This is a genomic window from Breoghania corrubedonensis, assembly GCF_003053845.1.
GTDB lineage: Bacteria > Pseudomonadota > Alphaproteobacteria > Rhizobiales > Stappiaceae > Breoghania > Breoghania corrubedonensis.
On record NZ_QAYG01000006.1, the window covers coordinates 227,587 to 285,257 of the forward strand.

The 57,671-nt window shown below is 64.1% G+C and carries 46 protein-coding genes (2 of these 46 only partly in view); 24 read left to right on the forward strand and 22 right to left on the reverse strand.

Translation table 11 applies throughout. From position 1 onward, the window contains the following. Window positions 1–180 carry the 5' end (the start) of a phenylacetate--CoA ligase family protein gene (locus C8N35_RS16280; RefSeq protein ID WP_170122129.1) on the reverse strand. It extends 1,188 nt beyond the left edge of the window, so the window shows 180 of its 1,368 coding nt (coding positions 1–180); it begins with the start codon at window positions 178–180; the stop codon falls past the left edge of the window. Window positions 181–1,072: 892 nt separating this feature from the next. Here C8N35_RS16280 and egtB point away from each other — a divergent pair. Genes egtB through C8N35_RS16295 form a run of 3 tightly spaced genes read left to right on the forward strand, consistent with a single transcriptional unit; the run spans window position 1,073 to window position 4,059 of the window. Then, on the forward strand, window positions 1,073–2,380 hold the full coding sequence (gene egtB, locus C8N35_RS23890; protein ID WP_170122130.1) for an ergothioneine biosynthesis protein EgtB: 1,308 nt from the start codon (window positions 1,073–1,075) through the stop codon (window positions 2,378–2,380). Window positions 2,381–2,388: 8 nt separating this feature from the next. After that, window positions 2,389–3,357, forward strand: coding sequence for an L-histidine N(alpha)-methyltransferase (egtD, locus tag C8N35_RS23895; protein WP_170122131.1), 969 nt, complete (start codon window positions 2,389–2,391; stop codon window positions 3,355–3,357). Between the two features lie 24 nt (window positions 3,358–3,381). Next, on the forward strand, window positions 3,382–4,059 hold the full coding sequence (locus C8N35_RS16295) for a 4'-phosphopantetheinyl transferase family protein (RefSeq protein ID WP_107990768.1): 678 nt from the start codon (window positions 3,382–3,384) through the stop codon (window positions 4,057–4,059). A 106-nt stretch (window positions 4,060–4,165) separates the two neighbouring features. On the opposite strand, the gene C8N35_RS16300 is transcribed toward C8N35_RS16295, so the two are convergent. Further along, window positions 4,166–6,700 (reverse strand): putative bifunctional diguanylate cyclase/phosphodiesterase, encoded by a 2,535-nt coding sequence (locus C8N35_RS16300; RefSeq protein WP_146177421.1) that lies wholly within the window; start codon window positions 6,698–6,700, stop codon window positions 4,166–4,168. Between the two features lie 469 nt (window positions 6,701–7,169). Between C8N35_RS16300 and C8N35_RS16305 the strand changes: the two genes are divergently transcribed. Beyond that, entirely contained in the window at window positions 7,170–7,859 is a 690-nt protein-coding gene (locus C8N35_RS16305; RefSeq protein WP_107990770.1) for an HAD family hydrolase, read from the forward strand. Between the two features lie 84 nt (window positions 7,860–7,943). On the opposite strand, the gene C8N35_RS16310 is transcribed toward C8N35_RS16305, so the two are convergent. After that, on the reverse strand, window positions 7,944–9,380 hold the full coding sequence (locus C8N35_RS16310) for an NAD-dependent succinate-semialdehyde dehydrogenase (RefSeq protein ID WP_107990771.1): 1,437 nt from the start codon (window positions 9,378–9,380) through the stop codon (window positions 7,944–7,946). A 584-nt stretch (window positions 9,381–9,964) separates the two neighbouring features. Between C8N35_RS16310 and C8N35_RS16315 the strand changes: the two genes are divergently transcribed. From C8N35_RS16315 to C8N35_RS16370, 12 genes are all read left to right on the forward strand, one after another. After that, window positions 9,965–11,080, forward strand: a complete 1,116-nt coding sequence (locus tag C8N35_RS16315; RefSeq protein WP_107990772.1) for a GlxA family transcriptional regulator — start codon at window positions 9,965–9,967, stop codon at window positions 11,078–11,080. Continuing rightward, window positions 11,074–12,150 (forward strand): GlxA family transcriptional regulator, encoded by a 1,077-nt coding sequence (locus C8N35_RS16320; protein WP_107990773.1) that lies wholly within the window; start codon window positions 11,074–11,076, stop codon window positions 12,148–12,150. The genes C8N35_RS16315 and C8N35_RS16320 overlap by 7 nt, the downstream gene beginning before the upstream one ends. A 173-nt stretch (window positions 12,151–12,323) precedes the next feature. Then, window positions 12,324–13,574 carry a sarcosine oxidase subunit beta family protein gene (locus tag C8N35_RS16325; protein WP_107990774.1) on the forward strand — a complete coding sequence of 417 codons (1,251 nt, stop codon included), beginning with the start codon at window positions 12,324–12,326 and terminating at the stop codon, window positions 13,572–13,574. A 295-nt stretch (window positions 13,575–13,869) separates the two neighbouring features. Next, on the forward strand, window positions 13,870–14,151 hold the full coding sequence (locus C8N35_RS16330; RefSeq protein ID WP_107990775.1) for a sarcosine oxidase subunit delta: 282 nt from the start codon (window positions 13,870–13,872) through the stop codon (window positions 14,149–14,151). Next, on the forward strand, window positions 14,151–17,159 hold the full coding sequence (locus tag C8N35_RS16335; RefSeq protein WP_107990776.1) for a sarcosine oxidase subunit alpha: 3,009 nt from the start codon (window positions 14,151–14,153) through the stop codon (window positions 17,157–17,159). The genes C8N35_RS16330 and C8N35_RS16335 overlap by 1 nt, the downstream gene beginning before the upstream one ends. Continuing rightward, window positions 17,152–17,757 carry a sarcosine oxidase subunit gamma gene (locus C8N35_RS16340; RefSeq protein ID WP_107990777.1) on the forward strand — a complete coding sequence of 202 codons (606 nt, stop codon included), beginning with the start codon at window positions 17,152–17,154 and terminating at the stop codon, window positions 17,755–17,757. Before C8N35_RS16335 ends, C8N35_RS16340 begins: the two co-directional genes overlap by 8 nt. Before the next feature lie 100 nt (window positions 17,758–17,857). After that, on the forward strand, window positions 17,858–19,909 hold the full coding sequence (locus C8N35_RS16345) for an NADH:flavin oxidoreductase (protein WP_107990778.1): 2,052 nt from the start codon (window positions 17,858–17,860) through the stop codon (window positions 19,907–19,909). A gap of 4 nt (window positions 19,910–19,913) precedes the next feature. Then, on the forward strand, window positions 19,914–21,806 hold the full coding sequence (locus C8N35_RS16350) for a DUF3483 domain-containing protein (RefSeq protein WP_107990779.1): 1,893 nt from the start codon (window positions 19,914–19,916) through the stop codon (window positions 21,804–21,806). Beyond that, complete coding sequence (locus C8N35_RS16355; RefSeq protein ID WP_107990780.1) at window positions 21,803–23,023, forward strand: electron transfer flavoprotein subunit alpha/FixB family protein; 1,221 nt, start codon at window positions 21,803–21,805, stop codon at window positions 23,021–23,023. The genes C8N35_RS16350 and C8N35_RS16355 overlap by 4 nt, the downstream gene beginning before the upstream one ends. After that, window positions 23,016–23,804 carry an adenine nucleotide alpha hydrolase family protein gene (locus tag C8N35_RS16360; protein ID WP_107990781.1) on the forward strand — a complete coding sequence of 263 codons (789 nt, stop codon included), beginning with the start codon at window positions 23,016–23,018 and terminating at the stop codon, window positions 23,802–23,804. The genes C8N35_RS16355 and C8N35_RS16360 overlap by 8 nt, the downstream gene beginning before the upstream one ends. A 206-nt stretch (window positions 23,805–24,010) precedes the next feature. Further along, on the forward strand, window positions 24,011–25,303 hold the full coding sequence (locus tag C8N35_RS16365; RefSeq protein ID WP_107990782.1) for an aromatic ring-hydroxylating oxygenase subunit alpha: 1,293 nt from the start codon (window positions 24,011–24,013) through the stop codon (window positions 25,301–25,303). Window positions 25,304–25,376: 73 nt separating this feature from the next. Continuing rightward, window positions 25,377–26,483: an FAD-binding oxidoreductase gene (locus tag C8N35_RS16370; protein WP_107990783.1), complete on the forward strand. Its 1,107-nt coding sequence runs from the start codon at window positions 25,377–25,379 to the stop codon at window positions 26,481–26,483. Window positions 26,484–26,931: 448 nt separating this feature from the next. On the opposite strand, the gene proX is transcribed toward C8N35_RS16370, so the two are convergent. From proX to C8N35_RS16415, 9 genes are all read right to left on the reverse strand, one after another. Further along, window positions 26,932–27,933 carry a glycine betaine/L-proline ABC transporter substrate-binding protein ProX gene (proX, locus tag C8N35_RS16375; protein ID WP_107990784.1) on the reverse strand — a complete coding sequence of 334 codons (1,002 nt, stop codon included), beginning with the start codon at window positions 27,931–27,933 and terminating at the stop codon, window positions 26,932–26,934. A gap of 99 nt (window positions 27,934–28,032) precedes the next feature. Beyond that, the gene (locus C8N35_RS16380) at window positions 28,033–28,968 is read right to left on the reverse strand and encodes an ABC transporter permease (RefSeq protein ID WP_107990785.1); all 936 of its coding nucleotides are present in this window, start codon (window positions 28,966–28,968) and stop codon (window positions 28,033–28,035) included. Continuing rightward, window positions 28,965–30,230, reverse strand: coding sequence for a quaternary amine ABC transporter ATP-binding protein (locus C8N35_RS16385; protein WP_107990786.1), 1,266 nt, complete (start codon window positions 30,228–30,230; stop codon window positions 28,965–28,967). The genes C8N35_RS16380 and C8N35_RS16385 overlap by 4 nt, the downstream gene beginning before the upstream one ends. 548 nt (window positions 30,231–30,778) lie before the next feature. Next, entirely contained in the window at window positions 30,779–31,003 is a 225-nt protein-coding gene (locus tag C8N35_RS16390) for a formate dehydrogenase subunit delta (protein ID WP_107990787.1), read from the reverse strand. 101 nt (window positions 31,004–31,104) lie between these two features. Beyond that, window positions 31,105–33,987, reverse strand: coding sequence for a formate dehydrogenase subunit alpha (gene fdhF / locus C8N35_RS16395; RefSeq protein ID WP_107990788.1), 2,883 nt, complete (start codon window positions 33,985–33,987; stop codon window positions 31,105–31,107). A gap of 7 nt (window positions 33,988–33,994) precedes the next feature. Next, the gene (locus tag C8N35_RS16400; protein WP_107990789.1) at window positions 33,995–35,563 is read right to left on the reverse strand and encodes a formate dehydrogenase beta subunit; all 1,569 of its coding nucleotides are present in this window, start codon (window positions 35,561–35,563) and stop codon (window positions 33,995–33,997) included. Further along, on the reverse strand, window positions 35,560–36,039 hold the full coding sequence (locus C8N35_RS16405) for a formate dehydrogenase subunit gamma (protein WP_107990790.1): 480 nt from the start codon (window positions 36,037–36,039) through the stop codon (window positions 35,560–35,562). Before C8N35_RS16405 ends, C8N35_RS16400 begins: the two co-directional genes overlap by 4 nt. A 104-nt stretch (window positions 36,040–36,143) precedes the next feature. Beyond that, window positions 36,144–37,043: a LysR family transcriptional regulator gene (locus tag C8N35_RS16410; protein ID WP_107990791.1), complete on the reverse strand. Its 900-nt coding sequence runs from the start codon at window positions 37,041–37,043 to the stop codon at window positions 36,144–36,146. 164 nt (window positions 37,044–37,207) lie between these two features. Then, a complete protein-coding gene (locus C8N35_RS16415; protein WP_245926823.1) occupies window positions 37,208–38,005 on the reverse strand; it encodes an IclR family transcriptional regulator in 798 nt (265 codons plus the stop codon). Between the two features lie 266 nt (window positions 38,006–38,271). On the opposite strand from C8N35_RS16415, the gene C8N35_RS16420 reads away from it, so the two are divergent. The 8 genes from C8N35_RS16420 to C8N35_RS16455 all read left to right on the forward strand — a co-directional run bounded on the left by C8N35_RS16420 (window position 38,272) and on the right by C8N35_RS16455 (window position 48,514). Then, a complete protein-coding gene (locus C8N35_RS16420; protein WP_107990793.1) occupies window positions 38,272–39,798 on the forward strand; it encodes a M81 family metallopeptidase in 1,527 nt (508 codons plus the stop codon). Between the two features lie 220 nt (window positions 39,799–40,018). Next, window positions 40,019–41,575 (forward strand): ABC transporter substrate-binding protein, encoded by a 1,557-nt coding sequence (locus tag C8N35_RS16425; protein ID WP_107990840.1) that lies wholly within the window; start codon window positions 40,019–40,021, stop codon window positions 41,573–41,575. A 136-nt stretch (window positions 41,576–41,711) separates the two neighbouring features. After that, window positions 41,712–42,653: an ABC transporter permease gene (locus C8N35_RS16430; protein WP_107990794.1), complete on the forward strand. Its 942-nt coding sequence runs from the start codon at window positions 41,712–41,714 to the stop codon at window positions 42,651–42,653. Continuing rightward, entirely contained in the window at window positions 42,653–43,537 is an 885-nt protein-coding gene (locus C8N35_RS16435; RefSeq protein WP_107990795.1) for an ABC transporter permease, read from the forward strand. The genes C8N35_RS16430 and C8N35_RS16435 overlap by 1 nt, the downstream gene beginning before the upstream one ends. A 3-nt stretch (window positions 43,538–43,540) precedes the next feature. Further along, a complete protein-coding gene (locus tag C8N35_RS16440) occupies window positions 43,541–45,238 on the forward strand; it encodes an ABC transporter ATP-binding protein (RefSeq protein WP_107990796.1) in 1,698 nt (565 codons plus the stop codon). A gap of 5 nt (window positions 45,239–45,243) precedes the next feature. Then, complete coding sequence (locus C8N35_RS16445; protein ID WP_107990797.1) at window positions 45,244–46,404, forward strand: M20 aminoacylase family protein; 1,161 nt, start codon at window positions 45,244–45,246, stop codon at window positions 46,402–46,404. A 32-nt stretch (window positions 46,405–46,436) separates the two neighbouring features. Continuing rightward, window positions 46,437–47,567: a M20/M25/M40 family metallo-hydrolase gene (locus C8N35_RS16450; RefSeq protein ID WP_107990798.1), complete on the forward strand. Its 1,131-nt coding sequence runs from the start codon at window positions 46,437–46,439 to the stop codon at window positions 47,565–47,567. A gap of 113 nt (window positions 47,568–47,680) precedes the next feature. Continuing rightward, window positions 47,681–48,514, forward strand: a complete 834-nt coding sequence (locus C8N35_RS16455) for a DUF2066 domain-containing protein (protein WP_107990799.1) — start codon at window positions 47,681–47,683, stop codon at window positions 48,512–48,514. 69 nt (window positions 48,515–48,583) lie between these two features. Here C8N35_RS16455 and C8N35_RS16460 read toward each other — a convergent pair whose 3' ends face one another. From C8N35_RS16460 to cyoA, 10 genes are all read right to left on the reverse strand, one after another. Beyond that, the gene (locus C8N35_RS16460) at window positions 48,584–49,423 is read right to left on the reverse strand and encodes a carbohydrate ABC transporter permease (RefSeq protein ID WP_107990800.1); all 840 of its coding nucleotides are present in this window, start codon (window positions 49,421–49,423) and stop codon (window positions 48,584–48,586) included. Continuing rightward, the gene (locus C8N35_RS16465) at window positions 49,420–50,313 is read right to left on the reverse strand and encodes a carbohydrate ABC transporter permease (RefSeq protein ID WP_107990801.1); all 894 of its coding nucleotides are present in this window, start codon (window positions 50,311–50,313) and stop codon (window positions 49,420–49,422) included. The genes C8N35_RS16460 and C8N35_RS16465 overlap by 4 nt, the downstream gene beginning before the upstream one ends. An 83-nt stretch (window positions 50,314–50,396) precedes the next feature. After that, on the reverse strand, window positions 50,397–51,662 hold the full coding sequence (locus C8N35_RS16470) for an ABC transporter substrate-binding protein (protein ID WP_107990802.1): 1,266 nt from the start codon (window positions 51,660–51,662) through the stop codon (window positions 50,397–50,399). 8 nt (window positions 51,663–51,670) lie between these two features. Beyond that, on the reverse strand, window positions 51,671–52,798 hold the full coding sequence (locus C8N35_RS16475; RefSeq protein ID WP_107990803.1) for an ABC transporter ATP-binding protein: 1,128 nt from the start codon (window positions 52,796–52,798) through the stop codon (window positions 51,671–51,673). Beyond that, the gene (locus tag C8N35_RS16480) at window positions 52,795–53,580 is read right to left on the reverse strand and encodes a DeoR/GlpR family DNA-binding transcription regulator (protein WP_210203558.1); all 786 of its coding nucleotides are present in this window, start codon (window positions 53,578–53,580) and stop codon (window positions 52,795–52,797) included. Before C8N35_RS16480 ends, C8N35_RS16475 begins: the two co-directional genes overlap by 4 nt. Before the next feature lie 187 nt (window positions 53,581–53,767). Next, on the reverse strand, window positions 53,768–54,580 hold the full coding sequence (locus tag C8N35_RS16485) for an SURF1 family protein (protein ID WP_210203559.1): 813 nt from the start codon (window positions 54,578–54,580) through the stop codon (window positions 53,768–53,770). Continuing rightward, window positions 54,577–54,978: a cytochrome o ubiquinol oxidase subunit IV gene (gene cyoD, locus C8N35_RS16490; protein WP_107990805.1), complete on the reverse strand. Its 402-nt coding sequence runs from the start codon at window positions 54,976–54,978 to the stop codon at window positions 54,577–54,579. The genes C8N35_RS16485 and cyoD overlap by 4 nt, the downstream gene beginning before the upstream one ends. Then, entirely contained in the window at window positions 54,975–55,607 is a 633-nt protein-coding gene (gene cyoC / locus C8N35_RS16495; RefSeq protein WP_107990806.1) for a cytochrome o ubiquinol oxidase subunit III, read from the reverse strand. The genes cyoD and cyoC overlap by 4 nt, the downstream gene beginning before the upstream one ends. A 4-nt stretch (window positions 55,608–55,611) precedes the next feature. Next, entirely contained in the window at window positions 55,612–57,609 is a 1,998-nt protein-coding gene (gene cyoB, locus C8N35_RS16500; RefSeq protein ID WP_107990842.1) for a cytochrome o ubiquinol oxidase subunit I, read from the reverse strand. 17 nt (window positions 57,610–57,626) lie between these two features. Further along, window positions 57,627–57,671, reverse strand: partial view of a ubiquinol oxidase subunit II gene (gene cyoA / locus C8N35_RS16505; protein WP_107990807.1) — the final stretch only. The gene runs 1,125 nt beyond the window's last position; the window shows 45 of its 1,170 coding nt (coding positions 1,126–1,170); its start codon lies off the right edge, out of view; it ends in the stop codon at window positions 57,627–57,629.

The window sequence follows — 57,671 nt, forward strand, 5'->3', positions numbered from 1 at the left end:
CACCGGCAGCTTGACGAGATCGGCAACGCCGGATATGTCGCGCCGTCTGAGCCGGGCACGGGTGAGAAGGTCCTTGTAGAACGGGTGATAGGCGAAGACGCGGTCGAGGGTTGCCGAGAAACGCGTGTCGCGTTCGCGGGTCAATGCGTCCCAGTCGTCGAGAAACAGCGTATCGGCCATCGGATTCGCCTTCGATGTCACGGTTGCGCCGGCCCCATGCCGGACTTCGCCGTCAGGCTTCGCATTGTGGTGGCGACGCCCTGTACACGCCGCCCTGCCATGATACTCGCAAATGTTGGCGCGGTAGAGCGTCCGTAGATGTCCGCGCGGCCGCACCCCTTTTGTGACCGGAGCACGCGTGACGATTGGATCGCATGTCCATGGCATTCAAGGTGCGAGCACGACCGATACCCAGGAATGAAGCGACGGTTCGGGTTCCGCCGTCACCGATATCCCCGTTGCTGCCGTTACTGGGTTTCCCGGATCGGTCAACTCTCGCCCGCTATTTCAGGGCGACTGTCAGAATGTACAGATTGGAGGATCGCTTCGTGAAAGACAATCGTCCCCTGTAAATAGTCGTAATGTTATAATCCGTTGGGGATCTTCCTTCAATCTTGGGAATCGCACGGATGATGATGCCGATTCGACTTGTTCGCGCGATTGCGAACACTCAGGATGATCCGGTCTGGTCCGTTTCCCAAATTCGCGCGGGAGCGCCGGCCGCCGTTTTGCAGGATCGCGCCTACAGGATGCGCTGGCAGAATTTCGGGTTGCTGACACGTTTCGGCCCGGCGCCGTGCGAAGTCCGGTATCGGACCGTGCGCCCTTGAGGGATCCAAATTGCGTCGTCGGCGTTTGGGAAGGGGGCGAACGCGATTTGGCGCCTCGCCATCATAGTCTTGTCAAACCGGCCTGACGTACTGTCTGACGTACTGGACGTCGATGTGGACCGGATCGCGAAACGACAGGTGCGGTCCGTGGTGTCGAAACCGGCTGGGTGAGGACGCCTTCGGCATCCTGGCATAATGTGGCTCCGGTCCGGCGGAAGGCCGGCGAGGAAGGGGAGGGTTCCATGCTCGAACTGAAGGAAAAACCCGCAGGCGGAAACGTTGCGCGAGACGCCGGAACGGGCGCGGAGGCGGAATGGCGCGGACGGCTCGATACGCTTTACGCCCGCGTGCGGGGCGATACCGAGGCCCTGGCGGCGCCCCTTTCGGCTGAGGACCAGACGGTCCAGTCGATGCCGGATGCCAGTCCCACCAAATGGCACCGTGCGCACACGACCTGGTTCTTCGAGACCTTCATTCTGAAGCCGAATCTCCCCGGCTACCAGGTTTTCGACGAGGATTTCGGCTACGTCTTCAATTCCTACTACGAGGCTGTCGGGCCGCGCCATCCGCGCCCCTCGCGCGGTCTTCTGAGCCGGCCGGGTGTCGCGGCCGTCACCGATTATCGCGCCCACGTGGATCTCGCGATGCACGCGCTCATCAAGGTGCGCGAGCGCGATGTCGCCGATCTCGTCATCATGGGGCTGCATCATGAGCAGCAGCATCAGGAGCTTCTGCTCACCGACATCAAGCACGCCTTTTCGCTCTCGCCGATTGATCCGGTCTATTGCGAGCATGAGCGGGCCCCGGAGACGACCACTCCCGTGGCGCCGGTCAACTGGCAGCCACTGGAGGCCGGGATACACGAAATCGGGTGGCGCGAGGGCGATGAAGCTTTTCCTTTCTGTTTCGACAACGAGCTCCCCCGTCACGAGGCGCTGATCCGCAAGGTCGCCATCGCCGACCGTCCGGTGAGCAACGGCGAGTTCATGGCCTTCATCGAGGATGGCGGCTATCGCCGCCATGAGTTGTGGCTTTCGGAGGGCTGGGCGACCGTCAACCGGCTGGGCTGGGAGGCGCCAGCCTACTGGCGCCGGGACGAGGACGGCTGGTCGGTGTTCACGCTGCATGGCCGCAAGAGGGTCGATCCGAATGAGCCCGTCTGCCACGTGAGCTGGTTCGAGGCGGCCGCCTATGCGCAATGGGCGGGACATCGGTTGCCCAGCGAATTCGAATGGGAGTTCGCCGCCGCGTGCCTTCCCGCCGGGGATGCGCTGCCCGACGGCCCCCGCCCGCATCCCGAGCGCCTGCGGCCCGGCATGCGTCAGGACGTGTGGGAATGGACCATGAGCCCCTATTCCCCCTATCCCGGCTACCGGGCGCAGGACGGCGCGATCGGCGAATACAACGGCAAGTTCATGATCAACCAGATGGTGCTGCGCGGGCGCTCCTGCGCGACGCCCGCCGGCCATGATCGCATCAGCTACCGCAACTTCTTCCCCACCGACGCGCGCTGGCAGTTCTCCGGCATCCGTCTGGCAACGGACCTGTGAGCACCACCATGACGGAAACCTCCGAGCTTGTGATTGAGGAGGGCGTCCTTCCCTCTTCCGACGACTTTCTGCGCGATGCGCTCGCCGGCCTGACGGCACCGCGCAAGACCCTGCCCACCAAGTACCTTTACGATGCGGAAGGGTCGCGGCTGTTCGAGGAAATCTGCGGATTGCCGGAATACTATCCGACCCGTACCGAAACAGCGTTGCTCCAGACCATCGCGCACGATCTTGCCGCGTCGATCTCGCGCCACGCCGTGCTGGTGGAATTCGGGTCCGGCGCAAGCGTGAAGACACGCGCCTTGCTCGACGCCGCCCCGCATCTTGAGGTTTATGTTCCCATCGACATCTCGCAGAGCGCGCTCGACGAGGCTGCGGAGTCGTTGCGCGCGGATTTTCCCGACCTGCAGGTGGTCCCGCTCGTCGCCGACTTCACGGCATCCCACGCCCTGCCGGCGGCGGCCGACGGACGGCCGCATGTGGGCTTCTTTCCCGGTTCCACCATCGGTAACTTCTCGCCGGAGGCCGCGGGGCATTTTCTGAAATCCGCGCTTGCCACGCTCGGTGCGGATTCCCGTTTCATCCTCGGTGTGGATCTCGCCAAGGAACCGGAGGTGATGGTGCCGGCCTACGACGATGCGCAAGGGGTGACGGCCGCCTTCAACCTGAACCTTCTTGCCCGTCTCAACCGGGAACTCGGCGCCGATTTCGTGCTCGACGCCTTCGCTCACCGCGCGGTCTGGAACGAGGCGGAGAGCCGCATGGAAATGCACCTCGTCTCGCGGAAGGAGCAGACGGTTCACCTTGGCGGCCGCGAGATCGTGTTCACCGAGGGTGAGACGATCCACACCGAAAACTCGCACAAGTACACCTACGAGGCGATCGCGGTACTGGCGGCGAAAGCCGGCTGGCGGATCGAGGAGAGTTGGGTGAGCGATCCCTTCCCCTTCGCCATCCTCCTGATGAGCGCCGCGTGATGAACGTCCAATTGCGATGATGCCATGAAAGATCAACCTCTGGCGGACGCCGATTTGGCGGGAGCGATCCGAGCCTGCCTGCCGGCGGGGGCGACCTTCGATTGTGGCGCGTTGGAAGAACGTCAGGGGCCGCTTTTCGCACAGGAGGAAGCGGAAATCACGCGTGCCGTCACCTCTCGCCGCATGGGCTTTCGTGCCGGTCGCACCTGCGCGCGCAATGCGCTCGGCCAGCTCGGTGTCGACGCCGGTCCGGTCCTCGCCGCCCGCGACCGCCGCCCCCTCTGGCCAGAAGGGATGGTCGGTTCGATCACTCACTCCGATGATCTGGCGGCGGCGGTCGCCGGACGCAGTGCGGATTTCATCGGCCTGGGGATCGATCTGGAGCCGGCCGCCGCGCTTGCACCAGATCTTGCTGATGCGATCTGCCGCCCGGAGGAACGGGGATTCCGCGTGCCCGGCGTGGATGCGGCGAAACTGGTCTTCGTGATCAAGGAAGCCTTCTACAAGGCCTACTATCCCGCGACCCTGCAATTTCTCGATTTTCCCGACGCCCTCGTTCGTCTCGGTCCGTTGCCGGGAACCTTCAGCGCTCACCTCATCAATCCGGATCATCCCGGGATCGAAGGCCGGCGCGAGATCGAGGGACTTTGGACACTCGCCGAAGGGCATCTGCTGGCGGTCGCCGCGTTGCCTCGGGAATAATCGCGGGTCGTCCACAAGCAGCGAGCGACAGTGATCCCGATATCCTTGGGCTCGGGACGTGGCAAGCGTAACGCCGTCTGCAGGGACGCGGCGAAAAGGCGGGGCGTCAGGCTGCGGAGATGCGGCCCCGGGCCTCGTTCTCGTCCGGGGGCGCCTCGGCGCGATGGAAGACGCGCTTCAGGATCTCCGCGACATCACCGGCGGGCAGAGGGCGGCTGAAGAGATAGCCCTGCACCTGGGTGCAACCCTCGCTGCGCAGGTGCTCGAGCTGTTCCTCCGTTTCCACGCCTTCGGCGGTCGTCGCTATGGAGAGACTGCGGCCGAGACCGGTGAGCGCACGCACGATGGCGCTCGCTTCGGGCCGTTCCGCCAGCGTGCGTACGAAGGACTGGTCGATCTTGATCTTGTCGAAAGGGAATTTCTGCAGATAGCTCAGGCTGGAATAGCCGGTGCCGAAGTCGTCCATGGCGATCTGGATGCCGAGATCCTTGAGGTCGCGCAAGGCCTCGACGTTGGTTTCGCTGTCCTGAAGGAGGACGGATTCGGTGATTTCCAGTTCCACACGCTCAGGGGCGATGCCAGAACTCGCCAGCGCATGCGCGACGGCGCCCACCACCCTGTTGTTCCGGAACTGGACGGGCGAGAGGTTGATCGCCACCTTGACTTCCTCGGGCCAGTGAACGGCCTCGCGGCAGGCCTCTTCCAGAACCCAGGCGCCGATATCGATGATGAGGCCGATTTCCTCGCACAGCGGGATGAATTCCGCCGGCGAGACGAGGCCGCGAGTGGGGTGGTGCCAGCGCAGAAGCGCTTCGAAGGCGCAAACCTTGCCGCTTTCCAGGTCCACCAGCGGCTGGTAGTGGAGTTCGAATTCCTCCGCCTTCAGCGCGTGGCGCAGGTCCAGCTCCATGGTCCGGCGGGCCTGCAGGCGGGCATCCATATCCGGCTCGAAGAAGCGGAAGACGCTGCGCCCGTCATTCTTGGAACGGTAGAGCGCCATGTCGGCATTCTTCAGGAGGTGGTCGGGTTCGACACCGTCGGCGGGGGCGAGCGCGATGCCGATGCTCGTACCGATGACAACCTGATGGCCGTCGATCTGATAGGGCTGGCCGATATAGTCGATCAGCCGGGCGGCAAGGGCACTCGCCTCTACCGGGCTTTCCATGTCGGTCTGGATGACGGCGAATTCGTCGCCGCCCAGACGCGCGACGAAGTCGGTTTCCCGCAGGGACGTCTTGAAGCGATCCGCGACCGCCTGCAGTAGCTTGTCGCCAACCGGGTGCCCCAGCGTGTCGTTGACTTCCTTGAAATGATCGAGGTCTAGGCATTGCACGGCGACGAGATGGTCGTTGCGTTGCGCACGAGCGAGCGCTTCCTGCAACCGTTCTCGAAACAGGACGCGGTTCGGCAGATCGGTCAGCGCGTCGTGATGGGCCATGTGGGCGACGCGGGCTTCGGCCTTGCGCCGCTCCGTCACATCGACAACGGAGATGACGAAGTTCTGGCGGCCGTCCAGATCCATCCGGCGCACATAGGGATAGACGTCCATCTCACTGCCGTCCGCGCGCACATGGTGCCAGACGTCATGTCCCTGATAGGGACGGTCGAGATCGTGCAGGAAATTGGCGAATTCGGTCCGGCTGTTCGGAGAGAGTGTTTCCAGAACGGTCATCTGGTGAAAGGCTTCGCGGCTGTGTCCGTAATGGCGAACGGCCGCTTCGTTGACGTGCAGGATCCGCAGGGTATCGCTCGCCACCAGCCACGTGGGGATCGGGTTGCCCTCGAACAGCAGTCGAAAGGAGCGTTCGCGTTCCTTGATTTCTGCGATGTCGGTGAGCGTTACCGAAATAAGTTCGCCAATGGGTGCGGCGGAGACCTTGAAATGCCGCATCGCGTGTTCGCCGGGATAGGTCACCTCGAAATTGATACGCCGTTCCTCTTGCACCGCGCGCGCAAGGTTCTCGACGACTTCTGCTTCCTCCAGGTGCAGGCCGAGTTCCGACAGGCGTGACCATTGCAGACGCTCGGCAGGCATGTTGAACAGCCGTGCAGCGCCATCGTTGAAGGCGACGAACTGGAAGTCCACCACCTCGTCGCAGGTGTTCTTGATGGCGGTCAGCGCGATCATGCCCTCGTCGGTGGCGCCGAACATGGTGTCGAGAACATCATACTTGGCGTCGCGCCGGTCGAGCACGATGATGAAGACCGGCGGTCCCCAAAGGCTGGAAAGCGGCAGCGCCCACAAGTCGTAGGTCTCGAACTTGCCGTCTTCAACCTGGTGGGTGGTCACACGGGCCGGTTCATTGGTCTGCAGGCTGAAATCGATCGCATCGCGCAGGCTGTGGGCGCGGTCGGCCCTCAGGCACGAAAACGCGGCACCGTCGCGCGGAATTCCGCCCCATGCGCAGAATGTCGCGCCGACGCGGGCGAGGTTCATCTCGCCGGCCTTGTCCTGCACGACGAGGGCCATGCTGTCGGCAAAATGTCCGAGATTGCCCAGTGCGACATTTTCGTAAGGGGGAAGGTTCGGCGGCGCAGTGCGTTCCGAACGCCAGCGCAGGAGCACGAAATCAATGGCGCGGCGCGGACCGGAGGAACCGGGCGCGCACGGGGATTGGGGCAGGAGCGGTTGAGAACTCAAGGCTTTAGCCCTTGATCGACTATAGGGGAAGAGCGGCCGATCGCGGGCCGTCTTGCCGTACTAATACGCATGAAAGCTCTTACGATAAGATAAATTACAAAGGTAAATCGCCGCTGATGTTCGAGGTGATAACCGATTGTTTCCGGGCTGCTACAACTCATTTGGTTAGCCGGATAACTTCTCGGTAAAGTTGAACTTTTGTTCTTATGCGCGGTGTGATGTACGCCATTTCGGTTTCATTCACACCCTTGCATCCGGGTGTGGACCCCCATGCGGTGCAAGCCGATGAATCCGGTGTTGTGGAGTTTTACTCCATCACTCTGGGTTTTTTCGAAAACAAGCTTCACCCGGGCGCGTTTCGCTGCTATTTCGCAGCGATCCCGTTTCCGGCCGTATCACTCCGCAGGAGGCCGTGCGGTCAACGGCGGCGGCGCCACGTTTTCCGTTTTTCGAATAAGGCAGACACTTCATGCTCAATGCTCCCCTCAAGCCTGTGGATCTCGTCATCTTCGACTGTGACGGCGTGCTCATCGACAGCGAGCCGGTTTCCGCGCGCACGCTTGCGGAAACGCTGAAGGAAGCCGGGCTGGCAATGGAGCCGCTCGATGTGCAGCGCGAATTTACCGGCATGACGGAAAAGCAGATGCTGGCCGATCTGACACGGCGCGGAATAACGGATAGCGCGGCGTTCGTCGGTCGCTGGCGCGAGGCGCTCTATGCGGGCTTCAAGCGTGAGCTTCGCGAGATCGAGGGCATCGGAGCGCTTGTGCGTGGGCTCGACGCGCACAAGTGCGTCGCCTCCAATTCAACCATCGATAGACTTGATAACAGTCTCGGAATTCTCGATCTGTGGGATGCTTTCGCACCGCACGTGTTCAGTGCCGAGATGGTCGCGAACCCCAAGCCGGCGCCGGATTTGGCGGAACATTGTCTGAGGACATTCGACGTTGCGCCGGAGCGAGCCGTCTTCATCGATGACAGTACGCAGGGCGTTCGTTCGGCGAAGGCCGCGGGTGTCTTCGCGATAGGCTTCATCGGGGAGAGCGAGGCACGGGTGGACCAGAAGGCGACGCTGATCGCCGCCGGCGCCGACGCGGTCGTCACCGGGGTCAAGGAGCTGGAGCGGCTTCTGGCCGCGAGCATGGCCGTGGTGGGGTAACGCGCTGCTGCATCCAGATGGTTGCATGGATGGGCCGCAAGCAGAATGCCCGGCGGAATGTATCCACCCCGCCGGGCGTATTTTCTATCGCATCTGGGTGACGAAGCGCGTATCGAGATAGGCGTCGAGCGCCTCTGAGCCGCCCTCGGTGCCGTAGCCCGAATCCTTGATGCCGCCGAACGGCACTTCGGGAAGCGCCAGGCCGAGGTGGTTGATGGTCAGCATGCCGGCCTCCACCTTCGCGCCCAGCATCTGCGCCGTCTCCGAAGAGCTGGTATAGGCGTAGGCCGCAAGGCCGAACGGCAGGCGGTTGGCCTCCGCGATCGCCTCGTCGGCGTCGGAGAAGCGGTTGATGACCGCCACCGGGCCGAACGGCTCCTCGTTCATGATGCGCGCCGAAGTCGGCACGTTGGTGAGCACCGTCGGCTCGAAGAAGTAGCCCTGGTTGCCGATGCGCTTGCCGCCGGTCGCCAGCGTGCCGCCGGCGTCAACCGCATCGTTGATCAGGCCTTCCAGCGCCGGGATGCGACGTTCGTTGGCGAGCGGGCCCATGTCCACGCCGTCTTCCAGGCCATTGCCGACCTTCGTGGCCTTGGAGGCCGCGATGAAGCCCTCCATGAACTGGTCGGCGATCTTGTCCTGGACAAGGAAGCGGGTCGGGGAGACGCAGACCTGGCCGGCGTTGCGGTACTTGTGCACCGAGATCTGCTTGACCGCGGTCTCCACGTCGGCGTCGTCGAAGACGAGGACCGGTGCATGGCCGCCGAGTTCCATCGTGGCGCGTTTCATGTGCTGGCCGGCGAGCGCTGCGAGCTGCTTGCCAACGGGCGTGGAGCCGGTGAAGGAGATCTTGCGGATCACGGGGTGCGGGATCAGGTATTCGGAGATCTCGGCCGGCACGCCGTAGACGAGGTTGACGACGCCCTGCGGAATGCCGGCGTCGATGAAGCAACGGATGAGTTCGGCCGGCGAGGCCGGTGTTTCTTCCGGCGCCTTGACGATGATCGAGCAGCCGGTGGCGATGGCCGCAGACAGCTTGCGCACGATCTGGTTGATCGGGAAGTTCCAGGGTGTGAAGGCGGCGACCGGGCCCACGGGCACCTTGATCGTCATCTGCACGACGCCGGGCGCACGCGCCGGGATGACCTGGCCGTAGGTGCGGCGGCCTTCCTCGGCGAACCAGTCGATCGTGTCGGCGCCGGCCAGAACCTCGCCCTTGGACTGGCCAAGCGGCTTGCCCTGTTCCTTGGTCATCAACCAGGCGATGTCGCTGGCGCGCTGGCGCAGCAGGTCGGCGGCCTTGCGCATCAGTTTGTAGCGGGTGAAGGCAGGCGTCTCGCTCCACACCTTGAACCCGCGCTCCACGGCGGCGAGCGCGCGATCCAGATCGGCCTTGCCGGCATGGGCGAGGCGGCCGATTTCCTGGCCGGTCGCCGGGTCGACGATTTCGAGCGTGCGGCCGTCAGCGGCGTCGCACCAGTCTCCATCGATGAAGAGCTGGATGTCGGAATAGGTCGTCATTGTGATCTCCGATTGGTGATGTCTCCGCCGGCCCGGTTGATGGTCCGCGCGGCGGCTTGTTGTCGGTGCTGGAAATAGGGGGGCTGTCGAAAGGCTCAAGAAGCCCGGGGTCTTTCTCCAGCAGGTCCTCCGGAATTTGGGCGGCAGTGGAAAGGGGGCCGAATGGCCCTTTGCCGCGCACGGGATGGCGACCCGGCGACGCCGGCACCGGTGCAATCAACACGGTGCGGCGCGCTCGGGATGCGGTCTTCGTATCATGCCTTGTGAAAAGTTCGAAGACGATCCTTTCGCGTTCTGTCTCGCCGTTTCGTGATCGGGTCTCGATGAAACGACGGATTGCCCCAAGGTTTCCATGCGCAGATTGTTGATGCGAAGCAGGATTGATAGCGCTAGCGTCGGACAACGGGCAACGCCCTGCGGCCAGAAGCAGGTATTCGCGGATGCCGGGATGGAGGACGTCCAGAACGGGTGACTTTGAACTTCCCGAGGCTCGGGAAGCGGGGAAGGTGTGTGCGGCTCTCGATCCCGGGTCAGACCCCAAGGACGATGGCGGCCGTGCCTTGAGCGTAACCGCGGAAGCACCAATGGCTGGACGTAAACCGGCCGATCGGGATCCGCTTCAGGGGACGGCCTTGGAACCAGGCGCGGAAAATGCGGAAACGATCGGTTTCCTACTCATCCCCCGATTTTCGCTGATCGCCTTCGCGGCGGCGATAGAACCGTTGCGGCTGGCGAATCATCTGACCGGCAAGCGGCTCTACGATTGGGAGCTGCTGTCGCGTGATGGCGGCAGCGAACGGGCGAGCAACGGCATCGCAGTGGGGGTGGGCCATTCCATGGCGGATGCGCCGGCCTTTTCCGCTCTTATCGTGTGCGCTGGCATCGATGGCCATTGGTACGACGACCGTCAGGTTATCGCGTGGCTGAGACGTATGGCGACAAAGAGCGTGCCGCTTGGTGCGATCTGTACGGCAAGCCACATTCTCGCGCGCGCCGGACTGCTTGGCGGCTATCGCTGCACCGTCCATTGGGACAGTCTGGCGAGCTTCAGCGAGAACTATCCCGAGATCGTCGTGACCGGCGACATCTTCACTGTCGACCGCAACCGCTTCACCTGTGCCGGCGGGACGGCGGCGGCCGACATGATGCTGCACCGCATCGCCGCCCGTCATGGCGAGGATCTGGCCGCCAGAGTTTCCGAACAGATGCTGCACGACAAGATCCGTCCCGCCGCCATGCAGCAGAACGCGGTGATCCAGCAGCCGCTGGGGATCGAGCGACAGGACCTGCAGGCGGCGATCAAGCTGATGCTGGCGACGATCGAGCAGCCGCTCGACCTCTTGACGCTCGCCAAGCGGCTTGGCCAGTCGCGGCGCAATGTCGAGCGGCTTTTCCGTACCTACATGAACTGCTCGCCGGGCAAGTACTACCTGGGCTTGCGGCTCATCCGGGCGCGCCAGCTCCTGCACCAGACGTCCAAGACCGTGCAGCAGGTCGCGGTGTGCTGCGGATTTTCCTCTGCCGCCCATTTCAGCCGCTGCTACCGGGACCATTACGGTGTGCCGCCGCGGTCCGACCAGATCTCCAGCCGCTACCGCATGAGCGCGTTCGCCGACAGTGTGGCGGAGCCGCCCATGCCGGAAGCTGTGGTGGCGGCGCAAACGGGAGAGGACGAGGGCGAGGAGCACGAAGGGTGGTAACGCGGGCAAGCGAGGGTCGGGAGCGTCCGGCGGAACGGCCGGCGCTGACGGTCGGCTTCCTTCTGACCAACAATTTCACGCTGACCGCTCTTTCAAGCTTCATCGACGCGCTGCGGCTTGCCGCCGACGAGGGCGACGGCAGCCGGCCGATCCGGTGCCGCTGGCACATCCTCGGTCGCAAGGACGAGCCGCGCATGTCCAGTTGCGGCATCGCGGTCGCACCCGACAGAGACTACGACCTCGCCGGCCTCGACTATCTCGTCGTGGTCGGCGGGCTTCTCCATCGCGGGCCGCAGCTTGGCGCGGATGCGGCCGCCTGCATCCACAGCGCGGCACGACAGCAAATCCCGCTCATCGGCGTGTGCACGGGCAGTTTCGTGCTGGCGCGTGCTGGTCTGATGCAGGATCGCGCGTGCTGCGTGAGTTGGTATCATTTCCGCGATTTCGTTGAAGAGTTTCCCGATCTCGTGCCGGTCGCCGAGCAGCTTTTCATCGAGGACCGCGACCGCATCACCTGTTCCGGAGGAGCCGGGGTGGTTGATCTTGCCGCCTTCCTCATCGAGAGACATCTGGGCCGGGCCGCCGCGCAGAAGGCGATGCACATCCTGCAGGTCGATCCGGGCCGGGCATCCGGCCAGTCGCAGCCGCCGCCGCCCGTCGGCGGGCCGGTGCTGGACGCGCGGGTGCGCCGGGCGATGCTGATGATGGAGCAGCATCTGAGCGATCCGCTCGCCATGGAGGAAATCGCGGCAAAGCTCGCGATCAGCACGCGCCAGTTCGAGCGCGTGTTCCAGGCAACGACCGGCATGAGCCCCAACCGGTTCTACCGGCTCCTGCGGTTGCGCTACGGGCTGTGGATGTTGAAGACCTCGCGCCGCTCGGTCACCGATGTGGCGCTGGAGGCAGGCTTTGCCGATTGCGCGCATTTCTCGCGCCATTTCCGCGATCTCTTCGGCATCAATCCGTCGCAAGTGCGCAAGGAGAGCGAGGCGACGGAGCCGCGCCTGACGCAGGCGAGACACCGGCCGGACATGGGCGAGGGGCCGCAAGAGCGCCGGTTTTACGAATAGGTCCGGCCTGCCGCTTGGCGCTTGTTTGCCGTTGCGGCATAGCGTGTCGACTTTTTCCTCTCCATGTCGGTTTTATTCAAGCGCGGTGGCCCTGCCGTTCTAGCGGTGCCTTGGCGTTCGGGATCATGCTTTCTCCTAACGTCACATGAGGCCTTTCGGGGAGAATGTCGGGCATGGGCTCCTATTCGGTTTTCGCGCTCGTGAAGAATGCGTTTTCCCACCATGCCGGCTGGGAGCGGGCCTGGCGCGATGCCGCGCCCAAGGCGGAATACGACGTCGTCATCATCGGTGCCGGCGGGCACGGACTGGCCACCGCCTATTATCTCGCCAAGGAACACGGGATCACCAATGTCGCGGTGATCGAGAAAGGCTGGCTCGGCGGCGGCAATACGGGCCGCAACACCACCATCATCCGGTCCAACTATCTGTGGGACGAGAGCGCCGCGCTTTATGAAAAGTCGCTGCAGCTCTACGAGGGACTGAGCCAGGACCTCAACTACAACATCATGTTCTCGCAGCGCGGGGTGCTCAATCTCGCGCACAATCTCTCCGACGTGCGGGAAGCCCAGCGGCGCACCAACGCGCTGAGGCTGAACGGCATCGACAGCGAATGGCTCGATGCCGAGGGCGTCAGGGAATTCTGTCCGATCCTCGATATTTCCAGAACCGCACGATATCCGGTCCTTGGCGGCACGTTGCAGCGCCGGGGCGGCACGGCGCGTCATGACGCGGTCGCCTGGGGACTGGCGCGGGCGGCGAGTGCCCGCGGCGTCGACATAATCCAGAATTGCGAGGTGACGGGCATCCGCCGCGCGGGCGGCAAGGTCGTGGGCGTGGAGACGGCCAAGGGCTTCATCGGGGCGAAGAAAGTCGGCATCGTCACGGCCGGGCATTCCTCGGTGCTGGCGCAGATGGCGGGCTTCCGGTTGCCGATCGAAAGTCATCCGCTGCAGGCGCTGGTATCGGAACCGGTCAAGCCGGTGATCGACTGCGTCGTCATGTCGAACGCGGTGCATGTCTATGTCAGCCAGTCGGACAAGGGCGAACTGGTGATCGGCGCCGGCATCGATACGTTTACAGGCTACGGCCAGCGCGGCAGCTTCCACATGATCGAGCATCAGATGGGCGCGCTGCTGGAGCTTTTCCCGGTCTTCTCCCGGCTTCGCATGCTCCGGCAATGGGGCGGCATCGTCGATGTGTGTCCCGACGCGAGCCCGATCATCTCCAAGACACCCGTCGACAACCTCTTCATCAATTGCGGCTGGGGCACGGGTGGCTTCAAGGCGACGCCGGGCTCGGGCTTTGTCTTCGCCCACACCATCGCGACCGGCGAGCCGCATCCGCTCAATGCGCCATTCGCGCTCGACCGGTTCACGACCGGCCACCTGATCGATGAACACGGCGCGGCAGCTGTGGCGCATTGAGGGGGAGGAATGGACGGGCTCGGCTTGGACTTTTTCCCACATCTCTCCAGGGTCATCCCGGACGCGATGCGGTGCGAAGTACCGCTTCGCAGATCCGGGATCGACCCTCGGTACATGCCGGTCGAGATCCCGGTTCTGCGCAGCAACGTTTCACGTTGCGGCGAGCCCGGGATGACGCTGGAGAGGTTCTGTTTCGGAGTTGAATCCCAGGCCGGACGGCAGTGGTTGGCGCCGGTCACGACGGAAAGACAACGGCAAAGACACCCGCGACCTCGTCCGTGGAAGGAATAGTGCCATGCTTCTGATCGAATGTCCCTGGTGCGGGCCGCGTGACGAGATCGAGTTCGCCTATGGCGGCGAGGCGCATATCGCGCGGCCGGCGGACCCGTCGAAACTCAGCGACGCCGAATGGGCGGAGTTCCTGTTTTTCCGCTCCAACCCCAAGGGGGCGCACAGGGAGCGCTGGGTGCATGCGGCCGGCTGCCGGCGCTGGTTCAACGTGGAGCGCGATACGGTGAGCTACCGGATCAGTCGGGTCTACACGGGCGCGTGCGAACCGGTAGGGGAGGGGCAGTGATGGCTGAGTTCCGTAATTCCTCAGGCGGCCGCATCGACCGAGCCCGCCCGCTCACCTTCCGCTTCAACGGCAAGCGCTATCAGGGATTTTCCGGCGATACGCTCGCCTCGGCCCTGCTTGCGAACGGGGTGCATCTCGTCGGGCGCAGCTTCAAGTATCACCGCCCGCGCGGCATCGTCACGGCGGGCGCGGAGGAGCCGAACGCGCTGGTGCAGCTGGAGACGGGCGGCTATTTCGAGCCGAACCTGCGTGCCACCCAGGTGGAGCTTTATGACGGGCTGACCGCGTCGAGCCAGAACGCCTGGCCGAGCGTCGATTTCGATATCGGCGCGATCAACGGGTTCTTTTCCAAGCTCTTCGTCGCGGGCTTCTACTACAAGACCTTCATGCATCCGCGAAGCTTCTGGATGCGGGTCTACGAGCCAATCATCCGCCGGGCGGCGGCCGGTGCGCGGGCGCCTTCTGAAGCCGATCCCGACACCTACGACAAGATGCATGCCCATTGCGACGTGCTGGTCGCCGGTGCCGGGCCGGCCGGGCTGATGGCAGCGCTGGAAGCGGCGAAGGCGGGAGCGCGGGTCATCGTCGCTGACGAGCAGGCCGAATTCGGCGGATCGTTGCTGGGCGAGACGAGCGGGATCGACGGTATTCCGGCGGCGCAGTGGGTTGAAAAGATGCGCGCGGACCTGGCCGCCTTTCCCGAGGTGCGCCTGCTGCCGCGCACCACGGTGACCGGCTATTACGACCACAATTACCTGATCATGGCCGAGCGCAAGACCGATCATCTGGGACGCGGTATGGGCGGCGTGCGCCAGCGGCTGTGGAAGGTCAGGGCGAAGCGCGTGGTGCTGGCGACCGGCGCGCACGAGCGGCCGCTGGTCTTTGCCGACAACGACCGGCCGGGCATCATGCTTGCCGGCGCCGCACGCGCCTATGTGAACCGCTACGGCGTCAAGCCTGGGAACACGGGCGTCGTCTTCACCAACAACGACAGCGCCTATGAAGCCGCGATCGATCTGGCGAAGACCGGATGCCGGATCGAGGCGATCATCGATGTGCGTCCGCAGGCCACGGGCGCCATGGCGCAAAAGGCGCGGGCGGCGGGCCTGCGCATCATCTGCGGCGCGGCCATTGCCGGTGTCGAGGGCGCTAAGCGCGTGAAGGCAGTCGAGATCGCGCCGCTTTCATCCGATGGCGAGACGGTCGGCGGGCCGGTCAAACGGATCGAATGTGATTTCGTGGCCGTCTCGGGCGGCTGGACGCCGGCGGTACACCTTCTCTCGCAGTCGGGTGGCAAGTTGCGGTTTGACGAGGCGAAGGCCTGCTTCGTGCCGAACGTCTCGGTTCAGGCGGAAACTTCGGCCGGTGCATGTAACGGCACCCTTTTTCTGGAAGGCGCGTTGGAGGAAGGCGCGAAGGCGGGGCGTGCGGCGGTCGAAGCCGTGGGGCTGATGCCTGCGCAGGAAAGCGCCCTGCCGAAGGTCGAGACGGTAGAAGCCGCGCCGATCCACGCGCTGTGGATCGTTCCGGGCAAGAAACCGGTTGGACACGGCAAGGCCAAGCATTTTGTCGATGCGCAGAATGACGTGACGGCGGCCGACATAATGCTCGCCTCGCGCGAGGGCTATCGCTCGGTCGAGCACCTGAAGCGCTACACAACCACGGGCATGGGCACGGATCAGGGCAAGACCTCGAACGTCAACGCGCTGGCGATCCTGTCGCGCACGCTCTCAAGCCCGATCCCGTCGGTCGGCACGACGACCTTCCGTCCGCCCTATACGCCGGTGACCTACGGCACGCTTGCCGGGCGCGACGTGGGCGAATTGTCGGATGTGGCCCGCGTCACGCCGATGCACGGCTGGCACGTGGCCAGAGGTGCGGTCTTTGAGGATGTCGGGCAATGGAAGCGGCCCTGGTATTATCCGAAAGACGGCGAGAGCCTGCGCGAGGCGGTCAACCGCGAGTGCCTGGCGGTGAGGAACGGCGTCGGCATTCTCGATGCCTCGACGCTCGGCAAGATCGACATCCAGGGGCCGGATGCGGCGGAGTTCCTGAACCGGGTCTATACCAACGCCTGGTCGAAGCTCGGCATCGGGCGGTGTCGCTACGGGATCATGTGCAAGGAAGACGGCATGGTCTTCGATGACGGCGTGACCACGCGGCTTGGCGAAAACCACTTCCTGATGACGACGACGACCGGCAATGCCGCCGCCGTGCTTGACCGGCTGGAGGACTATCTCCAGACCGAATGGCCAGACCTGAAGGTCTACCTGACCTCCGTCACCGAGCACTGGGCGACGGCCTCCATCGCCGGACCGAAGGCGCGGGAGCTGGTGGGCGAACTTGCGCCCGACCTCGATCTCTCCAATGACGCTTTTCCCTTTATGTCGATGAAGGAGGCGACGGTCGCCGGGCTTGCCGCCCGCATCTACCGCATCAGCTTCACGGGCGAACTTTCCTACGAGATCAACGTACCGGCCTATCAGGGTATGGCGCTGTGGGAGGCGATCTTTGCGGCGGGCGAAACGCATGGCCTGACGCCCTACGGTACGGAAACCATGCACGTTCTGCGCGCCGAAAAGGGCTTCATCATCGTCGGTCAGGAGACCGATGGCACGGTGACGCCGTTCGATCTCGGCATGGACTGGATCGTCTCGACAAAGAAGCCCGATTTTGTCGGCAAGCGCTCGTTCTCGCGCCCCGATACGGCGCGCACCGACCGCAAGCAGCTTGTTGGACTTCTGACCGAGGACCCGGAAGAGGTGCTGCCCGAGGGCGCGCAGATCACGGCGGACGCGGATGGCACACCGCCGATGCCGATGCTTGGCCACGTCACGTCGAGCTACTGGAGCGCCACGCTCGGCCGCTCCATCGCGATGGCGCTGATCGCCGATGGTGGCAACCGGCAGGACACGACGGTTCACGCACCGCTCGGCGTCAAGACGCTGGCCTGCAAGGTGGTGAAGCCGGTGTTTTTCGACAGCGAGGGAGCGCGTCTCAATGGCTGATGCGATGATGACGGCGGACGCGGGCGAACGGGCCGGCGCGCTTTCCCGGCTCTTTCAGGGAGGAGAGGCCTCCACGACCGCGGGGCCGCTGACCTTGAGCGAAATGCCGGTGCCGGGGCAGATCAACCTTCGCGGGAACCCATCGGATGCCGCCTTCGCGGAGGCCGTGGCAAAGGTGCTCGGTTGCAGGCTGCCGGTGGCCGCGAATACGGTCGAGAAGGGCGGGGATTTCTCCCTCCTGTGGCTCGGGCCGGACGAATGGCTGGTCTTGACCGCGCCTGGCGCCGAGGCTGAGCTTTCCGCCGGTCTTGTCGAAGCCCTTGCCGGCCAGCACTTTGCGATAACCGACGTGACCGGCAACCGGGCGCTGTTCCGGCTTTCGGGCACGCCGGCGCGGGAAGTTCTCGCAAAGGGGTGCTCGCTCGACCTGCATCCATCGCGCTTTGCGACCGGGCAGTGCGCGCAGACCCTGCTGGCGCGCTCCGGCATCATTCTTTCCCAGGTCGATGACGCGCCGAGCTACGACATCCTGCCCCGGCGATCCTTTGCCGAATACACCTGGCGCTGGCTGGAGGACGCGATGGCCGAGTACCGGTGAAATCGCGACATCCTGTCGCAATCCGCGCAGGACTTGTCGCAAAGGGATGTGAAGCCGGCTTGCAGCGATTTCAAACTCGGATCGTGAAAGGAAGCTGCCGATGTCCGCTCCGCACGATGCCCTGCTCCGCCCGCTGACGATCAAGGGGCTCACGATCCGCAACCGGATCATGAGCACCAGCCACGCGCCCTCTTATGGCAAGGACGGACGGCCGCAGGAGCGCTACCAGCTCTATCACGAGGAAAAGGCCAAGGGCGGCATCGGGCTCACCATGTTCGGCGGGTCGTCGTCGGTCTCGCCCGACAGCCCGGCTGCGCCGTGGAACCAGATCTCGGTCGCCGATGACGGGGTGATCCCGCATTTCCGCGCTTTTTCCGAACGCATCCATTCCCACGGCGCGGCGCTGATGGTGCAGCTCACGCACATGGGGCGGCGCACGCGCTGGGATACGGAGAACTGGCTCGCGACCGTCTCGCCCTCGCGCGAACGGGAACCGGCAAGCCGGTCCATCCCGAAGGAGATGGAGGACACCGACATCGCCCGGGTGGTGGCCGATTTCGCCGCCGCCGTTCGCCGTTGCAAGGAGGGCGGGCTCGACGGATGCGAACTGTCCGCCGCCCACGGGCATCTGATCGACCAGTTCTGGAGCCCGGCCACCAACAAGCGGACGGACGAGTACGGCGGAAGCCTGGAAAACCGCATGCGCTTTTCTGTTCAAGCGCTGGAGGCGGCGCGGGCGGCGGTGGGCGACGACTACATCATCGGCATCCGCATGTCGGGCGACGAACTGATCGACGACGGGCTCTCGCACGAGGATTGCCTGACGATCGCGCGCACGCTCACCGAGCGGGGGCTGGTGGATTTCGTCAATCTTATCGGCGGGCAGGCGCGCGATCACATCGCGCACGCGATCTCGTTGCCGAACATGTCGTTTCCGGTCGCGCCCTTTCTGGCGCTCGCCAGCGCGATCAAGCGCGAGGTTGGCGTTCCGGTCTTCCATGCCCAGCGCATCACCGATCTGGCGACGGCGGCGCGCGCGGTGGAGGAAGGCCATATCGACATGGTGGCGATGACGCGGGCCCATATCGCCGACCCGCATATCGTGAAGAAGCTGATGGAGGGGCGGGCCGACGATATCCGCCAATGCGTCGGCGCGGGCTATTGCATCGACCGGATCTATGCCGGCAACGACGCCCTGTGCATCCAGAACGCGGCGACGGGACGGGAAGCCTTCATGCCGCACGTGATCGCCAAGGCGGAGAAGGCGCGGCGTGTGGTGGTGGTCGGTGGCGGTCCGGCGGGGCTCGAAGCCGCGCGGGTGTCGGCCGAACGCGGGCATCATGTCGTGCTGTTCGAGAAGGACACCACGCCCGGCGGGCAGGTGAGGATTGCGGCGAAGGCGACATGGCGTGAGGCGTTGACCGGCATTACCCGCTGGCTCTTCCTGCAGGCGGAAAAGAAGGGCGTCGATATCCGTCTCGCCACGGAAGCGACGGCGGACGCGATATCCGCCGAGACGCCGGACGTGGTGCTGATCGCGAGCGGCGGGACGGCGAACCGTGGCTCCATTCCGGGTGCTGAACTGGCGCATACGACGTGGGAGGTGCTGACCGGCGCGGTGGAGCCGGCCGAAAGCATTCTGGTCTATGACGGCACGGGTCAGCATCACGCGCCTTCGTGTGCCGAGGTGTTGGCGAAGAAGGGCGCGCTGGTCGAGATCGCGACGCTCGACCGGATGGTGGGCGAGGAGATCGGCGGTACCAACCAGCCGATCCACCTTCGTGAGCTTTACAAGCTTGGTGTGATCCTGTCGCCGAACCTCCAGCTCATCGAGATCTATCCTGAAGGCAACAAGCGGGTCGCGGTGCTGCGCAACGAATACACGCTGGAGGAAGAGGAACGTCTGGTCGATCAGGTTGTGGTGGAATTCGGCACGCTGCCGGTCGACTGGCTTTATCGCGATCTCAGAGAGACATCCGTCAATCGCGGCGAGACGGATCTGGACGCGCTGCTCTCAGGTCGGCCGCAGCCCTCGGTGGAGGGGCTCAACGGGGCTGGCGGTTTCGCGCTGTTCCGGCTCGGCGATGCGGTCGCGGGTCGCAACATTCACGCCGCGATCTACGACGCGGCCCGGCTCTGCAAGGATCTGTGACGCCATGGCCGGGGCGCTCGCCGGCTGGCTGACGGTTGGGCTGCTCGTTGCGGCCGTCGTGATCGCCGTGCACCATTCGCGGCGCTGGCGTGCCGGGGCGGCGGCCGAGGTCGATCTGGTCGCAGGGCTCAAGGCGTTGCCGAAGCGCTATCTCGTCGATGTGCATGATGTGGTTGGGCGCAAGCCGTTCAACGCGCGCTTTCATGCGCTGACTGCGGGCGGCTTTCTCGCCTCGCTGGTGCTGCTGGTTCTCGCCGTCGTGCCGTGGTTTCGCGGGCCTCTCCTTTGGGGGCTCGCGGCGTTGGCGCTCGCTCTCATGCTTGCCGGGGCGTTGATGGTCGGCTGGCGGCGTCACGTCGTGAAGCCGACGGAGCTTTCCGGTGGCCGCTTCGCGCGCCTGCCGGTCTCGCTGATCGCCTATGCGGCGGGACTGCTGGTCGTGGCGCTTGATCGCGTGGCGGGCGGTGCGTTGCCGCATGGCGTGACGCTGGTGCTCGCGGGTGTCGGACTGTTTGGCGGCGCGGATCTGCTGGTCGGTGTCGGGAGGGGGCCTCTCAAGCACGCGCTTCATGGTGCGCTGTATCTCGTTGCTCATCCTCGGCCCGGGCGATTTTCAGGTCGGGACCGGGGAGGAGAACGGAAGCGTGACAGCGCGCTCGCCCCGCTCAATCTCGACGACGCGAAACTCGGCGTGGAAGTGCCGCTCGACTTCGCCTGGAACCGGCTCCTCGGTTTCGAGGCCTGTGTCCAGTGCGGACGGTGCGAGAGCGTGTGCCCGGCCTACGCTGCCGGGCTGCCGCTCAATCCCAAGGCGCTGATACAGGATCTCGTCGGCGCGATGGAGGGCGGCGCGGCGGATTATGCCGGTCATGGCCACCCGGGGCGTTCTGTGGCGGGAGCGCGCGGGCCGCACCTGCCGGTGGTGGGAGAGGGCGCGGCGATCCATCCAAATACGCTGTGGGCCTGCACCACGTGCCGTGCCTGCGTCGATGCCTGCCCGATGATGATCGAGCATGTGGATGTCATCGTCGATCTGCGCCGGTTCGAGACGCTGGAGAAGGCGTCCGCCCCCGGCAAGGCGCCGGGCGTGCTTGAGGAGCTGCGCATCGCGGACAATCCCGGCGGTTTTCCTGCGGTGCGCCGCATCGACTGGGCGTTCGATCTCGCGCTGCCGCTGGCGCGCGAGCGGGAGAAATTTGACGTTCTGCTCTGGCTCGGCGATGCGGCCTTCGATCTGCGCGGGCAACGCTCGCTGCGCGCATTCATCCGGCTTTTGAAAAAGGCGGGTGTCGATTTCGCGGTTCTTGGCGAGGATGAACTCGATTGCGGCGATCTCGCCCGCCGGCTCGGCGACGAGGCGACGTTTCAGGATTTAGCCCGGCGCAACATCGCGAGGCTGGAAGGCCTGTCCTTCCGCCGCATCGTGACGATGGACCCGCACGCGCTGCACGTCATCAGGAACGAATACCCCGCCTTTGGCGGGGCGTTCGAGGTGGTTCATCACACCGCGTTGCTGCTGGAGCTGGTGGAAGGCGGACGTCTTACGCTGGGATCGCTGTCGGGCACGCTTACCTATCACGACCCCTGTTATCTGGGACGCTACAACGGCGTGACGGAGGCGCCACGCCGGTTGCTCGACATGCTGGGCATGGAGCGCCGCGAAATGGAATTTTCCGGCCTCGCCTCGCGCTGCTGCGGCGGGGGAGGAGGCACGTCTGTTACCGATGTCGCTGGAGACCGCCGCATTCCCGACGTGCGGATGGAGCAGGCGCGCGAAACCGGAGCGGCCTGCATCGCTGTCGCCTGTCCCAATTGCACGGTGATGCTGGAGGGCGTCGTCGGGCCTCGTCCGGAGGTGAAGGAGATCGCGGAATTGGTGCTGGAGGCGACGGAATGAAGATGCGTCGCGATCCAAGATCCGAGCGCGAGGCGCGTCGATCGACGGGCGGCGAGCGGCCGCGCTTTTCGCTCATGGTGCTGAAGCCTGCCGTCGGGCGCCTGCGCCGCAGTCCCAGGATCGTGCGCCAGGCCGCAACGGTCTCGATATCGCCGCGTCTCAGGATCGCGTGGAATGGCAGGGTCGCTCCGCAGGCAAGCGGGGCTGTGCTTGCCGCACGCGCGCCTGTCGAAACCATGCGTGTCGTCGCCGAGCCCGCGTTTCATGTGCTTGTCGTTCCGGACACGGATGGCGAAGGCGGATTGAGCGAGATCGACCGTCAATTGATCGCGGCCGGCCGCTCGTTGGCCGATTCCGGTGGCGGCGCGGTTTGCGCGCTTGCGCTGCAAGGCGGGGACGATCTCGGCGGAGCGGGAGCCGACCGCGTTATCGCTGTCACGGGCATCGAACCGCTCGCCTACGATCCGGAAGGCCGGACTGCGGCCGTCCTGACAGCGATCGCGATCCTGTCGCCGCGCCACGTACTCTTTGCCGAGACACCCGATGGGTCCGATATCGCGCGCCGGGTGGCGGCGCGGCTGGGCGAGCGGTTGTTTGCTGGCGCAGATGCGCTGGAGGCGGGATCGGACGGAGACACGCGGGCGCTCAGGCGGGCGCAGGGCGGCAGTCTGGCGCAATCGGCGAAGCTGCCGCGGCTTGTTTCGATCATGCCGGATGCCTTCCCTCTCCACGCGGGACTGCCACATGAAGGACGTCCGCTCGACGAGGTGCCGATGGGGGCGGCGGACCGACGTATCTCGGCTTCCCGGCCTCTGACGGTCGACCCCGATACGATCGCGCTGGAGGAGGCCGATTTCCTGTTGAGCGGCGGCAATGGCGTCACCGACTGGCAAGGCTTCGCGGACCTTGCGGAAGCGCTCGGCGCGACGCGGGCGGGGAGCCGCGTCGTTTGCGATCAGGGCCATCTGCCGCGTGAACGCCAGGTAGGTGCCTCCGGCACGTTGGTGACGGCGGGCTGCTATTTCGCGCTCGGGATTTCCGGTGCGCCGCAGCATCTGCAGGGGATCACGCGCGTCGGCCATGTGGTGGCGGTCAATACCGATCTCCATGCGGAGATGATCAAGCGGGCCGATCTCGCCATCGTCGCGGATGCGCAGGCAGTGATGCCGGCGCTGATCCGCCTGCTGGCCGAACGCAAGGGAGGGGGCGATGATTAGAGTGGCGGCGCTTCTCTCGATTGGCCGGCACCCCGCAAGCGGGCGGGCGCGGCGCGCCGGGCTCGATGCCCGGGGGCTCGAACTGGCGCTGCGGATGCCAAATGCGGAAGTCCGTGCCTTTCATGCGGGCGATCCGCACGCGGCGAGCTTGCGCGACTATCTCGGCATGGGGCTTGAAACGCTGAATGTCCTCAACGTCGCGCCGGGCTGCGATCCTGTGCCGGCTCTGGTCGAGGCGTTGCGCGGCGTCGGCCCCGATCTGATTATCTGCGGCATGCGCGCGGAGGCGGGGGAGGGGAGCGGGATGGTGCCCTATCTGATCGCCGAGGCGTTGGGCCATGCGGTTGTCTGCGACGCGGCCGCGATCGAATGCGCGTCCGGCACGGCGCGCGTGGTGCAGGGGCTGCCGCGCGGACGCAGGCGGGAGGTCGTGGTTACGCTACCCGCGGTCGTCCTCGTCAATAGTGCGGCGCCGGCCGCCCGCGCTCCCGCCTTTGCCAGGGCACGGCGTGGCCGGATCGTCCCGCATCCGGTGGAGGCCCGCGAGGATGCGTTTCTCGCGGCCTGCGAGATGCGGCCCTGGCGCGCGCGACCGAAACGGATGGCGGTGCCTTCCGGGGGCTCCGCCCAGGAGCGGATGAAGGCGCTGACGGAGGCAAAGGCGGGGGAGGGACGGTTGCTCGTGAACCCCGTGCCCGAGGAGGCCGCGCGCGCGGTCCGCGACTATCTCGTCGAGAAGCGCTTTCTTCGCGGTGCGGGTGATGGCGATGGGCGCGGCTGACCGGTCCGCCAGTGGCGCCGTCCTGCCGCCACCTGCGACGCTGCGAAGGTCACGTATCGGAAGGGGGCTGCCGCAGGTGCGAGGCGGCTGCGGGCAAAACTTGTCGGTTCCAGAAAACACTCTGTCGCAAATGAGTAACCGGCATCGATTGCGCGGGATGACAATCGGTCGCAGTTCTGGTTCCCAAGCATCGGGGAGCGTTTGGCATGACGGTCCATCCAACGGTCGAGGAATTGCTGCAAAGACGCGAGCAGGGCCACAGCCTGGAGGCGCCGCTCTATACGCGTGCCGACGTCTTCGATCTGGACATGGACGTGATCTTCCGCCGCCACTGGATCTTCGTCGGGGTGGAACCGGACGTGCCGGAGCCGGGCGATTGCATGACGGTGGAGGTTGGCGCCAGCTCGGTGCTGATCCTGCGCGGCGAGGACATGCAGATCCACGCCTTCCACAATGTCTGCCGTCATCGCGGGGCACGGCTCGTCACGGCCGAGAAGGCGACCATCGGCAACATCGTGTGCCGCTATCACGGCTGGACCTATGGCGAGACCGGCGCGTTGCTCTTCGCCGAGCATATGGGACCCGAATTCGATACGTCCTGCCACGGGCTGAAGCCCGTCCATCTGCGCACGCTCGCTGGGCTCATTTTCATTTGTCTCGCTGCCGAGGCGCCGGATGATTTCGACCGCATGGCCGAGACGATAGCGCCCTATATCGGCCCGCACGATATCGCCAATTCCAAGGTCGCCTATTCCTACGATCTCATCGAGGAGGGCAACTGGAAGCTGACGATGGAAAACAACCGCGAGTGCTATCACTGCGCGGGCAACCACCCCGAACTGACCATACCGCTGCAGGCCTACGGTTTCGGTTTCGCGCCCGACGAACTCGACGCGTTTCATCGCGCCGATGCCGCAAGCTACGAGGGAGCGCAGGCGTCGGCGAGCGCGCGCTGGACCGAAATGGGGCTGCCCTCGGCAGAGCGCGAGGAACTGCTGAACGCGACGGGCTTTCGGGCAGAACGGCTGGTGCTTTCGGGGGCGGGCGAGTCCCACACCCTCGACACACGCAGGGCATGCGGCAAGCTGATGGCCGATTTCACGCAGGCCGACCTCGGCGCGCTGTCCTTCTGGACCCAGCCCAACTCCTGGCACCACTTCATGGCTGATCACGCTGTGACCTTCATGGTGATGCCGCTGGCCCCGAATCGCACGCTGGTGCGCACGAAGTGGCTGGTTCACAAGGACGCCGCCGAGGGGCGCGACTACGATCTGGAAAATCTCATCCGGGTCTGGACCGCGACCAATCAGCAGGACGCGGACCTTGTCGCATTGACGCATGGCGGCGTATCGGAACCGGCCTATGAGCCGGGGCCCTATTCCCGCTTCACGGAAGGCCTGGTGGAGAAATTCTGCCAGTGGTACGTCGCCCGGATGTCGCGGCATCTGCTCGATGCAGCCCTTCGCATGCCGGCCGGTGCGCCGGTGGCGGCAGAGTGACGATGACAGAGAATGATTGTGTCGGGGATCGTGCCGGTTCGCCGGGCACTTCGAGCAGAAGGACACGTCCGCCATGCTGCTTCAGCCACCACCGCGAGATGTTCGGGAATTCGAGGCCGTGCTGCCCGAGTGGAACCCGGATGTGGATGACATGCTCGTCTGCCGTCAGGTCCGCGAGGAGACGCACGACGTCAAGACGTTCGTCTTTTCCGCGCGCTACCCCTGCCAGTTCCGCTTCCGGCCCGGGCAGTTCCTGACGTTTGACCTGCCGCTTGAGGGCGGAATGATCCAGCGCTGCTACACGATTTCCGCCTCCGCCGCGCGGCCCTTCCGGGCGACGATAACGGTGAAGCGCGTGCCGCGCGGACCGGGCTCCAACTGGCTGCATGACAATCTCAAGCCGGGCTCCGAGATCCGCGCCGTCGGACCAATGGGCGAGTTTGTGCCGGATCTGTTTTCGGAGAAGAAATGGCTGCTGCTTTCGGCCGGAAGCGGCATCACGCCGCTGATGTCGATGGCACGCACGGCAGCGGATCTCGGCGATGACCGCGACATCATCTTCCTCCACGCGGCCCGAAGCCCGCGCGACATCATCTTCCGGCAGGAACTCGACATGATGGCGCGCCAGCAGGAGGGCATGCGGTTGGCGCTTATCTGCGAGAGCCTGTCTGAGGAAAAGAGCTGGCCCGGGCTGACCGGGCGGCTGTCGAACGTGATGCTCCAGCTGATCGCGCCCGATCTCGATGAGCGCGAGGTCTATTGCTGCGGACCGGAGCCGTTCATGGAAGCGGTGAGGGTCATGCTTGTCGAACTCGGCTACGACATGGAGCGCTATCACCAGGAGAGCTTCGACTTCGCCGTCATGGAGGAGGAAGAGCCATTCGAGATGCCGGTCGTCGATGACGGGGTCGAGCATGCGACGTTTCGGGTGGAACTCGCGCGAAGCGGTCAGGTTCTGGAATGTGGGCCGGACATGACCATCCTGAACGCGGCGCGCGCGGCCGGCTTGCGGTTGCCGTCCTCATGTGCGCGGGGGCTTTGTGGAAGCTGCAAGAGCCACATGGTGTCGGGCTCCGTCGACATGAAGCACGGCGGCGGCATCCGCCAGCGCGAGATCGACCAGGGCCAGATCCTGCTGTGCTGTTCCAGGCCGACTTCGGACGTGGTGATCGACCGGTAGGGGGCACGGAGACAGAGATCGGTGCGTGGGGCCCATCCTTCGAGACGGCGCTGTCGGCCCTCCTCAGTGTCTGGCCCGGAATTGGTGTTATGGTACGTGCGTGCTGCAATATCGACGTTTGTCCCTGTAGAGAGCCACAGGCACCATTGTCATCCCCGCGCAGGCGGGGATCCAGTAACCACTGAACTTTCTTATAGAATTGACTGGCAGCTCTCACGGGGTGCTGGATCCCCGGCTGCGCGGGGATGACAGCCAGGGGCAAGCCGCACGCATTTCGGCCCAGACACTCAGGAGCGCTCGCAAGAGCGCGTCTTGAAGGATGGGCGACGTGCTCACGTCAAACCATGAAACGCTCTAGTCATCTCCAGACAGTCCCGGAAACGAAAAAGACCGGGCACGCGGGGCGCCCGGTCCTGTCTTTTCCCGAAAAGGGCTATCGACGCGTGGCTTACTTCGCCGCGGCGCGGGCCGCTTCGAGCCAGCCGTCGACCTTCGACTGGTTCTTTTCGATCCAGGCAGCGGCCTGGGCCTTGATGTCGTCGTCGCCCTTGTTCATCGCAGAATTCTGCGCGTAGATGTCCGGCAGCGGGATGGAGACTTCCTCAAGCAGCTTGCGGACGGCCGGGTTCTTGTCGAGGAACGCGGTGTTGGCGACCGGAACGATGTCGTTGGCCTGGAAGCCCATCGTGCAGGGATCGGCGACACAGGTCTTCAGCCCCTTGGCGGGCTCCGGCATCTTGATGTCCTTGTTGGTGGTCGCTTCGATCCACATGACATCCTTGCCCGGCTTCAGCTCGTTCACGGTCCAGTTCGGCGTCCAGGTGTAGAACAGGACATGCTCGCCGCTCTGGTAGGAGGCGATGGCGTCGGCCATGGACGCCGAGTAACCGGCCTTGATCGGGTTGATGTCGTCACGCAGCTTCAGCTCGTCCAGCGTCTCGGAGATGCGCACTTCGCAGCCCCAGCCCGGGGGGCAGGCGACCAGATCGGCCTTGCCGTCGCCGTTGCGATCGAACGCCTTCTTGACTTCGGGACGCTTGAAGTCTTCCAGCGACTTGATGCCGAACTCGTCGATCGCGGCCTTGTCGACCAGGTAGCCCTGCAGGGCGCCGCCCTTGGCCACGGCGCCGACGATCTCGGCGCCCTGGTCGATGGTGGACTTGTAAGTCTCATGCAGCGGGAACCAGCCGTTGACCCACAGGTCCATGTCGCCCTGCGATACTGACTGATAGAAGGCCGGGGCATCCAGTGTGGTCGGTCCCTTGACCTCGTAGCCGAGTTTCTGCAGGAGCTGACTGTAGATTTCGGAATGGAACCAGCCGGTATCCCAGGTGGCTTGTGCCATTTTCACGGTGACACCTTCGCCGGGCTCTTCGGCCATGGCAGCCATCGGCGAAAGGCCGACCGCGATCACGGCCGCGGCTGTCAGGGAACGCAATAGATGAGGCATATGTCTCTCCGTCTTTGGAACGATATAGGAAGCCGGTGATCCTGGCAGGCCGGCTCCTTTGCGAAGCCGGGCCGCTATCGGCCCGGCACAGACGGCCCGTCAGGCCGTCTTGTCCTGCGATGCGGCAGGCGAGGCATTCGCCGTGTCCTGACCGCGGAAGAAGGTCAGCAGAGCTTCGCGCAGGGACATGCCCGTACGCGGTTCCGCCAGGCCCTGGGTAAGCCGGTCGAGCACGATCGCCAGAATGACGATGCCGACGCCGCCGGCCGTCGCGCCGCCCACGTCAAGCCGGCCGAGGCCGGTGTTGACGACGAGGCCGAGCCCGCCCGCGCCGATCAGCGCGGCGATGACGACCATCGAAAGCGCCAGCATCAGTGTCTGGTTGAGACCGGCCATGATGGTGCGCATGGCGAGCGGGATCTGAACTTCCCACAGCATCTGCCAGGGCGTCGAGCCGAAGGCCTCCGCCGCCTCGATAAGATCGCCGCGAACATTGCGGATGCCGAGGTTCGTCATGCGGATGATCGGCGGCAGCGCGAATATGATAGTGGCGATGATGCCCGGCGCCATTCCGACGCCAAAGAGCATGACGATCGGCACCAGATACACGAAGCTCGGCACCGTCTGCATGATGTCGAGGATCGGCCGGATGATCTTCCAGGCGAGGTCGTTTCTTGCCACGAGGATGCCTGTCGGCACACCGATGACGGTACAGAAGAGCACCGACGTGATGATCATCGAAAGCGTGGTCATGGTTTCAGGCCACAGCTCGATGAAATCGATGAAACAGAAGCCGACGATGGTCAGGACCGCCATGCCGCGGCCGACGATGCGCCACGAAAGCAGCGTGAAGACGGCCGTCGTCACCAGCATCGGGACCCAGGCGAAGAACATGTCGAGCGCGTTCAGAACCTCGTTGACCGGCACCTGAAGGGCGCGAAAGAGCGGGCGGAAGTTCGGCACCAGGAAGCCGCGAACGAACGTGTTCACCCAGTCGTCGAACGGAATGACGAGCAGATCGTGCGGAGCGATCATTGCGGACTCCTCTTTTCTTGCTGTTCTTCTCCGTTGGTGGTGGAGCCGGTTTCGTCGGGTTTTTCGGCCTCGTCTTCGTGATTGGGCGCATTCTCTTCGTCGCCAACCAGATGTTCGAAGATGGTCTCCGCCGAGATCACGCCGACAAGCTTGCCATCGTCGTCGGTGACGGCGACGGACACGCCCGTCTGGGCGGGGCCATAAAGCTCGTTGAGATAGGCTCCCTCGTTGACCGATGGTGGCTCGGGCTTCATGAGCTTGGCGACGGATGTCCCCGGAGGGGCGTCGTTCGCATCCTGGCGGGTGATGTAGCCGGCAGCCGCCCCATCCTTGACGACATGGACGGTGTCGACGTCATTGAGGATCATCACCTTCAACGCGTCCGCCACCGTCGCCTTCGGCGAGATCTTGTGGGCTTCGAGCGCGATGTCGGAGGCGGTGTAGACGCGGCTCCTGTCGATGTCGGCAACGAAGGCGCGGACGTAGTCGTCCGCAGGCTGCGAGACGATGTCCTGCGCCGTGCCCACCTGAACGAAGGAACCGTCCTTCATGATGGCGATCCGGTCGCCCAGAAGCAGCGCTTCGTTGAGATCGTGGGTGATGAAGATGATGGTCTTCTTCAGTTCCTTCTGAAGAACGATCAGTTCGTCCTGCATCTCTCGCCGGATCAATGGGTCGAGTGCTCCGAACGGTTCGTCCATGAGAAGGATCTGCGGGTCGGTGGCAAGTCCGCGGGCAAGACCCACGCGCTGCTGCATGCCGCCGGAAAGCTCGCTGGGCAGACTGTCGGCATGATCCTGAAGCCCGACTTTCGAGAGGGACTCGATCGCGGCCTTGCGCCGTTCCTGCTTGCCGGCCCCCTTCATCTTCAGCCCGTAAGCAACGTTCTCGCCGACGGTCTTGTGCGGGAAAAGGGCGAAATGCTGGAAGACCATTGTGATCTTCTTGCGCCGGACCTCGCGCAGACGCGCCATCCCGCAGGAGGCGATATCGTCCTTGTCGATCCAGATTTCACCGGATGTCGGCGGGATCAGGCCGTTGAGCATTCGCACCAGGGTGGATTTGCCCGAGCCCGACAGGCCCATGATGACGAAGATCTCGCCTTCCTGAACCTCGAAGCTGACATCGTTTACGCCAACAACAACACCTGTTTCGCGAAAGATCTGTTCTTTCGTTTCACCGCGTTTGAGGCGTTCCAACCCCTCGCCCTTGTCATCATTGAAGAGCTTGGAGAGTTTTTTGACGATCAGTTTTGCTGTCATGTCCTCTCAGTAGCGTGCCTGAACTGAAAATGGAACCGCCAAAGCTCATGTCGTGGCGGCAATTAAGCTGGCATATGGACGCGCCTGCATGCCCAAATCGAAGGCAACGGTCAAGAGATTTCGGCTCCGGAAAACGAATACTGGGGGAGCAGTTGTATGCGGCTTTTCCCCGAAATTACCCGGAATGCGACCGAGATATCCCGCCCGTGTCCTGCTTCGTCTACCAGTGCGGCTTGAGGGAGGGACTATCCGAAATAATTCTAACGCAGCGAGAGAATTTCACAACGGCAAACCTATATTGACCGCCGGAATCGCTTCATTCAGATGAACTATTGTTCGAATACTAAGCGACACACGAGCCAGGGTTCTCTCTCAGAGAGAACCCTGGCTCGTGTGTCGCTGATAGAAGCCCCCCAAAAACCGGGCCGCGTGAGCGCGTACTGCATACTCATCGGAAGGTAGAACGCGGTACCACACGTTTTGGTTCCCAAAATACGGAAACCGAAATCGGCAGCAAAGGGGGCGTTTGCCGGTCCGGGCAGTTCGGTTCAGCTGGTTGTCTGAGGGAAATGGATGTCTCCAGCCGCCTCGATGACCAGTGGCTTCAGACCGTTATCATCATGGCGAAGGATATCGGCGAGCTGCCGGCGCATGCGTGGTTCCCAGAACTTGTTGATATGGGCGGCGACGCCCGCCGCCGCCTCATCCGGTGACTGGGACTGAAAGAATGTGGCGATCTGGTTTGCCTTGTAGACGAGCTTTGCGGCCGACATGGACGAGTTCCCCAATTTGATGACCGACGGCCTCAAAGAGGCCGGATGACGGTTCGCGTCCCGCCGCAACCCCTGGGCGCGGCGGGACGATGGCATTGACGCTACTCGGCGGCGTCGACAGACGACGCGATCCTGCGGGCCCGACGTGCCTGATCCTCGTATTCGAGCTGCCAGTCGCTCTGGCCGTTCGACGGCGAGATCTGGACGGCCGTCACCTTGTATTCCGGGCAACTCGTCGCCCAGTCGGAATAGTCGGTGGTGACCACGTTCGCCTGCGTCGAGGGGTGGTGGAAGGTGGTGTAGACAACGCCCGGCACCACCCGGTCGGTGATCAGCGCGCGCAGGCTCGTCTCGCCGGCGCGGCTGGCGATGCGGACCCAGTCGCCATCTTTCACGCCGCGCACTTCGGCATCGATCGGGTTGATCTCCAGCCGGTCTTCCTCGTGCCAGACGGAATTGGCGGTGCGCCGCGTCTGGGCGCCGACATTGTACTGCGACAGGATGCGGCCGGTGGTGAGCAGCAGCGGGAAGCGCGGACCGGTGCGTTCATCCGTCGCCACGTATTCGGTGCGGATGAACTTGCCCTTGCCGCGCACGAAGCCGTCCACATGCATGATCGGCGTACCTTCCGGCGCCTTGTCGTTGCACGGCCACTGGATGGAGCCCTTCTCATCCAGAAGCTCGTAGGTGACACCGGTAAAGCTCGGCGTGGTCAGGGCGATCTCGGCCATGATCTGGCTGGGATGGGTATAGGTCCAGTTCGCGCCCATCGCATTGGCGATCTCTTGCGTCACTTCCCAGTCTGCATACCCTGCCCTCGGCGTCATCACCTTGCGCACGCGATTGATGCGCCGCTCGGCGTTGGTGAAGGTGCCGTCCTTTTCGAGGAAGGTGGAGCCGGGAAGGAAGACGTGGGCGTAGTTCGCTGTCTCGTTGAGGAAGAGATCGTGGACGACGACGCACTCCATCGCCGCGAGCCCGGCCGCGACATGATGCGTGTCGGGATCGGACTGAAGAATGTCCTCGCCCTGGATGTAGATGCCCTTGAAGGAGCCTTCGACGGCCGCGTCCAGCATGTTGTTGATGCGCAGGCCCGGTTCGTCATTGAGGCTCACGCCCCAGATCTTCTCGAAGCTCTCGCGGACCTCGTCGATGGAGACATGCCGGTAGCCCGGGAACTCGTGCGGGAAGGAGCCCATGTCGCAGGAGCCTTGCACGTTGTTCTGGCCGCGCAGCGGGTTCACGCCGACGCCGGGTCGGCCGAGATTGCCAGTCGCCATGGCGAGATTGGCGATTGCCATCACCGTGGTGGAGCCCTGGCTGTGTTCGGTCACGCCGAGGCCGTAGTAGATCGCGCCGTTGCCGCCGGTCGCATAGAGCCGGGCAGCCCCCCTGATTTCTTCCGGATCGACACCGGAAAGCGCACCGACCGTTTCAGGGCTGTTTTCCTCACGGGAGACGAATTCCGCCCAGTCCTGAAACTCGTCCCAGTCGCAGCGCTCGCGGATGAAGGCCTCGTCGTAGAGCGTCTCGGTGACGATCACATGGGCGAGCGACGTCAGCACGGCGACGTTGGTGCCGGGCCTCAGCGGCAGGTGGTGGGCCGCCTCCACATGGGGCGTGCGTACCAGATCGATGCGCCGCGGATCAATGACGATGAGCTTCGCGCCCTGCCGGATGCGCTTCTTAAGCCGGGAGCCGAAGACCGGGTGTCCGTCGGTCGGATTGGCGCCGATCACCAGGATCACGTCGGATTGCTCGACGCTGTCGAAATCCTGCGTGCCGGCCGACGTTCCGAATGTCTGGCCGAGGCCGTAGCCGGTCGGCGAATGGCAGACGCGGGCGCAGGTGTCGGTGTTGTTGTTGCCGAAGACAGCGCGGGCGAGTTTCTGGACGAGGAAGGTCTCCTCGTTGGTGCAGCGCGAGGACGTGATCACGCCGATGCTCTCGCGGCCGTGCTGGTATTGCAACCGGCGGAACTCGCTCGCCACATGGGAAAGCGCTTCTTCCCAGGAAACCTCACGCCAGGGATCGGAGGTCTTTTCACGGATCATCGGGTTGAGGATGCGGTCGCCGTGGTTGGCGTAGCCGTAGGCGAAGCGACCCTTGACGCAGGAATGGCCGTGATTGGCCTTGCCGTCCTTGTAGGCCAGCATCCGCACCAGTTCGTCGCCGCGCATTTCAGCCTTGAAGGAGCAGCCGACGCCGCAATAGGCGCAGGTGGTGACGAGCGAATGCTCCGGCTGGCCGATCTCGATGATCGACTTTTCCTGAAGCGTTCCCGTCGGGCAGGCCTGCACGCAGGCGCCGCAGGACACGCATTCGGAACCGAGGAAGCTCTCGTGGGCACCCGGCGAGACGCGGGATTCAAAGCCTCGGCCCTCGATGGTCAGCGCGAAGGTGCCCTGAACCTCCTCGCAGGCGCGCACGCAGCGCGAGCAGACGATGCACTTGGACGGATCGTAGGTGAAATACGGGTTCGTCTCGTCCTTCGCCATCCAGCGGAAATTGTCGGTGCCGTCGGAGGCCTTTGCCTTGACGTGGTTTTCCCCGTCATAGCCGTAGCGCACGTCGCGCAGGCCCACCGCGCCCGCCATATCCTGTAATTCGCAATCGCCGTTGGCCGCACAGGTCAGGCAATCGAGCGGGTGGTCGGAGATATAGAGCTCCATCACGCCGCGGCGCAGCTTCTTCAGCCTGTCCGTCTGGGTGTGGACGACCAAGCCATCGGCCGCCGGCGTGGTGCAGGATGACGGCGTGCCGCGCCGGCCGTCGATCTCCACGAGGCAGAGCCGGCAGGAGCCGAAGGATTTCACCAGATCGGTGGCGCAGAGCTTCGGGATTGCGATGCCGGCCTCTGCCGCGGCGCGCATGATGGAGGTGCCTTCCGGCACTGTGACCTCAAATCCGTCGACCGTCAGCGTGACGGTCTTTTCGGATGCGACGGCCGGGGTTCCGAAATCGGGCTCTTGGATGAGTTTCATGGGCCTGTTACTCCGCCGCGTCCGCAAGGGTGCGGGGATGGAAGTCCTCCGGGAAATGGGTCAGCGCGCTCACCACGGGAAATGGGGTGAAACCTCCCAGTGCGCAGAGCGATCCGAACTTCATGGTTTCGCAAAGGTCGGTGACCAGTTCGATCTGGGCATCGACATTCTCGCCATCGGCCTTGCCGGCGGCGATGCGGTCGATCACCTCCACGCCGCGCACCGCGCCGATGCGGCAGGGGGTGCACTTGCCGCAGGATTCCAGCGCGCAGAACTCGAAGGCGAAACGGGCCTGCTTCAGCATGTTGACCGTGTCATCGAAGACGACGATGCCCGCATGGCCAATCAGGCCATCCGCGTCGGTGAAGGACTCGTAATCGAAGATCGTGTCGAATTTTTCAGGCGGGAAATAGGCGCCGAGCGGGCCACCCACCTGCACGGCGCGGATAGGACGCCCGGTCAGCGTGCCGCCGCCGATCTCCTCCACGATCTCGCCGAGCGGCAGGCCGAAGGCCGTCTCGAACAGGCCGCCGTGGCGTACGTTGCCGGCGATCTGGATCGGGATGGTTCCGTGCGACTTGCCGACGCCGTAATCGCGGTAGAACTCCGCGCCCTTGTCGAGAATGATCGGCACGCTGGCCAGCGACATGACGTTGTTGACCACCGTCGGGCGGCCAAGGAAGCCTTCCAGCGCGGGAAGCGGCGGCTTGGCGCGCACCACGCCGCGTTTGCCTTCCAGCGAATTCAGCAGCGAGGTTTCCTCGCCGCAGACATAGGCGCCGGCGCCCATGCGCACTTCCATGTCGAAAGCGCGGTCGGAGCCTAGCACGTCCGGCCCGAGCACGCCGGCCTTGCGGGCGATCCCGATCGCCTGTTCGACCGCCGCGATGGCGTCCGGGTATTCGGAACGCGTGTAGAGGTAACCCTTCGTCGCCCCGGTCGCGATGCCGGCGATCGCCATGCCCTCGATGAGGACGAAGGGATCGCCCTCCATGATCATGCGATCTGCGAAGGTGCCGCTGTCGCCTTCATCGGCGTTGCAGACGATGTATTTCTGATCGGCCGCGGCCTGAAGCACCGTGTTCCACTTGATGCCGGTGGGAAAGCCGGCGCCGCCGCGGCCGCGCAGACCCGACCGGGTGACCGTCTCGACGATCTCCTCTGGCGTCATCTTCACCGCGTTGCGCAGGCCGCGCAGGCCGCCGAATTCCTCGTAGCTTGCAAGCGAGTGCGGATCGGTGAGGCCGCAGCGGGCAAAGGTCAGGCGCGTCTGTTTCCTGAGGAAGGGAATTTCCTCCGTCAGTCCCTGCGAAAGGGCGTGGTGCGCGCCGGTTTGGAAACCTGCTTCAAACAGGCCGGCAACGTCGGAAGGGGTGACAGGGCCATAGGTGACGCGGCCTTGAGTCGTCTCCACCTCCAACATCGGCTCCAGCCAGTAGAGGCCGCGCGAACCGTTGCGCACGATCTCTATCTCGAGCCCGCGGCTTGCCGCCTCCGCCGTGATCGCCTCCGTGACTTCATCGGCGCCGAGCGCGATGGACGCGGAATCGAGCGGGACAAATATCCGGGTCGTCATGCGCTCACCTCCCGGATCGCGGCATCGAGACGGTCCTCGTCGAGACGGGCGACGAGCTTTCCGTCGACGGTCGCGGCGGGAGCCGAGGCGCAAAGGCCGAGGCAGAAGACGGGTTCCAGCGTGACCGCGCCGTCGGCGGATGTCTCGTGCCAGTCGAGGCCCAGCTGCTTTCTGGCATGGTCGGCAAGCCTTTCGCCGCCGAGCGACTGGCAGGCTTCCGCGCGGCAGAGCCTGATGACATGCCGGCCGGCGGGTTTTTCGCGGTAGTCATGATAGAAGCTCATCACGCCGTGAACTTCGGCGCGGCTCAGGTTCAGCTTTTCCGCAATGACCTTCACTGCCGCGCCGGGCACATATCCGTACGTTTCCTGGACATCGTGCAGGATCAGCAGCAGGGGACCTTCGCGCCCCGCGTGATCCTCGACTATTTCAGTCACACGTTTTGCAACTTCTTCGGCGGATGCCGGACACGTCATAGAGCGTCTCCCATACGCAGCAAATATAGAATTATTCTCAGGTAGTATGAGGCCGCGACATCAGCGCATTCAATAAAGCCGTACCGTTGTGCGATTGCACAATTCTATCGATGCGCCGGATCGAACGCGGAAATAGCCTTTGCCTGCTGTAGCAACGCCGCGATGACCGGCGTGTAAGGCTCTCGAAAATTCGCAATAATTCCAACGGTATGTGCGACATCTGGGGCGTCGATAGGCAGCGATCGGAGCGAGGGCAGGGGGGCAAAGGCTTCCACCAGCTTCGAAGGCATGATGCCAGACCATCTGCCGGAGCGGATATGGCTAAAAAGTGCAATGATCGAGTCCGACTCAAGCGTCGGTGCCGCGGTCACGCCCGCGTCTTCGAGGTGCTTGTCGATGATGCGCCGGTTCTGCATGTCCTGGGTCAAGAGGCACAGTGGAACGCTTGATGCCTCCTTCCATGTGACGCTTTTGCGCTCGGCGAAGGGCCCGCCTTCCATGGTCACGAAATGATAGTGCTCGCTATAGAGCGGGACCGACGTCATTTTTCCCAAGGGCTCGTTGTCGAGATAGGTGATGCCGACATCGACCTTCAGATCGACCACGAGCGACAGGATCTCGATGGAGCTGCGCGCAAGAATGGTGAAGCGAATGTCCGGGTGACGTTCGCAGAAGGGGGCGGTGAGGTCCTTCACCATTGTGAGAGCCGTCGGAATGACGGCGATACGCACGTCGCCGGTCAGGCCGTGGCGCGCGGCGTGCATTTCCTCCTGCATGGCGCGGGCATCGGAGACAATACGCCTTGCCCAGTCGAGCACCCGCATGCCCTCAGGCGTCAACCCCTGGAAGCGGGAGCCGCGCCGGACGAGCTTCACGCCAAGAAAATCCTCAAGCTGCTTGATCGCGGCCGACAGCGTCGGCTGGGTCACGCGACATTCCTCCGCCGCATGGCCGAAGTGCTTCTGCTTGGCGAGGGCGATGAACATCTCCAGCTTGTCGATCATGATGTTGAACGCTCCGGACTGGCCGATCTTCGCGCAGGATCGGGTGGAAAACCCGGCAGATGCGTCTCGCGACGGCACTGAAGGGGCCTAGCTGGAAACCTAGACCAGCAAGTGCGTTGCCGAAAGGCCGGCGGGCCGGCACGATCCGCACGAGATGTCGCGGGTCAGCGCCAGCTGATTGCGCGGGCTGCTTCCGTGGCGAGCGGGGCGAAGCGCGCGCAGAAGGTTTCCGGGTCCCATTCGGCAAGGGAGCCGGCAACGTGAATGGCGGCTTGCGGGCGGCCATCGGAACCGGAGATGGCGACGCCTATCGCGATTTCGCCGGCCTGTATCTGCTCAAGCGCCAGCGCATAGCCGTTCGCGCGCGCCTTGCGCACCTCGGCGCGGATGTCTTGCGGCGCGGTCAGCGTCTTGGCGGTGTAGGGGCGACAGTCGGAGCGTTCGATTATGTCCTCGACCTCGCCGTCGCTCATGCTGGCCATGATCGCCCGCCCGCCCGAGGTGCAGAAGACCGGTACGCTGTGACCCACAAGGGTTGCATAGAAAGTCTCGCGCTTCGATTGCAGGCGGGAGGCGTAGACGAGCCGCAGGTCGTCCAGCAGGCTGAGATCGACGCGCTCGCGTACGTTGCGGCGCAGCTCCAGCAGAACCGGCGAGGCGCGCTCGATCAAGGGGTTGAGGCGCAGGTAATCAAGTGCGTGATCGAGGATGCGGATGCCGGGTACATAGCCGCGATCTGTGGGATCGCGTTCGATGTACCCCAATTCGCGCAACGTGAAGACGACGCGCTGCACCGCGCTCTTTCCCAAACCGCAGGCGACGCCGATTTCCGCCAGCGTCAGCGGCTTGTCTGTCTGGTGGAAGCTGGAGAGGACCTGAATTGCCCTGGCAATCGACTGAACGAACAAGGGGTCGGAGGAATTGGCCGTGTCGCCCGCGCGCAATCCGCGGTCTGGTTGCACACTATTGGCTCCCACTTCGCCTCCAAAACAGTCACTCGGTCCATTGACCTGCATACGAAAACACCCTTAACGTATTTATCAATACAGTCGTATCGCTATGCGATACATCGCCGCGACACAAGCGCAATCCGAAGGATCACGTATCGATCTGTCTGTCTTTCCGCGCTCCCGTCCGTTCCCCCCGAACGTGGCATCCGGCAGGCCGGCCATCCGCCATCCGTATGGAGGTCCGCATGCCCTCGTGCCCGTCATGTTCAGGTAGTCGCATGGCCAAACGCATCGCCATTGCCGGGTTTCTGCATGAAACCAACACGTTCGCGCCTTCTCCGGCGACGCTTGAGGATTTCGTGCAAGGCGGTGGGCATCTGCCCATGTGCCGCGGGGCCGATATCATCACGCGGGCACGTGGTGTGAATGTGGGAATTGCGGGCGCCATCGAATATGGCGAGAGCAAGGGGTGGGTGATCGAGCCGCTTTTGTGGGCCGGGGCTATCCCATCCGCTCACGTGGAGGTGGCGGCCTTTGAGGGGATCGCGGGCGAGATGCTCGACCGGCTCGCGACAGCCGGACCGGTCGACGGTATCTATCTCGATCTGCACGGCGCGATGGTCTGCGAGCATCTGGACGACGGCGAGGGCGCGCTCATCGAGCGGGTGCGCAAGCTGGTGGGGCCGGACGTTCCGATCACCGTGAGCCTGGATCTGCATGGCAACGTGACGCCGCGCATGATGGAGAACGCCGATGTGCTGGTGGCGTATCGCACCTATCCACATGTGGACATGGCAGAGACCGGGCGGCGGGCTGCGGAGCAGCTCGACGCGCTGATGGCGCGGGCGCGGTCCTTCGCCAAGGCTTTTCGGCAGTTGCCCTACCTGATCCCGATCCCGTGGCAATGTACAGGCCTGGAGCCGGCGACGAGGCTTTATGATGCGGTCCGCAACGCGGAGGACGGCCCGGTCGTCAGCACGTCCTACCTGATGGGGTTTCCGGCGGCAGATTTCGAAGACTGTGCCCAGAGCGTGCTCGCCTATGCGTGGACGCAGGAAGAGGCCGACCGCACGGCCGATGCGCTCCGTGACCTTGTTCTGGCAGCGGAGGGGGAATTCGCCGGGCACGCCTATGGACCGGACGAGGGCGTGCGCGAGGCGATGCGCATTGCGGATGGCGCGAGGCGGCCGGTGGTGATCGCGGATACGCAGGACAATCCCGGTGCCGGCGGCAATTCCGATACCACCGGGATGTTGCGAGCGCTGGTGCGCAACAAGGCGCAGCGCGCGGCGATCGGCCTGATCGTCGATCCGCAGGCCGCCAGGTTCGCGCACGAGGCGGGCGAGGGGGCGATGGTCAGCCTGGCGCTCGGTGGCAAGTCCGGCATTCCCGGCGATGAACCGTTCGAGGCGGGGTTCCGGGTGGAGAGCCTGTCGAACGGCCGCGTCCGGGCGAACGGGCCCTATTATGGCGGGACGTTTCTGGAACTCGGTCTCTCCGCATGCCTGTCGATCGGCGGTGTGCGGGTGGTCGTCGCCAGCCGCAAGGCCCAGCTGGCCGATCAGGCGATGTACAGATTCGTCGGCATCGAGCCGCGCGATCAGGCTATTCTGGTGAACAAGAGCTCGGTGCATTTCAGGGCCGATTTCGAGACGATCGCGGAGACCATCATGGTCTGCACAGCGCCCGGACCGATGGCACTCGATCCCGCCGATCTGCCGTGGAGCCGTCTGAAGCCCGGAATGCGGATGTCACCGAAAGGACCGGCTTTCAAAGCAAGTATGATGAAGGGAGAACCTGCCTGAAATCGCGAAGAAGCAGGCGTTTGAATGAAGAGAGGGGGACAGGACGTCCACATTTTACCGGCAGTGACAAGGCTGGTGATAAATAACAACACCGCGAGATTCACCTTTAACCGGATGAGGGAAGACGATGTTGAGTGAGACGGACAGGATCCAGGGGGATGCCCCGCGCGCGTCTTCGCGCCACTGGAACAGGACCGCGCGCCATGTGGCCGCCGGTCTGATGGCGGGTGTCATGCTGGCGGGAGCGAGCATGGGGACGGCCGCGCAGGCCGCGGAAAAGACCATCACGGCGGTGATGCACTCGGGGCTCCGGGTGCTCGACCCGATCATCACCACCGCGCATATCGTGCGCGACCATGGCTACATGATCTATGACGTTCTCGTCGCGCAGGATCACACCTTCACACCGAAGCCGCAGATGGCCGACTGGACGATCTCCGACGACAAGACCGTCTACACCTTCACGCTGCGCGACGGGCTGAAGTTCCATGATGGTTCCCCGGTCACGGCGGCCGACGCTGTCGCCTCGCTCAAGCGGTGGGGACAGCGCGATTCCGGCGGTCAGCTCATCTTCGACGTGACCGACAGCCTTGCGGCCAGGGACGACAAGACCATTGTCTGGACCCTGAAGGAGCCCTATCCGCCGCTCCTCGATACGATCTCCAAACAGTCGGCCGTTCCGCCCTTCATCATGCCAGCGAGCGTCGCGGCCACGCCGCCGGACCAGGCGATCACCAACCATATCGGCTCCGGCCCGTTCAAGTTCGTGGAGAGCGAGTATCAGCCGGGCGTCTCGGTGACCTACGAGAAGTTCGACGGCTACGTGCCGCGTGACGAGCCCGCCGACTGGATGGCCGGCGGCAAGGTGGTGAACGTGGACAAGGTGACATGGGTGACGATGCCCGACGCCCAGACCACCATCAACGCGCTGCTTTCCGGCGAAGTCGACTACATGGAACAGGTGCCGGTCGATCTGCTGCCGATCCTGCAGTCGAGCGAGGATGTGACGGTCGAGGTGCGCGATCCGCTCGGCTTTCAGTCCATCGGCCGGATGAACTTCCTCTATCCGCCGTTCGACAACGTGAAGGTCCGCAAGGCGGCGATGATGGCGCTGAGCCAGCAGGACGTGATGGGAACGCTGGTCGGCAACCCGGACTACTACAAGATCTGCGGGTCGATGTTCGGCTGTGGCACGCCTCTCGAAGACGAGACGGGCGCCGACACGCTGATCAATGGTGGCGATATCGACGGCGCCAAGAAGCTGCTGGCGGAATCCGGTTATGACGGCACGCCTGTCGTGCTGATGCAGCCGACCGACGTGCCGACGATCTCCGCCCAGCCGATCGTCGCGGCGCAGGCGCTGCGCAATGCCGGCTTCACTGTCGACATGCAGCCGATGGACTGGCAGACGCTGGTCACCCGCCGCGCCAGTCAGGCGAAGCCGTCGGAAGGCGGCTGGAACCTGTTCTTCACCAACTGGGCGGTGCCGGAGATCAATTCTCCGCTGATCAGCCCGATGCTGAACGGGCGCGGCAATGATGCGTGGTTCGGCTGGCCGACCGACGAGAAGCTGGAGGAACTGCGCAAGGAGTTCATCGCAGCCCAAACGTCGGAAGAACGCAAGGCGGTCGCCCACAAGATCCAGGCGCACGCGATGGATGTCGTCAACTACATCCCGCTCGGCCAGTTCCTGTCGCCGCAGGCGCGTTCCAACAAGCTGACCGACATGATCCAGTCGCCGGTGCCGGTGTTCTGGCAGATCAAAAAGGCCGACTGAGCGGAGGCGTTCCGCCGCATTCCGGACTGCGGTGATATATCGTCAGTTCCCCCGAAGAACGCGCGGCAGGCGCAAGCCGTGCCTGTCGCCGTGCAAAGCCCTGCTTTCCACTTCGTTGCCGAGGATCCTGCGGCCGATGATTGGCTATATTTTCAGACGAATCCTGGCGGTCGTTCCGGTCATGTTGATCGTCGCCGTCTTCGTCTTTCTGCTGCTGAGACTGACACCCGGCGATCCGGCCGCGATCCTCGCGGGTGACGCCGCAACGCCGGCGCAACTTGAACGTATCCGCACCTCGCTTGGTCTCAACGAGCCGATCTACGTGCAGTTCACCACCTGGGTGGACCAGCTGATGCACGGCAATCTCGGCATCTCACTCATTTCCAACACGCCAGTCGCGCAGATGATCGGCCAGCGGATCTGGCCGACGATCAACATCGCGATCCTGACCATAATTCTGTCGGTTGCGATCGCCGTGCCGATGGGCGTGGTCGCGGCATGGCGGCATCGCACATGGGTCGACTACGCGGTGATGAGCTTCTCGGTGCTGGGCTTTTCCGTGCCGGTCTTCGTCATCGGCTACGTGCTGATCAAGTTCTTCTCGATCGACCTGCGCTGGCTGCCGGTGCAGGGCTACACGCCGCCGTCGCAGGATTTTGGCAAGTTTCTCTCCCGCGCGATCCTGCCGTGCCTGACGCTCGCCACCATCTACGTTGCGCTGATCGCGCGCATGACCCGGGCGAGCCTGCTGGAAGTGCTGGGTGAAGACTATATCCGCACCGCTCGCGCCAAGGGGGTGAAGGAGAGGGTCGTGCTCTTCCGCCATGCGCTCTCCAACGCGGCGGTTCCGATCCTCACCATCATCGGCACCGGCTTTGCGCTGCTCATCGGCGGTGTGGTGGTGACCGAGAGTGTCTTCAATATCCCCGGTGTCGGACGTCTGACCGTCGATGCAATCCTGGCACGCGACTATCCGGTCATCCAGGGGATCATCCTGCTGATGAGCGGCACCTACGTCTTCATCAATCTGCTGATTGATCTCTCCTACAGCTTCTTCGATCCGAGGATCCGCTACTGATGACAGCCGCTCCTCAACCCGTTTCCGGCATGCAGACCGTTCTTGGCATGCTGTCCATGCCGAAAGGTCTGCGTCTCGGCGTCGGGCCGACGATCGCGGCCATCGTGCTTGCGATCATCGTCATCGCCTCCATCGCGGCGCCGCTTTACATCCCGCACGATCCGCTCGCCATTGATGCGCTTCACCGGCTCAAGGGGTCGAGCGAAGCCTATCTCCTGGGAACCGACGCCTACGGCCGGGACGTGTTCTCTCGCGTGATGATGGGCGGGCGCGTGTCGCTCTTCATTGGTGTGGGGGCGGCCATGGTCAGCGTCGCGCTCGGGCTGTTCATCGGCCTCGTCTCCGGCTTCTTCCGGGCGGCGGATGCCCTCGTCATGCGGATCATGGACAGTCTCATGGCGATCCCGTCGATCCTGCTGGCGATCGCGCTCGTGGCGCTCAACGGGCCGAGCCTGTGGTCGGTGATCAGCGCGATCACGATTCCCGAAATCCCGCGCGTCGTGAGGCTCGTGCGCTCGGTTGTGCTGTCCGTGCGCGAGGAGCCTTACGTCGAGGCGGCGATCGCGCTTGGCTCCTCCATGCCGAAGATCCTGTGGCAGCACCTGATGCCCAACACGCTGGCGCCGCTGATCGTGCAGGGCACTTACATCTGCGCCTCGGCCATTCTGGTGGAGGCGATCCTGTCGTTTCTGGGGGCGGGCGTCAGCACCGAGATCCCGACCTGGGGCAACATCATGGCGGAGGGCCGCCTCTACTTTCAGATCAAGCCGATGCTGATCTTCTGGCCCGGGCTGATGCTCTCGCTGTGCATCCTGTCGATCAATCTTCTGGGCGATACCGCGCGCGACCTTCTCGATCCGCGCCTGAAGAAGCGGGAGGCCTGAGCGATGGAGTTCAAGTCCCGCGATTTTGCCGGCGCGCCGACGCTGCTCTCGATCGAGAACCTGTCGGTCCGGCTCGCCGGAAACAGGGACGCCCGGCCTATTCTCGATGACGTGTCGCTGACGATCCGGTCCGGCGAGACCGCCTGCCTTGTTGGCGAGAGCGGGTCGGGCAAGTCGGTGACGTCGCTCGCGACCATGGGGCTGCTGCCCAAGGGCGTGCTGGAGGTGAGCGGCGGGCGTATCGTCCTTCAGGACAAGAACCTGCTTGATCTGGGGCCGCAGGCCATGCGCGATATGCGCGCGAGCCATCTTTCCATGGTCTTTCAGGAGCCGATGACGGCGCTCAATCCGGTTATCCGGGTCGGCGCGCAGATCGAGGAAGTGCTGGACGCCCATGTCAGGCTACCCAAGCACGAGAAGAGGCGCCGTGTGCTCGATATTCTCGATCAGGTCCATCTGCCGGAGGTGGAGCGGATCTATGCCTCCTATCCCCATCAGCTCTCAGGTGGCCAACGCCAGCGGATCATGATCGCGATGGCGCTGATCCTGGAGCCGCAGCTTCTCATCGCGGACGAGCCGACCACTGCACTCGACGTCACCACCCAGAAACAGATCCTGAGCCTGATCGCGGAATTGCAGGAAAAGCACGGCACGGCGGTGCTGTTCATCACGCACGACATGGGCGTGGTGGCGGAAATCGCCGACACGGTACATGTGATGAAGCACGGCCGGATCGTGGAGCAGGCGTCGTCGGGTGATCTCCTGCGGACGCCGAGGGAGGACTATACCCGCTCCCTGTTGCGCGCCGTGCCGAGCCTCGTGCCTCGACCGCCGCGCGCTGATGCGGGCAGCGAGCCGGTACTTCAGGTCGAGGGGCTGATGAAATACTACGGGCGCGGCGGCTGGTTCGTCAGCCGGGAGCCGACGAAGGCGGCACGCGACGTCTCTTTCGCCATTTCGCGCGGGCGTACACTCGGCATTGTCGGCGAGAGCGGGTCGGGCAAATCCACCGTCGCGCGCTGCATCATGCGGCTGATCGATCCGACGGACGGCTCCATCAAGGTGGGCGATACCGAGATCTCCACCCTGTCGCGGCAGAAGTTGAGGCCGCACCGCCGGCATATCCAGATCGTTTTCCAGGACCCGTTCCGCTCGCTGAACCCGCGCTGGACCATCGGGCAGAGCCTCATGGAAGGCCCGCTCAATTTCGGTCAGGCACGCGGTGAAGCGATGGCGCGGGCGCGGGAACTGCTTGCGCTCGTAGGCTTGCCGGAAGATGCGATCGACCGCTATCCGCACCAGTTTTCCGGCGGCCAGCGCCAGCGCATCGCCATTGCGCGTGCCATCGCGATGGAGCCGGACGTGCTGGTGGCCGATGAAGCCGTTTCCGCGCTCGACGTGTCGGTGCAGGCGCAGGTGCTCGATCTGCTTGACGAACTGCAGAGAAAACTCGGGATCGCGATCCTGTTCATCACCCACGATCTGCGGGTCGCGGCACAGATCTGCGATGAGGTCGTCGTCATGCAGAAGGGGCGGATCGTCGAGCACGATACGGCCGCCAACGTTCTGGGCAACCCGCGTAACGCCTATACCCGCTCGCTCATCGAGGCAGCCCCCGGCCGTGGCTGGGACTTCGCCAATTTCCGGGCGCTGCCATCCGCTTCAGTTGAGAAGACCGACCTTCAAGTCCCTACGGAGTAACCTTCATGACCGTCCTGCCGAAGATCACGACCTATGCGGAAGAACTGACCGCGGTCCGCCGCGATATCCACGCCCACCCCGAGATCGGCTTCGAGGAGCAGCGCACATCCGCCATCGTCGCCGACATGTTGGCATCCTGGGACATCGAGGTTCATCGCGGGATCGGCAAGACCGGCGTCGTCGGCGTGCTTGAGGGAAAGGGCTCGGGCACGCGTACCATCGGGCTGCGCGCCGACATGGATGCGCTGCCGATGGACGAGCAGACGAACCTGCCTTACGCCTCGCAGAATCCCGGCCGCTTCCACGGCTGCGGGCACGATGCGCACACCACCATGCTGCTGGGCGCGGCGCGCTACCTGAGCGAGACGCGCGATTTCGATGGCCGCGTGGTCTTTATCTTCCAGCCGGCTGAAGAGGGGCTCGGCGGCGCGCGGGCGATGATCGAGGACGGGCTTTTCAAAAAGTTCCCGTGTGACGAGATCTACGGCATGCACAACGATCCGGGTGCGGAGGAGAATACCTTCACCATCAAGCCGGGCGTGGCGATGGCAGGCGCCAGTCTCTTCGAGATCACGATCACCGGTGTCGGCAGCCATGCGGCGCATCCGCATCAGTCGCGCGATCCGATCGTCGTCGTGACGCAGCTCGTGCAGGCATTGCAGTCGATCGTCAGCCGGAACGTGGACCCGACCGAGGCGGCGGTGCTTTCGGTCACCCAGATCCATTCGGGTTCCGCCTACAACGTGGTGCCCGAAAAGGCGATGATCACGGGGACCATCCGTTATTTCTCCAACGACGCGCGCGACACCATGCACGCCCGGGTGGAAACGATCTGCGCCGGTCTGGCGCAAAGCTTCGAAGTCGATATCGACGCGAAGGTCTGGCAGATGTTCGCGCCTCTCGATAACGACGCGGATCTCTCGGAAGCCTACCTGAAGGCCGCGCAAGACGTCGTCGGTGAGACGAACGTGCGTTACGAGAGCAAGCTTGTGACGGGGAGCGAGGATTTCGCCGACATGCTGGCGGTCGTGCCGGGCGCCTATTGCCGGATCGGGCACAAGGGCTCGGTTCCGCTCCACAATCCGGGCTTTGTCGTCGATGACGACATGCTGCCGGTCGGCGCCTCGATCATGGCCCGCCTCATCGAGACGCGGTTGCCGCTTTAGTTTTTCCAGCATGTTCTGCGAAGGTGATTGCCATGGACTACAAGGCCCTGCCTTTTGATACCGACGAGATGATCGCCGGCCTGAGACCCTGGATCGAGTGCGAAAGCCCGACCCACGATGCGGCGGCCGTCGACCGGATGATGGATCTGGCGACCTATGACTTCGCCGCAGCCGGCGCCGAGATAGAGCGTATCCCGGGCCGCATGGGCTTTGGCGGGTCACTGCGCGCGAAGTTTCCCCACAAGGACATGGGTAAGCCCGGCATCCTGATCAGCGGGCATCTCGACACCGTCCACCCGATGGGCACGCTCGACGTGCTGCCCTTCAAGGTGGAGGACGGGCGCTGCTACGGGCCGGGCATCCAGGATATGAAGGCCGGCAATTTCGTGAGCCTGGAAGCCCTGCGGCAGCTTGTTAAGGCGGGTATCGAGACGCCGCTTCCCGTTACCGTCCTGCTGACACCCGACGAGGAGGTCGGGACGCCATCGACCCGCAATCTGATCGAGCAAGAGGCGGCAAAGAACAAGTACGTCTTGGTGCCGGAACCCGCGCACCACGACGGTTCCGCGGTGACGGGACGCTATGCGATCGCGCGCTTCAATATCAAGACGACGGGCCGGCCGAGCCATGCCGGCTGGTCGCTCAAGGAGGGGCGCTCGGCGATTGCCGCCATGGCGCGCAAGATCCTCGAGATCGAGGCCATGACGACGGATGACTGCACCTTCTCCGTCGGCGTCATCCATGCCGGGCAGTGGGTCAATTGCGTGTCGTCCTCGTGCGAGGCGCAGGTGCTCTCGATGGCCAAGCGCCAGCACGATCTCGACGAGGGCGTGAAGCGCATGCTGGCCCTCTCCGGCGAGGAAAACGATGTGATCATCGAGGTCACGCGCGGGGTGACGCGGCCGGTGTGGGAGCCGGATGAAGGCACCATGGCGCTTTACGAGGTGACGAAGAAGATCGCATCGGAGATCGGCTTCGACCTTCCCCATTGCAGTGCGGGCGGCGGCTCGGACGGCAATTTCACCGGCGCCATGGGCATTCCGACGATCGATTCCGTCGGCGTGCGCGGCAAGGGGCTGCATACGCTCACCGAGCACATCTATGTCGACAGTCTGGTCGAGCGTGCGCAGTTGATCGCGGGGCTGTTGCTCAGGCTGACGTGAGTGGTGCGTGGCGGAACTTCATCGCATGTTTGCTGTGGTCATGATCACATATTCTCGCTCATACTGAATGGATGCCCGGGACGAGGAAGGCGGATGAATGGGGAGGGTGATGCATGCGCGCATTCTTCAAGGTACTTTCGTGTCCTGTTCCTGCATTCCTTGTGCTGGGGCTGTCGGCCCAGATTTCCCTCGGGGCGACGGCGATCGATGATGCCGATCTTTACAGTGCTACCACCTTCGTCACCGGACAGCGCGAAGAGACGCGGGTGCCGGGCATCAAGGCGACGTTTGCGAGCGTGCTCGTAAAGGTGACCGGCGCGACGAAGATCCTGGAAAGAAAGGCCTTCGCGGCCTATGCCGCGAAGGCGGGCGATTACGTGTCTGGATACGGCTATCGCGACCGGATGGAAGGAATTCCTCATCACGACGAACAGGGCTCGCGCGACCGCCCCTATGATCTGACGGTTCATTTCGTGCCCGCGAAGATCGACGGGATCATCAAGGAACTCGGGTTTCGCAAGTGGGCACTTCCCCGTCCGATCATCACGCCGCTCGTGAAGGTCGAATTTCAGGGCAGCAGCTTCTTCATGACGAGAGACGCCGAGAAAGGCGTCGGCCAGCGGGACGCCCTTCTGGCGGAGGCGGAGAAGCTGGGGATGGCGGTCGCCTTGCCGCACGCCGCCACGCTCGACGGCATGGATGTCGGTCCGCCGAATATCGAGGGCCCTTCGCAGGCAGCCCTCGAGAGCGTCGCAGAACAAACAGGCGGTGACACCGTTTTGAGCTGTGTTCTCGTCTGGGACGCGGAGAAACTCGTCTGGAACTCCAGCTGGCGGATCATGGTCGGCGGTCAGGCGCGGCAATGGCAAGAGGCGACCGAGACCTTCGATGGCGCGTTTCGCGCGGGTCTGGGCGGAGCGGCCGCGTTGCTTTCCAGGGTCCGCTGACCGCTCCGGATCAATACGTTGAGCATATTCAGCTCAACCAGATCGATTCAATCTGGCCCGCAAAGTGCGCTAGCGAATTCCGGCACGCAGGAAGGCCTGAACGAACTGGCGCTGGAAGATCAGGAACGCGACCAGCAGCGGCGCGATGGTGAGCAGGGTCGCGGCGCTGATGACGGAGATATTTACCCCGCTCTCCGGCGCACCGAAGAGCGACAGGCCGACGGTGAGCGGGCGCGTTTCCACGGAATTGGTGATCACCAGCGGCCACAGGAAGTTGTTCCAGTGGGTCGCGACCGAGACCAGCGCATAGGCGAGATAAGTCGGCCGCGCGGCCGGCACGTAGACCTTCCATAGAACGCCCGCCCAGGAACAGCCCTCGATGCGGGCGGCTTCCTCAAGCTCCTTGGGAACGGATTTGAAGGCCTGGCGCAGCAGGAAGATGCCGAAGGCGCTCGCCATGTAGGGCAGGCCGATGCCGAAGACCGTATCGGCGAGGCCAAGCTTCGACACGATGGCGTAGTTCTCGACGATCAGCACTTCCGGCAGGATGAAGAGCTGCAGCAGCACCAGGATGAAGACGACGTCGCGGCCCGGGAATGCGAAGCGGGCGAAGGCGAAGCCCGCGAGCGTGCACAGCACAAGCTGTCCGGCGAGCACGATCGTCACCAGCATCACCGTATTGAAGACATAGCGCAGCCATGGCGCCCGTTCCCAGGCGGTGGCGAAGTTCTCCAGCGTCCAGGGCGCGGTCAGGTCGAAGGAGACCGCGGCGTGCGGTGTGTGGAAGGCGGCCCATGCGGCGAACAGCAGCGGCGCGATCCAGGCCAGTGCCAGAACAAGCGCGCCGGCCGCGTCGAGATCGATCCATCTGGTGCGCGTATGCCTTGGGGCAATTGATGCGGTGCTCATCTGTAATGCGCCCTGCGGTCGATCACGCGGAACTGTATGGCGGCGACGATGCCCAGCACGATCAGCACGAGCACGGTCATAGCGGCGGCGTGGGGGGCGTCGAAATAGGAGAAGGCCATTTCCCAGATCCAGTAGAGGATGAGCTTGGAGGCGTTGTCCGGCCCGCCCTTGGTCAGGATGAAAAGGTGGTCGATCAGCTTGACGGAGTTGATCAGCGCGTTGACCAGAATGAACAGCGTCGTTGGCATCAGCAGCGGCAGCAGGACGCGGCGGGTGTAGGTCCAGCGGCCGGCGCCCTCGATGCGGGCCGCTTCGTGCAGGTCCGGCGGGATGGTCTGGAGTGCCGCCAGATAGAAGATCATGAAGAAGCCGCTCTCCTTCCAGATCGTCACTACGATGATCGCCCACAAAGCGGTGTCGGGCTGGCCGAGCCAGTTGGTCGGGCCGAAGCCGAACAGGCCGGCGATCTTGTCGATGACGCCGATGCCGGGGGTATAGAAGAACAGCCACAGGTTGGCGGCCGCGATCATCGGCAGCATGGTCGGGGTGAAATAGGCCGCACGCACGAAGCCGCGCGCCGGAATGCGGGCATTGGCCCACAACGCCATGCCGAGCGCGATGGCGGTGGAGACCGGTATCGTCACGCCGGCATAAAGAAGGTTGTTGGTGACGACTTTCGCGAATGTGGGATCGGCGAAGAGCTGGGTGTAGTTGTCGAGGCCGGCGAAATGGGCGGGCCGGCGGTTGGTGCCGCGGGAGAACAGGCTCGCCCAGGCGGTGGCGCCGGCAGGGATGAAGGCGAACAGCGACATGAGCGCCACCGCCGGGGTAAGCAGCAGCCAGCCGTAGAGCGCGTAGCGCCTGGTTTCGTGGGATCGGCCTGCGGTCATTCCGTCATGTCTCCATGCCCGCCTTCAGGCGCGGCAGGGGAAGGATCCGGAGGCGGTACGGACCGCCTCCGGCATCGGTGGGCTCAGCGGTATGGCTGAAGGAGACGCTCGGCAGTCGCCTGGGCTTCCGCCAGAGCGTCCTTCGGTGTCTTGGAGCCGGTAAGCGCTGCCTGGATGGCATTGTTCAGCGCTTCACGGACCCGGGCGGTCTCGTAGGTGGAGAACTCCGGAATGGCGACCTTCAGCTGGTCACGGGCGACGACGGCCTGCGGGAACTCGGCGGCGTAATCCTTCAGAGCCGGGGTGTCGTAGGCGGCCGGACTGACGCCGACATAGCCGGTGGCGATCGACCACTGGGCGGCCTGCTCGGGCGCGGTCATGTACTTGATGAGCTTGAGGGATGCTTCCTGCTGCTCGGGCGTCGCGCCCTTGAACAGGTAGAAGTTGCCGCCGCCGGTCGGCGAGCCAGGCTGTTCGTGCTTGGGAAGCATGGCGACGCCGAAGTCGAAGTCGGCACCCTTGCGCACGGCGGTCAGGTTGCCGGTCGTGTGCCACATCATCGCCGTCTGGCCCTGCAGGAAGGCCTGGCGCAGCGTGCCCCATTCGGTCGTGCCTTCCGGCATGACCTTGGCGTCGGTGGCCAGCGACTTCCAGAACTCCAGCGCCTCGACCACTTTCGGATCGTCGAAGTGGGTCTTCGTGCCGTCACGGCTCATCAGTTCCTTGCCGTTCTGGATCGCGAAGCACTGGAACATCCAGTAGGGATAGCCGGTCGAGGGGATCTCGATGCCCCAGCGGCCTTCCTTCGTGAGCGTCTTCGCGTCCGCGACCATCTCTTCCCAGGTCGTCGGCGCCTTCTCCGGATCGAGCCCGGCTTCGCGGAACATGTCCTTGTTGTAGTACATGACGATGGTGGAGCGCTGGAACGGCACGCCCCAGGTCTTGCCATCGATCTGGCCGTTGGCCATCAGCGCCGGGTAGAAGCTCTTCAGCCACTGCTTGTCCGCGTCTGTCTTGGCGACATCGTCGAAGGGGATGATCAGGTTCTGCTCGATGAGGTCGTAGGCATCGATGGAGAACATCACCGAAAGCTGGGCCGGTTCGCCGGAGCGGATCGCCGACAGCGCGCGCACGCGGGTGTCGTCGTAATTGCCGGCATAGATCGCGTTGACGTCGATATCCGGGTTCTTCGCCTCGAAGCCCTCGATCATGTTGTCGACGACCTCGGTCAGCGGACCGCCGACGGAGATCGGGTAGTACATGGTCAGCTCGGTCTTGGCGTAGGCGGTAACGCTCGTTACCGACATCGCCGCTGCGAGCAGGGCCGCTCGCGTGAAATTCCTCGTCATGGTGGGTGTCACTCTTGCTCTGCTGCGCATGAACCGGGGGCCGTAGAGGCCACCTCGCCGCTGGGTGCGCTCTTGTTCCAGGCGGCGGGATCGGAAAGTCCGGGCAGGCGGTTGCCGCTTTCCCGGTCGAAGAGATGAACGTCGGCCCAGTCCCAGGCGAGGCCAACGGAACTGCCGGGCGAGAGATCGACCTCGCCCGCCAGACGGGCGGTCAGCGTGCCTTCGCCGGGCATTTCCAGAACGACGAAGGTCTCCGCGCCAAGGAATTCGCTCTGGCGAACCGACCCGTGAACGATGGCGTCGTGCGTTCCCGCGAGGCGGACGCTTTCGGCGCGCAGGCCGATGGTGACGGCCTCGGGATCGGGAAAGTGCCCCGTCACCGCGGCCACGGCGGTGCCCGGCAGGAGAGACATCGGGGGACTGCCGACGAAATTGGCGGCAAAGGAAGTGGCCGGGCGCTTGTAGAGTGCGGCCGGGCTGCCCGATTGCTCGATACGTCCATTCTTCATCAGCACGACCATGTCGGCCATGGTCATGGCTTCTGTCTGATCGTGGGTGACGTAGATCACCGTCATGGCGAGCCGGCGTTGCAGGGCGCGGATTTCCTGGCGCACCGAATGACGCAACTTGGCATCAAGGTTGGACAGCGGTTCATCCATCAGACACAGCGGATGGTCGGCGACGACCGCACGTGCGAGTGCCACGCGCTGACGCTGGCCACCGGAAAGTTCGCCCGGCTTGCGGTCTTCGTAGCCTTCGAGACCGGTGAGGGCGAGGGCGCGTTTCAGCCGCGCGTCACGGTCGTCGCGAGCGATCTTGCGCACCTTGAGACCAAAGACGATGTTCTCCGCGACGCTCAGATGGGGAAACAGCGCATAGGACTGGAAGACCATCGACAGGGAGCGTTCTGCCGGCGAGGCGTATGTCGCGTCGCGGCCGTCGATCAGGATGCGGCCGCTGTCGGCTTCCTCCAGGCCGGCGATCAGGCGAAGCGTCGTAGACTTGCCGCAGCCGGAGGGGCCGAGCAGGACGACGAAGGCGCCGCGCGGGACCGAGAGGTCGAGATTGTCCACGCCGAGGCTTGCGCCCCAATGCTTCGAAATGCCCTGCAACTGGACGAAGGGAGTGTCGGTCAAAGCGCGTCTCCTCCGGCAATGCCCAGATCGGCGGCGATGCGGACATCGGCCTGCGCTTCATCCAGAAGCCGCACGAGATCAGGCTCCGGCGGACCGTCGAGCACGATGATGTCGGCATCCGACAGGCTGCCGCCGTGGGCGGGCGCGGGACGGCCGAACTTGGAGCGATCCGCGACAAGGATCGCCTGTCGGCAGCTTTGGCGGATCGCTTCGCGGGCCTGAACCTCGGCGCGGTCGAAATCGACAAGCGTGCCATCCGGCTCGATGCCGCCGACGCCGAAGATGCCGAAATCGGCGCGATAGGAGTGGAAGAGGGTTTCGGTTTCCGCACCCAGGAGATCGCGGTCGGGCAGGCGGAGCATGCCGCCGGGAATGAACACCCGGTTGGAGCCGCTCGTGCTGAGCCGCATCGCCGCGTTCAGGTTGTTGGTGACGACGGTCAGGTCCTCGTGCCGGTCGAGTGCCTCGGCGACCATTTCCAGCGTGGTACCGATGCCGATCAGCACCGAGGCCCGGTTCGGGACGAGATTGGCGACCTCTGCCCCGATCCGGCGCTTGGCTTCGGCCCGCGTCACTCGGCGTGCGTCATAGGGAACGTTGAGGGTGGGATCGAGGTTTTCCACCCCGCCATGTCGCCGGCGCAGAAGGTTGGCGTCGCACAGTGCGTTCACATCCCGACGGATCGTCTGCGGGGTCACGGCGAACTGCTCGGCGAGCTGGTCGACCGACACGAAGCCGTTCTGGCGCACCAGGGCGATGATTTCTGTTTGCCGGCCCGTCATGTTCATTCGCGTCTGACTTTGGTTCAATCGAAAGGCGATTGATCCCTAGACCCCGTCGATTGCAGTGGGGTGACGGTTGAATGACGTTCGTATGAAACTCTTCGCACGCTGGGGCAGGAGGCGCGGCAATGAGACCTGCTTGATCAAAAAGCGCTCAAAAGGTCGATCCGGAGCGGTTCCCTGTCGCTCAGGTGGTTCCGCCGGGACGGAAAGCGTTCCGGCGCCTGCGTGCGCGGCGTTCCTCGCGCACAAGATAGAGCCCGGCCGCCAGAGACATCAGCGACAGGGTGAACCAGGTGATCGCGTAGGAAAGATGGTGGTTGTAGAAGCTGACTTTCGTCAATCCGCCCACGGGATAGCCGCCAGGATTGGGAGCAGCGCCGGCATCGATGAAGTAGGGGGCGACGTTCTTCAGGCCTCGGGCCTTCGCGATCGCCGTGACATCGCGGGAGTACCAGCGCCCGCCCGCCGGATCGTTGGAGCGAAGGAAGCCGCCCTTGGGCTCACTGATACGAAGCAGGCCTTCCACGCTGGCGGTGGCGTCGAGCAGTCCTTGCGCTCGGGTGGCCGGGTCTTTTCGCTCGGGCGGAACGAAGCCGCGATTGACGAGCACGGTGAAGCCGCGCGCGCTTTCAAGCGGCGTCAGCACCCAGTAGCCGCTGCCCAGATCGGTTGCGGCGCGCACGAGCGTTTCTTTGTCGTTCAGGAAGTGGCCGGTAACGCGAACGTGGCGGTATTCGTCGCCGTCGCGGGAGATCGTCGGCCAGGTGTCGGGCCCCGGAGCAGGTTTCGCGGGCTGGTGAACGCGGGTTTCGACCCGGTCGATCAGATCGAGTTTCCAGGCGCGGCGCTGGACCTGCCAGACGCCAAGGGCGGAGCCCGCAACTATTCCGATCAGGATAAAGACGCTCACCAGCGCGAGCGCCCCTTTTTTGCGATGATGGCGCGGGGAGGGCGCGTCGCCGCCACCGCTGCCCGCGCCATCATGGGTCTGCTTCACGGCAATTGGCTCATGTCGTGTTGGGGCATCATGTTGACGTTCAGGTGGTACATGACCCACAGCGAGCCGGCCAGCGTGATCGCCACGACGATGATCGTGAAGATCAGCGAGAGAAGGTTCCAGCCGCCTTCCGACCTGGCGTCCATGTGCAGGAAGTAGATCATGTGGACCACGATCTGGATGACCGCCATCGCCATGACGATACCGACGGTGGTGTGCTTGTCTAGCGTCCCCGTCATGACGAGGTAGAAGGGGATCGCCGTCAGGATGACGGAGAGGATGAACCCCTTCATGTAGCCGCCGAGCGTGGCGTGCGCGGGGGCGGTGTCGTGGTGGTCGCCGTGGGTGTCCCCATGGCTGTCCCTGGGGGCGTCCATGACGTGCTCTTCAGCGCTCATCGCAGCATTCCCATCAGATAGACGAAGGTGAAGACGCCGATCCAGACGACGTCAAGGAAGTGCCAGAACATGCTCAGGCACATCAGGCGGCGGCGGTTGGCTTCCACAAGGCCGTGCTTGGCGATCTGGGTCACCAGCGTGAAGATCCAGACGATGCCGAAGGAAACGTGCAGGCCGTGGGTGCCGACCAGCGTGAAGAAGGACGACAGGAAGGCGCTGCGCTGCGGTGTTGCGCCCTCGTGAATCAGTTCCGAGAACTCGAAGAGTTCGATGGAGATGAAGGCGAGGCCGAACAGCGCGGTGATCAACAGCCAGGTCTGGGTGCTGCGTCGGTTGCGGTTCTGCATCGCGATGACGGCAAAGCCGTAGGTGATGGAGGAGAGCAGCAGCATGGAGGTGTTGAGGGCCACCAGCGGCAGTTCGAACAGATCCTTCGGCGCGGGCCCGGCGGCATAGTTGCCGCCGAGAACGCCGTAGGTCGCGAAGAGGACCGCGAAGATCAGGCAGTCGCTCATCAGGTAGATCCAGAACCCCAAGAGGGTGCTGGAGCCTTCCGGATGGGCGTGCTCGGTTTCGTGGTGATAGATGCGCGTTGCGGTGTCCTGCGCGGCGCTTGCAGTTGCTGTCATGTGATCAACCCTGTGCGGCGAGGATGCGCGTGCGTTCGTTTTCCGTCTTCTCCACCTCTTCGGCGGGGATGTGGAAATCACGCTTGTAGTTGAAGGTGTGGCCGATGGCGACGGTGAGGAGGCCGATGAAGCCCAGCGCCGCAAGCCACCAGATGTACCAGATGAGCGCAAAGCCGGTGATCAGGCTGAGGCCGGCCAGGATAATGCCGGCGCCCGTGTTCTTGGGCATGTGGATCGGCTTGTAGCCCGTCAGCGGCCGCTTGTAGCCGTGCTGCTTCATGTCCCACCAGGCGTCGAGGTCATGCACGACGGGTGTGAACGCGAAATTGTAGTCCGGCGGGGGCGAGGAGGTCGCCCATTCCAGCGTACGCGCATCCCAAGGGTCGCCCGTGGTGTCGCGCAGCTGCTCGCGCTTCATGTAGCTGACGACGAGCTGGACGAGGAATGCGCCGATGCCGACGGCGATGAGCCCCGCACCGATCGCCGCAATCACGAACCAGATCTGCAGCGAGGGATCGTCGAAGACCCGCATGCGCCGGGTCACGCCCATCAGGCCGAGCACGTAGAGCGGCATGAAGGCCACATAGAAGCCGATGACCCAGCTCCAGAACGAGATCTTGCCCCAGAACGGATCGAGCTTGTAGCCGAAGGCCTTCGGGTACCAGAAGTTGATGGCCGCGAAGAGCCCGAACAGCACGCCGCCGATGATCACGTTGTGGAAGTGCGCGATCAGGAACAGCGAGTTGTGGAGCGAGAAGTCGGCCGGCGGAACCGCCAGCATCACGCCCGACATGCCGCCGATGACGAAGGTCAGCATGAACGCCACGGTCCACATCATCGGCAGGTCGAAGCGGATGCGGCCCTTGTACATCGTGAACAGCCAGTTGAACATCTTCGCTCCTGTCGGGATCGAGATGATCATCGTGGTGATGCCGAAGAAGGAGTTCACGCTCGCGCCAGAGCCCATCGTGAAGAAGTGATGGAGCCAGACGAGGTAGGACAGGATGGTGATGACGATGGTGGCGTAGACCATCGAGGTGTAGCCGAACAGGCGCTTGCCGCAGAAGGTCGAGGTGACTTCCGAGAAGACGCCGAACATCGGAAGAATGAGGATGTAGACCTCCGGGTGGCCCCAGATCCAGATGAGGTTCACGTACATCATCGGATTGCCGCCGAAATCGTTCGTGAAGAAGTTCATTCCCACGTAGCGGTCGAGCGACAGCAGCACCATGACGGCGGTGAGCACCGGGAAGGCGGCGACGATCAGCACGTTCGTACAAAGCGCCGTCCAGGTGAAGACCGGCATCTGCATCATCTTCATGCCCGGTGCGCGCATCTTGATGATCGTACAGATCAGATTGACGCCGGACAGCAAGGTTCCGACGCCGGCGATCTGCAGCGACCAGATATAGTAATCGACGCCGACGTCCGGGCTGTAGGCGATATTGGACAGCGGCGGGTAGGCGAGCCAGCCTGTGCGGGCGAATTCGCCGATGAACAGCGACATCATCACCAGCACGGCGCCGGCGGTCGTCATCCAGAAGCTGAAGTTGTTGAGGAACGGGAACGATACGTCGCGGGCGCCGATCTGCAGCGGCACGACGTAGTTCATCAGCCCCGTCACGACCGGCATCGCCACGAAGAAGATCATGATCACGCCATGGGCGGTGAAGACCTGATCATAGTGGTGGGCGGGCAGGTAGCCGTCCGATCCGCCGAACGCGATCGCCTGCTGCAGGCGCATCATGACGGCGTCGGCGAAGCCGCGCAGCAGCATGATGATGCCCAGGATCATGTACATGATGCCGATGCGCTTGTGGTCGACGGTGGTGAACCATTCGCGCCAGAGGTAGCCCCACAGGCGGAAATAGGTGATTGCGCCGAGGACGACGATGCCGCCGAGCGCCACCATCGCGAAGGTGGCCACAAGGATCGGTTCATGCAGGGGCAGCGAGTCGAGGCCCAGCCGACCCAGCAAAAAGGATGTCTGTTGGTGGTTCATCATGGTTTTTGACAATCTCAGATGTTGTCAGGCCGGGGGGCGGTGTGGGACGAGGCCGGCGC

Excerpts from the sequence above, each read along its gene's own strand:
- C8N35_RS16335 (WP_107990776.1), top strand. The coding sequence starts at position 14,151 with ATGGCTGAGTTCCGTAATTCCTCAGGCGGCCGCATCGACCGAGCCCGC.
- C8N35_RS16315 (WP_107990772.1), top strand. The coding sequence starts at position 9,965 with ATGGCTGGACGTAAACCGGCCGATCGGGATCCGCTTCAGGGGACGGCC.
- C8N35_RS16350 (WP_107990779.1), top strand. The coding sequence starts at position 19,914 with ATGGCCGGGGCGCTCGCCGGCTGGCTGACGGTTGGGCTGCTCGTTGCG.
- cyoD (WP_107990805.1), bottom strand. The coding sequence starts at position 54,978 with ATGAGCGCTGAAGAGCACGTCATGGACGCCCCCAGGGACAGCCATGGG.
- C8N35_RS16435 (WP_107990795.1), top strand. The coding sequence starts at position 42,653 with ATGACAGCCGCTCCTCAACCCGTTTCCGGCATGCAGACCGTTCTTGGC.
- C8N35_RS16360 (WP_107990781.1), top strand. The coding sequence starts at position 23,016 with ATGATTAGAGTGGCGGCGCTTCTCTCGATTGGCCGGCACCCCGCAAGC.
- cyoB (WP_107990842.1), bottom strand. The coding sequence starts at position 57,609 with ATGAACCACCAACAGACATCCTTTTTGCTGGGTCGGCTGGGCCTCGAC.
- egtD (WP_170122131.1), top strand. The coding sequence starts at position 2,389 with ATGACGGAAACCTCCGAGCTTGTGATTGAGGAGGGCGTCCTTCCCTCT.
- C8N35_RS16390 (WP_107990787.1), bottom strand. The coding sequence starts at position 31,003 with ATGTCGGCCGCAAAGCTCGTCTACAAGGCAAACCAGATCGCCACATTC.
- C8N35_RS16425 (WP_107990840.1), top strand. The coding sequence starts at position 40,019 with ATGGCGGGTGTCATGCTGGCGGGAGCGAGCATGGGGACGGCCGCGCAG.
- C8N35_RS16480 (WP_210203558.1), bottom strand. The coding sequence starts at position 53,580 with ATGACGGGCCGGCAAACAGAAATCATCGCCCTGGTGCGCCAGAACGGC.
- fdhF (WP_107990788.1), bottom strand. The coding sequence starts at position 33,987 with ATGAAACTCATCCAAGAGCCCGATTTCGGAACCCCGGCCGTCGCATCC.
- C8N35_RS16455 (WP_107990799.1), top strand. The coding sequence starts at position 47,681 with ATGCGCGCATTCTTCAAGGTACTTTCGTGTCCTGTTCCTGCATTCCTT.
- C8N35_RS16340 (WP_107990777.1), top strand. The coding sequence starts at position 17,152 with ATGGCTGATGCGATGATGACGGCGGACGCGGGCGAACGGGCCGGCGCG.
- C8N35_RS16400 (WP_107990789.1), bottom strand. The coding sequence starts at position 35,563 with ATGACGACCCGGATATTTGTCCCGCTCGATTCCGCGTCCATCGCGCTC.
- C8N35_RS16385 (WP_107990786.1), bottom strand. The coding sequence starts at position 30,230 with ATGACAGCAAAACTGATCGTCAAAAAACTCTCCAAGCTCTTCAATGAT.
- C8N35_RS16470 (WP_107990802.1), bottom strand. The coding sequence starts at position 51,662 with ATGACGAGGAATTTCACGCGAGCGGCCCTGCTCGCAGCGGCGATGTCG.
- C8N35_RS16380 (WP_107990785.1), bottom strand. The coding sequence starts at position 28,968 with ATGATCGCTCCGCACGATCTGCTCGTCATTCCGTTCGACGACTGGGTG.
- C8N35_RS16405 (WP_107990790.1), bottom strand. The coding sequence starts at position 36,039 with ATGACGTGTCCGGCATCCGCCGAAGAAGTTGCAAAACGTGTGACTGAA.
- C8N35_RS16355 (WP_107990780.1), top strand. The coding sequence starts at position 21,803 with ATGAAGATGCGTCGCGATCCAAGATCCGAGCGCGAGGCGCGTCGATCG.
- C8N35_RS16440 (WP_107990796.1), top strand. The coding sequence starts at position 43,541 with ATGGAGTTCAAGTCCCGCGATTTTGCCGGCGCGCCGACGCTGCTCTCG.
- C8N35_RS16420 (WP_107990793.1), top strand. The coding sequence starts at position 38,272 with ATGGCCAAACGCATCGCCATTGCCGGGTTTCTGCATGAAACCAACACG.
- C8N35_RS16465 (WP_107990801.1), bottom strand. The coding sequence starts at position 50,313 with ATGACCGCAGGCCGATCCCACGAAACCAGGCGCTACGCGCTCTACGGC.
- C8N35_RS16330 (WP_107990775.1), top strand. The coding sequence starts at position 13,870 with ATGCTTCTGATCGAATGTCCCTGGTGCGGGCCGCGTGACGAGATCGAG.
- C8N35_RS16345 (WP_107990778.1), top strand. The coding sequence starts at position 17,858 with ATGTCCGCTCCGCACGATGCCCTGCTCCGCCCGCTGACGATCAAGGGG.
- C8N35_RS16365 (WP_107990782.1), top strand. The coding sequence starts at position 24,011 with ATGACGGTCCATCCAACGGTCGAGGAATTGCTGCAAAGACGCGAGCAG.
- egtB (WP_170122130.1), top strand. The coding sequence starts at position 1,073 with ATGCTCGAACTGAAGGAAAAACCCGCAGGCGGAAACGTTGCGCGAGAC.
- C8N35_RS16325 (WP_107990774.1), top strand. The coding sequence starts at position 12,324 with ATGGGCTCCTATTCGGTTTTCGCGCTCGTGAAGAATGCGTTTTCCCAC.
- cyoC (WP_107990806.1), bottom strand. The coding sequence starts at position 55,607 with ATGACAGCAACTGCAAGCGCCGCGCAGGACACCGCAACGCGCATCTAT.
- C8N35_RS16450 (WP_107990798.1), top strand. The coding sequence starts at position 46,437 with ATGGACTACAAGGCCCTGCCTTTTGATACCGACGAGATGATCGCCGGC.
- C8N35_RS16310 (WP_107990771.1), bottom strand. The coding sequence starts at position 9,380 with ATGACGACCTATTCCGACATCCAGCTCTTCATCGATGGAGACTGGTGC.
- C8N35_RS16295 (WP_107990768.1), top strand. The coding sequence starts at position 3,382 with ATGAAAGATCAACCTCTGGCGGACGCCGATTTGGCGGGAGCGATCCGA.
- C8N35_RS16370 (WP_107990783.1), top strand. The coding sequence starts at position 25,377 with ATGCTGCTTCAGCCACCACCGCGAGATGTTCGGGAATTCGAGGCCGTG.
- C8N35_RS16410 (WP_107990791.1), bottom strand. The coding sequence starts at position 37,043 with ATGATCGACAAGCTGGAGATGTTCATCGCCCTCGCCAAGCAGAAGCAC.
- C8N35_RS16460 (WP_107990800.1), bottom strand. The coding sequence starts at position 49,423 with ATGAGCACCGCATCAATTGCCCCAAGGCATACGCGCACCAGATGGATC.
- C8N35_RS16305 (WP_107990770.1), top strand. The coding sequence starts at position 7,170 with ATGCTCAATGCTCCCCTCAAGCCTGTGGATCTCGTCATCTTCGACTGT.
- C8N35_RS16430 (WP_107990794.1), top strand. The coding sequence starts at position 41,712 with ATGATTGGCTATATTTTCAGACGAATCCTGGCGGTCGTTCCGGTCATG.
- C8N35_RS16445 (WP_107990797.1), top strand. The coding sequence starts at position 45,244 with ATGACCGTCCTGCCGAAGATCACGACCTATGCGGAAGAACTGACCGCG.
- proX (WP_107990784.1), bottom strand. The coding sequence starts at position 27,933 with ATGCCTCATCTATTGCGTTCCCTGACAGCCGCGGCCGTGATCGCGGTC.